Below are 56,984 nucleotides of genomic sequence, written 5' to 3' on the forward strand. Positions count from 1 at the left end.
GTACGTCCACGCCGACATCCCCGATGGGACGCTTGGCGCAGCGCTGTTCGTTCCCGATTATCTCACCATCGTCGAAATCCTCGCCGCCATCGCGATCGGCGCCGCGATCGGCCTCACCACCGCGCGGCGCATCGCGATGACCGACATGCCGCAGCTCGTTGCCGCGTTCCACTCGCTGGTCGGGCTGGCGGCGGTGCTGGTCGCGGCGGCGGCGTTCCTCAATCCGCAGGCGTTCGGCATCGCCGACATGGTGATCCCGCTGATCGGCAAGCCGTTCTTCGCGATCTATCCGCAGAGCCGTATCGAAATGGGCCTCGGCATCGCGATCGGCGCGATCACCTTTTCGGGTTCGGTGATCGCCTTCCTCAAATTGAACGGCAACATGGGCGGCGCGCCGATCCTGCTGCCGGCGCGTCACATCATCAACCTCACCGTGCTCGCCGCGATCCTCGGACTCGTCGCTTATTTCACGCAGGACCAGAGCGCGTGGGTGTTCTGGACGATCACCATCCTGTCGTTCGCGATCGGCTTCCTGCTCATCATCCCGATCGGCGGCGCGGACATGCCGGTGGTGGTGTCGATGCTCAACAGCTATTCGGGCTGGGCGGCGGCGGCGATGGGCTTCACGCTCCACAACACCGCGATGATCATCACCGGCGCGCTGGTCGGCTCGTCGGGCGCGATCCTCAGCTACATCATGTGCAAGGCGATGAACCGCAGCTTCATCAGCGTGATCGCGGGGGGCTTCGGCGCGACCGCGGCGGCGAGCGACGGCGCCGCCAAGGTCGACCGGCCGTGGAAGCGGGGCAGCGCCGAAGACGCCGCCTTCCTGATGAGCCAGGCCGAGCAGGTCATCATCGTGCCGGGCTACGGCATGGCGGTCGCGCAGGCGCAGCACGCGCTGCGTGAAATGGCCGACAAGCTGAAGGCGCATGGCGTGCGCGTCAAATATGCGATCCACCCGGTCGCTGGGCGCATGCCCGGCCATATGAACGTGCTGCTCGCCGAGGCCAACGTGCCCTATGACGAGGTGTTCGAGCTCGAGGACATCAACGGCGAGTTCGCGCAGACCGACGTCGCGTTCGTGATCGGCGCCAACGACGTCACCAACCCCGCCGCCAAGACCGACAAGAGCTCGCCGATCTACGGCATGCCCATACTCGATGTAGAAAATGCCAAGACGGTACTATTCGTGAAGCGTTCGATGGGCGGTGTCGGCTATGCCGGAGTGGACAATGATGTCTTCTATCGAGACAACACGATGATGCTGCTCGCCGACGCCAAGAAGATGGTCGAGGAGATCGTCAAAGCGCTCGATTGAGCGGCCGCATCTCGGGAGCGACGTCATCCTCTTTGGTATAGACCTTTCGCTGTGCCGCATTCGCACAAACACGTATTGATATCTTTTGAAACTGTGCCATACGTCAACTCCGTTTCGGCGGCGCTAAGCGCATGTTTTCGCCGAATCTTGTCGCGTCAACGATATGGAACCCGCAGTTGAGTTCATTCTGGACATGATCCACCTGCCTCCATTTTGGTGAAAAGCATTACCTTGCGGGAGCGAAGTCAGGGGGCTGGCATGAACGGAACCGATGCTTGGGAAACCACACGATCGCCGGCGAAAACCATCGCTGCACTGGTGATCGCCGATCACGAGGCGCCAGACGCCGCCGCCGCGATCGGCGCGGCGCCCGCGCGCCTGGTCGCGCGCGTCGATTGGGCCGCGGCGCCGACGCGGCTTGAAGCGCAAGGGCCGGTCCATCTGATCGCGGCCGATTGCGAAGGCACCGACGATGGCGCGCTGGCGGAGGCGTTGCCGCGTATCAATCAATTCGCGCGCGACAATGACGCACGGCTCGTCGCGACGCTCGCGTCCACTCAGGTCGATCTCGTCGCGGCCAACCTGTTCGGCCCGAACGTCGAGCTGTTGTGCGCGCCGTCGCTCGCCGAACGCGTCGCGGCCTATGCGCCGTCGCTGTCGCAGTCGCACCCGGACCGGCTGTTCGACAGCGCCCGCGAGGTCGAGACGACCCGGTTGCGCCGGCTCAATGAGGAGATCGCCCGCATCGCCGAGACGCTGGCGCGGCTCAGCCGGGTCGAGGGCACCGATTCGCCGCGGGATCGCGTGGCGGATCGCGGCGGCAGCTACACCGCGCAGCCGCCGTCGGACGAGCCGCCCCCGATCTCCCCGCGCGAGGTGCGCGGCGCGATCCGCGCACGGCGTTTACGCGATCAATATTTCACCGTCGGGCTGTTCGAAGACCCGGCGTGGGACATTCTGCTCGATCTGTTCGCCGCCGAACTCGAACGCGTTCAGGTCTCTGTGTCGAGCCTGTGCATCGCCACCGCCGTCGCGCCGACCACGGCGCTACGCTGGATCGCCAAGATGACCGAAGCGGGGCTGCTGACCCGCGTGCCCGATCCGTTCGACCGCCGCCGCGCCTTCATGGAACTCGCGCCCAGCGCGAGCGAGGCGATGCGCGGCTATCTCGGCGGGCTCAAGCGCGCCGGGCTGGCGATCCTGTAGCGCGGGTATCGCGCCCGGCGTGTCACCGCAGCGGCAACGTCATGTCCTGCTGCCGGCCCACGCCGTGAAGGATCACCCGATCGGGGAAGAAGTCGAGCCGCGCATAGGCGGTCTCCGGTGTGTCGAGCATCGCCTTGAGGTTGACATAGTGGATGCCGGCACGCTCGCCGTAATTGCCGTCGTGGTTGTGTCCATCGAGCCAGATCTTGGCGGAAGGATGCCGCTCCAGCAGCGCGCGCACCTCGGCGGCGTTCCAGAGGTTGTGCGGGTTCTCGGGCCACACCGGGAAGTGGCACAGCAACATCGCCTTGAGTCCGGCACGGTCGGCGCGGGTCAGTTCGGCGTCGATCCAGTGCATCTGTACGTCGCCGATGCCGCCGTCCCATTCCGGCTTGTCGGCGTAGCGCGCGGCGTGGAGTTCGCGGCTGGCACGATCCTCCGCGCTGCCCGCCGGCCAGCCGAACGTACTGCGATCGGTGCCGTCGGTGACGAGGAACAGCCAGCCGTCGTGCGTGAAGCTGTAATAGCGCCCCGGCATCCCGAGCTTGGCCGCCACCATCGGCTTGTGCGCGTCGTCGATCGCGAATTCATGATTGCCGAGCGCGAAGCGCCACGGGTGCCGGAGCTTCGCCGCGACCGGCAACAGCGTGTCGTAGCTCGCCCAGTCGCGGTCGATGAAATCGCCGAGATGAACGACGAAGGCGAGCTTGCGCCGGTTGAAGTCGGCGACCGCTGCGGCGAGCTTGCCCGGCGCGGTATGGTACAGGCGTTGGCCGCTATCCGGCGCGGGGCCATATTGCGCATCCGCGATCGCGCCGATGCTGAACAGCGGCCGCTCGCGCGCCGAAGACGCGCCCAACGCGGCGCTCAGAAGCGCCAGTCCCGCCAGCCTGTACCGCAACCGCATTTTCGTCCCCGCCCTTTCGAGCGCGAGCCCTAGATGCGGTTTCTTGCAGCGATAAGTCAGCGCTGCGGGTCCGCTATTTGTAGCGCACCTCGAGCAGATCCAGCTCGCGCATCAGCTTGCTCGCGAGTTCGCTGCCGATGCGGCGCTCGCGGGCGATGCGGACGATCTGCTCGCGTTCGGCCTGAACCGCCGCCAAGCGGAGATCGCGCTCGATCCGCTCGCTCGCGCGCGCTTCGTGTTTGGCGTCGCCGTCACCGGCGCGGCTTTCGATTCGCTCGCGATAGCCGTCCATGATCCGCGCGCCGACGGCGGCATATACGTCGGCATCGTCCCGTCCCTGCGCCAGCGCGTGCTGGAGGCGCTCGACCGCCTTGATCGCCGCCTCGGCGGCGGCGATCCGTGCCATGTCCTCTTCGGCCTGTTGCGATGGCTCGGGTGGCATCGTCAGCCCACGCAACAACAGCGGCAGGCCGACGCTTGCCATGACCAGCGAGCTCAGGATCACCCCCGTCGCGAGGAAGACGGCGAGCTCGCGGCCAGGAAACGGCGTCCCGTCGCCCATCGTCAGGGGCAGCGTGAGCACGCCCGCGAGCGTGATCGCGCCGCGCACGCCCGCGAACGACATCGCCGCGACCAGGCGCCAGGGCGGGGTCGACCCCATCTTGCCGCCCGGCGCGCGCCGAAGCAGCGTGATGCGGAGCGACACCCACACCCAGGCGAACCGCAGCGCGGCGAGCCCCGCCATGATCGCCCCGACGTACAGCGCGAGCCACCACGGGCTCGTACGGCCGGTCAGTTCGACGGTGCGATCGAGCCCCGACAGTATCTCGGGCAGTTGTTCGCCGAGCAGCACGAAGATGATGCCGTTCGCCGCGAACTGGATCGTGTCCCATACCGAGTTGCGCCGCATCCGCGTGACGGCGAGCGCCTGACGGGAAATCTCGGCGTAGCTCATCGTCACGCCCGCCGCCACCGCCGCGAGGATGCCGGAGGCGTGGACGTGTTCGGCGATCAGATAGGCGCCGAACGGGATCAGCACGCTGATCAGGATCTGCGATCCCGTCTCCTCGCCGAAGCGGCGCGACACCCAAGCCTTCGCCCACGTCACGACAAGCGTTAGCGTGACCCCGGCGAAGATCCCCGCCCCCGCCATCCAGAGGAAGCTCAATGCCGCGCCGGTCGCGGAGAAGCTGCCGGTCAGCGCCGCGGCGATCGCGAAGCGCAGGCACACCAGCCCGGACGCGTCGTTGAACAGCGATTCGCCTTCCAGAATGTGCATCATCCGCTTCGGGATCGGCACGCGCGCGGCGATCGCGGAGACCGCGATCGGGTCGGTCGGCGACACGACGGCCGCCAGCGCGAACGCCACCGCCAGCGGCATCGCCGGGATCATCCAGTGGATCAGGAATCCCATCCCCACCACCGTCAGCAGGACCAGACCCAGTGCCAGTTCGACGACGGTCGGCAGATCCTTGAACAGCGCATCCTTGGGAATGCGCCAGCCATCGAGAAACAGGAGCGGCGGCAGGAAGAGCAACATGAACAGATCCGGGTCGAGCGAGACACGCAAGTGCGCGGCCAGACCGACGACGAACCCGAGCGCGATCTGCACCAGCGGCGTCGGCAACGCGACCGGCAACATCCGCGAAATGGCGCCGCTGACGACGACCGCCAGCAGCAGGATCAACACGATAGAGATAGTTTCCAAGCCTGCGCTCCCAGCATGGCCTTCCGCCGCCGCCCGGCGTCTAGCATGTCTTTCGGCCCGAAACCGAAAAGGATGTCCCGCCCGCCGCGAAGCGGGCGCGCGTCGCGCCGGACATCACTGACCCGCGCGGTGACTCCGGCGGCGCAGCGCGGCGATCAGGTGCAGCCCCGCGACGACGACGCCCCCCGCCACCAGCCCGACGATGCCGGAGAACACCGCGCCGGCGACCCACGACGCCGCGCCGCCGATCACGGGGAGGCCGGCGCCGGCGGCGCTGAACGCGTGCGCGACGTGCGCGGGGCCGCTGAACCCGAACGGCTCCAGCCCGTGAACGAGGATGCCGCCGCCGACCCAGATCATCGCGGCGGTGCCGATGATCGCGAGCGCGCGCATCACGATCGGCATGCCCGTCACCAGCGCGCGGCCGATCGCCCGAACCGGCGCCGCGTCGCGCCTGGCGAGATGCAGGCCGATGTCGTCCATCTTCACGATCAGCCCGACCGCGCCGTAAACCCCGGCGGTGATCGCCAGGCTGACCAGCACGAGCACGATCGCCTGCGTCACGATCGAGGCGGCAGCCACGTCGGCGAGCGCGATCGCCATGATCTCGGCGGACAGGATCAGATCGGTGCGGACCGCGCCGGATACCGTTTCCTTCTCGACCGTGGCAGCATCGGCGGCCTTCGCCGCGACCGCTTCCTCGCCGTGGTGGCCGGAGATCACCTCGAACACCTTCTCGGCGCCTTCGAAGCACAGATAGCATCCGCCCAGCATCAGCAGCGGCGTGATCAGCCACGGCGCGAACGCGCTCATCAGCAGCGCGGCGGGCAGCAGGATCAGCAGCTTGTTGCGGACCGACCCCAAGGCGATCCGGCCGATGATCGGCAGTTCGCGGTCGGGCGTGACGCCGGTGACATAGCGGGGCGTGACGGCCGCATCGTCGAGGATCACGCCCATCGCCTTGCTGCCGGCCTTGCCCGTCGCCGCCGCGACATCGTCGAGCGAGGCGGCGGCGAGCTTGGTGATCGCCGCGACGTCGTCGAGCAGCGCTACGAGTCCTGACGGCATGATCGTGCTTCCCCGTGTGTCATTGTCATCGCCCTAGGCGAACGACCGTGGCCCGTCGAATATCCGTGCGCTGAATATCACCACCCACTATCAAGAAGGCGGTTCAGACGGGGTGCGCCCAATGAGTGTCAGGTTGCGAAGACGTGCGGCGACCTCGCATGAGCGGCCGGCGCGGCAACCGGCGACGCGCGCCTTCGGCAAACGCGCGCGCGGCGCCGCCTGACCATGCTGCCGTTTCGGAGACCCTGGGCGAAGGCGGGGCGGCGCCGAGTGCCGATTCGCCCCGTCGCGCTGCTGCGGGAACTCGGGCCCGGTCTTGTGACGGGCGCGGCCGACGACGATCCCAGTGGGATCGCCACCTATTCGCAGGCGGGCGCGCAATGCGGCTTCACCCTGCTCTGGACGCTGGTGCTGACCTATCCGCTGATGAGCGCGATCCAGCTCGTCAGCGCGCATATCGGCCGGGTGACCGGGCGGGGGCTGGCCGGCAACATGCGCCAGGTGCTCCCGCTGTGGACGGTCGACATCCTCGTCGCGCTGCTGTTCGTCGCCAACACGATTAACGTCGGCGCGGACATCGCCGCGATGGGCGAGGCCGGCGAGCTGGTGACCGGCATCAGCGGCCACGCGACGACGATCCTGTTCGCCGTCGTTTCGCTGCTGCTGCAACTGTTCGTGCCCTATCATCGCTACGCCCACATCCTGAAATGGCTCACGCTGGCGCTGTTGAGCTATGTGGCGCTACTGTTCGTGCTCCACCTCGATTGGGGCGCGGTGGCGACCGGGCTGGTGCTGCCCCGCGTCACCAGCAAGGACGCGGTGGTGACGATCGTCGCGGTGTTCGGCACCACGATCAGCCCGTATCTGTTCTTCTGGCAAAGCGCGCAGGAGGTGGAGGAGATCGCGCAGCACCCGGATGCACATCCGCTGGTGACCTCGCCCGAGGAGGCGCCTGCCGAGATGCGGCGGATGCGCTTCGACACGCTCGCGGGCATGGCCGTTTCGAACATCGTCGCGATCGCGATCATGATCGGCACCGCGGCCACGCTGCATGCCAGCGGCGTCACCTCGATCACGACCGCCGCCGACGCCGCGCGCGCTTTGTCGCCGATCGCGGGGCGGTTCGCGTTCCTGCTGTTCAGCCTCGGCATCATCGGTACCGGCTTGCTGGCCGTGCCGGTGCTCGCCGGATCTGCGGCCTATGCGGTCGGCGATTTGCGCGGCTGGCCGTCCAGCCTCGAACGCAAGCCCCGCGAGGCTATCGGCTTCTACTCGATCATCACGGCGGCGACGGTGCTGGGCATCGTCATCGACTGGTCGCCGATCGACCCCACCCGCGCGCTGTTCTGGAGCGCGGTGATCAATGGTGTCGTCGCCGTGCCGCTGATGGCGGCGATGATGATCGTGGTCTCGCGTCGGGCGATCATGGGGGCGTTCCGGGCGGCACCCTCGCTGCTCGCGACCGGCTGGGCGGCGACGATCGTCATGGCCGCCGCGGCGCTCGCGATGGTGCTCGTGCAATGAAACGGGCGCTCGCGCGCGATCAGCGGTCCATCAGCACCGGCACGGGCGCGTTCAGCAGCACCGTCCGGGTGACCCCGCCCAGGATCGCCTCGGTCGTGCGGCTCTGCCCGTAGGCGCCCAGCACCAGCAGATCCGCGTCGAAGGTCCGGCAGCTCTCCAGGATCTGCTGGGCGGTGTGGCCACGCGGATGATGCCGCGCGTCAATGGTTATGCCGTGCCGGGCGAGCCGCGCGGCGAGCGCGTCGATATGGCCCTGCGCCTCGCTCTCGGTGGGGTCTCCTACCACCACCACCTGCACGGCCGCCGCCCGCGCGAGCAGCGGCAGGGCCGCGTCGAGCGCGCGCTTCGCCTCGCGCGATCCGTTCCAGGCGAGCAGGATGCGATCGAAGGAGACCGGGAGATCAATGGCCTCGGGAACCAGCAGACAAGGCGTGCCGCCGTCCGACAGGAAGCTCTCGACCAACCGCAAGCTCGCATGATCGTCTCCCGCCGGTCGCGGCAGGACCACCAGATCGACCAGCCTCGCCCGGAGCGGCCCGGTGTCAACCGCCGCGCCGCTGTCGATGCGCGCCCAATCGCCCGACGCGCCCGCTTCGGTGAGGGTCGCGCGGAAGCCGGTCTCCACCGGCACCACCGACTCGTCGCGTTGGCGGTCGAGATGGTCGGAAACCGCGCGCATCGGCCGGTCGCCGATCGCGAAGCATTCCGCGATCGTCGGATCGGGTGCAGCGTAGACGCAAAGGCCACGGACGAAGGCGTTGAAGGCATTGGCCAGCCAGCCGGTAACCGCCAGCACCGATGCATTGTCATGCCCCTGGCGTTCGACGACGAGGATCTCCCTGAGCGTCATCGCCCGCCCCTGCGCCGTGTTCCGATCGCCATGCCGCGAGGGCCGAAGATCAGCGTTTCACCTTGCGATATGCCGGACAGCGTCATGGTCCCCTCGTCAACCTGCCGGGCTGGATTAGCCGCGCATCGACGTGCGGGCATTCCGCAATTCTACGCAGGCGCGGTGACGCCGGTCGCCTCGCCGACTTCCCAGTTCACGTCTGGCGCGCTCGGGCACGCCACTGCGAGCGTGCCCGACGCGGGCCTCACGCGAGAGTCAGCACGACGTCGATATTGCCGCGCGTCGCGTGGCTGTACGGGCAGATCTGGTCGGCCTCGGCGATGAGCGCCTCCGCCGCGGCACGGTCGACGCCCGGAAGCGTGACGGTGATGCCGACGGCCAATCCGAAACCCTTGTCCTCACGCGGGCCGATCCCGACCGTTGCGGTCACGCTGGCGTCTGCCGGAACGCGCGGCAACGCCTTATCCTGGGACGCGGCGAACTTCATCGCGCCGAGGAAACATGCGCTGTACCCGGCCGCGAACAACTGCTCGGGGTTGTTGCCGTTGCCGTCTCCACCGAGCGCCTTGGGCGTGGCCAGCTTGACGTCCAGCCCACCGTCGCTGGTGATCGCGCGTCCGTCCCGGCCGCCGGTCGCGGTCGCCTGTGCTTCGTAAGCCGCCTTGATCGTCATGATGCATCTCCGTTTAGCGTTACACGATTTAATCGCGTGCGAATTATATAGGGACATCCAGCCGCTGCGCAAGCATTGCGATTAAATCGTGCGCGATATATATTCGGGCCATGACCGAGCGCACCTCCCCAGCACGACAACCCGGCACCGCCGCAGGGCCGAATTTGGATGAGTTCCTGTGCTTCGCCGTCTATTCGACGGGCCTGGCGTTCAACCGCGTGTACAAGCCGCTGCTCGATCCGCTGGGGCTGACCTATCCGCAATATCTGGCGATGGTCGCGCTGTGGCAGGAGGACAATCAGATGGTCTCGCAACTGGGCGAGAAGCTGTTCCTCGAATCCAATACGCTCACGCCGCTGATAAAGCGGCTGGAAGCCGCCGGATTCGTCACCCGGCGACGCGACACGAAAGACGAACGGGTGGTGCGCGTGTCGCTCACGCCGGCCGGCCGCGCGCTTGCCGAAGCAGCCGCGTGCCTGCCCGAACAGGTTCTCAAGGCGACCGGCATCACCCCTGCCCAACTGGAGACGATGCGGACGACGCTGACCGCCTTGCGCACCAACCTGAGGTCCGCCGACACGACGACCGATATCTGAAGGGCGGCACGCCTTTCCGAAAGCCGATACCGCGCCGAACCACGCAACGAGAGCATGGCCGACCATCTTCACATCATCACGGGCGGTCCCGGTTCGGGCAAGACGACCCTGATCCACGCTCTCGCCGCCGGCGGCATCCGCCACATGCCGGAGGCCGGCAGGGCGATCATCCAGGATCAGGTGGATATCGGCGGCACCGCGCTGCCCTGGAACGATCGGGAGGCGTTCGCGGCATTGATGCTGGCGTGGGAGATGCGGTCTCACCGTGAGGCGGTGAACGCGCCCGGCCCGATCGTGTTCGATCGCGGCATCCCCGACGTGATCGGCTATCTGCGGCTGTGCGGGTTGCCGGTGCCGGCCGCAACGCTGCGCGCGGCGGAACTGCGGCGGTATGCGCGCCGCGTGTTCATCGCGCCACCTTGGCCAGCCATCTTCGCGCAGGACGCGGAGCGCAGACAAACGCTGGCGGAGGCCGAGACCACGTATCATGCGATGATCGCTACCTATTCGGGCATGGGATACGAACTCGTCACGCTTCCGCTGGCGTCGATCGACGAACGGGCGCAATTCGTGCGCGAGCGGATCGGCTAGCGCGCCGCACGCGGCGATCGTCGCGAACGCCGCGGGTAGGCCCGCGCCAATTTGTCCGATCGACGGCGCCGCGCTCCCCCGCTACGCATGGGCGATGCTAAAGCCGCTCTCAGGCCGGCCGGCCGTTCCGCTCGCGATGATCCGCTGGCTCTATGTCGTCGCCGCGATGATCGTGCTGATCGTCGTCGTCGGCGGCGTCACCCGCCTCACCGAATCGGGGCTGTCGATCACGCAATGGAAGCCGATCACCGGCGTGATTCCGCCGCTCACCCAAAGCCAATGGCAGGCCGAATTCGCCAACTATCGCCGCATTCCGCAATATGAGGCGATCCATCACGGCATGACGCTGGCGGGCTTCAAGGGGATTTTCTTCTGGGAGTATCTCCACCGGCTGCTCGGCCGGCTGATCGGGACGGTTTTCGCCGTTCCGCTGGTGTGGTTCGCGATCCGTCGGCAGATTCCGCGCGGCTATGGCTGGCGGCTCGTCGCGCTGCTCGCGCTCGGCGGGCTGCAGGGCGCGCTCGGCTGGGTGATGGTACGTTCGGGCCTGTCGGATCGGACCGAGGTCGCGCCGTTGTGGCTGGCCGCGCATCTGCTCACCGCGCTGTTCACGCTCGCCGGGCTGGTATGGACCGCGCTCGATTTGCGCGCGCTCGCCGCCAACCCCTATGCGAAACCGGCGCGGCTTACCGCGCTGGGCGCGTTGGCGGGCGCGGTGCTGGCGGTGCAATTGCTCTACGGCGCGTTGATGGCGGGGCTGCGCGCCGGCCTCGTCACCAACCAATGGCCGTTGATGAACGGGCGGTTCTTCCCGCACGAGGTACTCGGCACGCGCCCGTTCGGCACGCTGCTGCTCGATGATCCGTCGCTGGTCCATTTCATCCATCGCTGGTGGGCGTGGGTAACGGTCGCCGCGTTGATCGTGCTCGCGCGCGCGGCCAAGCGCGCGCGGCATCGCGCGGCTTCCGTGGCGATCCACAGCGCGTTCGGCGTACAGATCCTGCTCGGCATCGCGACGGTGATGACCGGCGTGGATATCACCCTGGCGGCGCTGCACCAGTTGGTCGGCGCGCTGCTGGTGATCGCCACCACCTGGGGCGTGCATGCGATCGGGCGCCGCCGGGGCTGAAACGCGTCGGGTATCATGATACCCGTCAGCAAACCCGCGTTTTGCTTGACTTGCACGCGCTTCTCCAACATTAGCCCATCACCGAGCGCCGTCCATCCGTGGGCGGCGCCTTTCGTTTCGAACAAGAGGTCACAGCCCCATGAAGGCGCTCATGAAGACCACCAAGGCGGTCAAGCCGCACGAGGTGGAGAAGAAATGGCATATCGTCGACGCCGACGGTCTGGTCGTCGGCCGCATGGCCTCGATCGTCGCCAACGTCCTGCGCGGCAAGCACAAGCCGAGCTTCACCCCGCACGTCGATTGTGGTGACAATGTCATCATCATCAACGCCGACAAGGTGCGGTTCACGGGCAACAAGCTCAAGGACAAGGTTTATTACAAGCACACCGGTTATGCCGGCGGCATCAAGGGGATCACCGCGGGCAAGGTGCTCGAAGGTCGCTTCCCGGAGCGCGTGTTGGAAAAGGCCATCGAGCGCATGATCCCGCGCGGCCCGCTCGGCCGCGCCCAGATGCGCAACCTTCGCATCTTTGCCGGCACCGAGCACCCGCACGCCGCGCAGAACCCCGAAGTCCTCGATATCGCGGGCATGAACCGCAAGAACAAGGTGGGCGTGTAATGACCGACAATCGCCAGTCCCTTTCCGATCTCGGCGCCGTGCTCAACCAGCAGGGCGAAGCCGCGCAGGCCGCCGCCGAAGTCAAGGCCGAAGCCTATCTCTCGGGCCAGATCGACGAGCCGGTCCACCGCGCGCCGCTGCGCGAGCAGGATCTCGACAAGTTCGGCCGCGCCTATGCGACCGGCCGCCGCAAGGACGCCGTCGCCCGCGTGTGGCTCAAGCCCGGCACCGGCAAGATCACCATCAACGGCCGCGATCAGGAAGTGTATTTCGCACGTCCGACGCTGCGCCTCGTCATCAACCAGGTGTTCGGCATCACCGAGCGCGTCGGTCAGTATGACGTGGTCTGCACCGTCAAGGGTGGGGGGCTTTCGGGCCAGGCCGGCGCGGTGAAGCATGGCATCAGCCAGGCGATCACCAAGTACGAGCCGATCCTGCGCGCGCCGGTCAAGGCCGCCGGCTTCCTGACCCGCGACAGCCGCGCCGTCGAGCGCAAAAAGTACGGCCGTGCGAAGGCACGCCGCAGCTTCCAGTTCTCGAAGCGCTAAGCGTTCCCCGTCTCGAAGTCGCGAAAGGGCGGTCCGGCAACGGGCCGCCTTTTTTCGTTCCGAGTATATTGGGAGCGGATGACTTACCTCACCCGTTCCTGCTGAGTAGCGATTGAGTGGGGCCGACGGCCCGTATCGAAAGCGCGTATCGACGCGCGGTGATCGCGCGTGGCCTGTCCTTCGATACACCACCTCGATACGCCCTTCGGGCTACTCGGCAGTTACTCAGGACGAACGGACCGCCAAAAATCGCGGGTTCTGGATGCAATGAACGTTAGCCGCGCGTTATCGCGCCGCTGCGGCCAACTCGGCGTTGCGGCGCGCGGAAGCCGCCAGCGTTTCGCGCAGCAGTGTTTTGAGCGCGGCGTCGACATCGAGCACGTTGAGACCCTCCCGAGTCGAGCCGCCGGGACTCGCGACGCGATCGGCCAGCGTCGCCGGACTTTCGGTGGCAGACGCGACCATGATCCCAGAGCCTTCGAGCGTCGCGCGTGCGAGCCGGTCAGCCTGATCGGCGGGAAGACCGAGCGCGGCGCCCGCCTCCGCCAGCGCCTCCGCGAAGCGGAACACGAACCCTGGCCCGCAGCCCGACAATGCCGTCACCGCGTCGAACAACGCCTCTTCGGCGATCCACTCGACCAGCCCGAGCGGCCGCATCAGCGCTTCGCTGGCGACCTGCGCCTCGCCGTCGTCTCCGGCACCGTGGAGCGCCACCACGCCCTTGCCGATCAGCACCGGCAGATTGGGCATCGCGCGCACGATCGCTCCGGCGCCGGGGAAGCGCGCGGCCAGCGACGCTTCCTCGACACCGGCGAGGATCGACACCAGCAGACGCGGCGCGAGCCCCGGCACGGCGGCCACGAACGCATCGAGCTGTTGCGGCTTAATCGCGAGGACGAGCGTGTCCGGCGTGTAGTCCATCGGCAGCGCGGCGAGATGTCTCACGCCGGCGGGAAGCCGAGGCGCACCCGGATCCAGCACGGTGATATTCTCGGGCACCACGCCGGCATCGATCCAGCGATCCAGCATCGCGCCACCCATGTTGCCCGCGCCGACCAGCAGGATACGGCCGGGCAATCCGGCGGCGGAAAGGCTCATCTCAGGCTTCGCCCTGCGTCTCGGTCATCGCGGCGGCGAGCGCTTCCCTGGGGCTCTTGCCGCCCCACAGCACGAACTGGAACACCGGATAGAAGCGCTCGCATTCGTCGATCGCCGATTCGACCAGCAGTTCCGCAGCCGCGAGCGACAGGGTGCCGCCATCGCCGTCGATCATCGCGGCATGCCGATAGAGCAGGATGTTGCTCGCCGACCAGATTTCGAAATGGCCGACCCAGAGCTGTTCGTTGATGAGTCCCACCGTCTCGTACAGCGCGCTGCGGCGATCGTCGGTGACGCGGATGTCGGGAAAGGCGAGGAATTGGATGACGCTGTCCTCGTCGCGCCACAGGGCACGCAATTCGTACTGCGTCCAGCTTCCCTTGACCTTGGCGATGACCTCGTCATCCTGGCGCTCGTGCTCCCAGCCATGCGCGGAGAAGTAACTTTCCAGCATATCGATGGGGGCGGCGTCGTCGCGTTCGTAATCGGCTTCGTCGAGCATATCGTCAGCCCTTACGCTTTAGGCGGTACATGCTCAAGCGTGGCGGAGCCGCGAAACGCCGACAAGCCCGTGAGAACGGGCCCGCCGACAAAAGCTGTGGATAAGATGTCAAGCTTCGCTCGAGACCCCCGCGCCGAGCTTGGCTTCGAGCGCGGCGATGCGCGCGCGCAACGCATCCGCATCGTCACGCGCGGCGGCCGCCATCGCCTTGACCGCGTCGAACTCATCGCGGCTGACGAAGTCCAGCCCGCCGATCCATTCCTTCGCACGCGCCTTCGCGCTCGCTTCGGCTTCACGGCCGACGCCGGCGATCGTACCCGCCGCGCTGTTCATCAGCTTAACGAGATCGTCGAAGATTTTGTTGTCGGCCTGCATGATGAAAACACTTCCTTGGCTGGATTACAGAGAGATGACTTGGGTACTCGCCGACGCGGGCGCAATGGTTTCGGCGTTCGGATTGAGCCGATCGATCTGAAACAGCAGCGCCCCCGCGAACGTTATCCACGCCAGATAGGGCACCATCAGCCACGCCGCCAGCCTGCGCACGTGCCCGAACAGCAGCGTGGTCGCCAGCGCCAGCACGAACATCGCGACGATGATGGCCAGTGCCCAGCCGATCAGATGCATGCCGAAGAACACCGGCGACCAGATCAGGTTGACGAGCAGTTGCACCGCGAACAGTGCGATCGCCGGCGCGCGCAGCCGCGATCCGCGCGCATGGATCACCATCGCCAGCGCCAGCCCCATCAGGATGTACAGCGTCGTCCACGCCACCGGGAACACCCAGTCGGGCGGGTTCGCGGCCGGCTTCGCGAGCATCGCATACCAGCGGTTCTGCGACCCCGCCGGCGCGATCCGCGCGGAGGTGAACCCCAACAGCAGGATCAGCGGCACCGTGACGATCGCCCAGCGCAGGAACGCCAGCCTCAACTGCTGCCTAGACGCGATCTCGCTCAATCGTCGATCCTTTACGCCCTGCGGGTGAGTGGGTCGTGTATCATTGCAGGTACGAAACACAATTGCCGCCGCGCGGCGGAGTTCCGCGTCAGTCGGCGTCGTTCTCAGGCAGATGCCCCGTTATGAGAAACTCGACATTGCCCTCCGGTCCCGTGATCGGGCTTTCGACCAGCCCGTCGATGCGCCATCCCTTGTGCGTCAGCCATTCGGAAACCTCCGCGCACACGCGGGCATGGACGGCGACGTCGCGCACCACCCCGCCCTTGCCCACCTCGCCCCGGCCAGCCTCGAACTGCGGCTTGATGAGCGCGACCAGCCGCGCCCCCGCCCGCGCGAAGCCGAGCGGCACGTCGAGCACCTTGGCGAGACCGATAAAGCTCGCGTCGCACACGATCAGGTCGATGGGCTCGGGAATGTGTGTCGGCGTCAGGATGCGTGCGCTGGTCTTTTCATGGACGATGACGCGCTCGTCCTCGCGCAGCTTCCACGCGAGCTGATTGGTGCCACTGTCGACCGCATAGACGCGCGCCGCGCCATTGGTCAGCAAGACATCGGTGAAGCCGCCGGTCGAGGAGCCGACGTCGATCGCCACCGCACCGCGCACATCGAGTCCGAAATGGGCCAGCGCGTGCGCCAGCTTGATGCCGCCGCGCGAGACCCACGGATGATCGCGCCCGCGCACGTCGAGCGCCACATCGTCGGCGACCGCCTGCCCCGGCTTGTCGATCTTGCGCGTACCGGCGAACACGAGCCCCGCCATGATGAGCGCCTGCGCGCGCGCGCGACTCTCGGCGAGTCCCCGATCGACGAGGAGTTGGTCGGCACGCAGCTTGGGCATTCCACCTCCTAACAGCGGCGCTTCACCGACGCAAAGACCGCGCCGATTTCGGGCTGTCGCAGCCGGTCTTCGCTCCGGCGCAGGCGCTATTGCCTATCTCTTAAGTAGGAATATCTTCGGGCCTGGGAAGCGTGGTTATCCGGCGTACCCTAGAGCGACGGACGGCCACGTTTCCTCCAATTCTTGGAGAGGCACAATGGGCACCTTTTCGCACTTCGATCCGGCGCAGCCGACGATCCTGACGGTGCCGGGCCTCGGCGGCTCGGGGCCATCGCACTGGCAGACTCTGTGGGAAGAGTCGCGCCCCGACACCGTCCGGGTCGAACTCGGCATGTGGAACACCCCGCATCGCAATGCCTGGGTAACCAAGCTCGATCAGGCGATCCGCACCGCGCAGGCACCGGTCGTGCTGGCGGCGCACAGCCTCGGCTGCCTCGCAGTGGCGTGGTGGGCGGAACTGGCCCGGCAACCCTATGGCTGGCGTGTCGCGGGCGCCTTGCTGGTCGCCCCCGCCGATGTCGATCGCGCCGACGCGCAGCAGGAGCTGAAGGCGCTGGCGCCCGCGCCGCGCGCACCGCTCCCCTTCCCGTCGATCGTGGTAGCGAGCACGGATGATCCATGGATCGACATCGAGCGCGCGCACAGCCTCGCGGTCGATTGGGGCAGCCACTTCGTAGATGCCGGCGCGCAGGGACATCTCAACGCGGCCAGCGGCATCGGCTGGTGGAACGAGGGGCGCGAACTGCTCGACCGGGTCGTCCACGCCGCCGCCGACCGCCACGGCAAGACGCGCCCGCCGAGCGAAGCGCGCTCGATCCTGGCGATCAATGCGACCGACGCGGCACAGGCGCATTATCTGGGCGATCGGGCGGCTTAGGCCGGCGCTCCCCGCCGCCGCTCAATCGAGATAGAGGTAGCTCGCGTCGAACTCGGCGAAACGCTTCAATGCCGCCCAGTCGAAAATCTCAACCGCGCCCTGCCGGAACTCGACCAGCCCCTGCTCGCGCAACTGGCGCAGCATGCGGTTGGCGTGGACGGCGGTCAGCCCGGTGGCATCTGCGAGATCGATCTGCGTCAGCGGCAGTGCATAGCGCGTGCCGTCCACCATCCCGACACGCTCCAGCCGCAGGAACATCTCGCAGAACAGATGCGCGAGCCGCACCGCCGCCGGGCGCGCACCGATCGAGACGATCCACTCGCGGTTGATCGCCGCGTCGATCATCGTCGATCGCCACAGCAATTCGGTGAGCGTCGCCGATTCCATCGTCAACGCGCGGATGGCGCTGTGCGGCAGTAGCGCGACATGAGCGGAGGTGATCGCCGCGACATGATGTTCGAGTTGGCGCAGCGGATAGCTGTGCAGATCGACGAAATCGCCTGGCACATGGATCGCGAGGATCTGGCGGCGCCCGTCGGGCGTGTCCTTGTAGCGCTGGACGAAGCCGTCGAGCAGCAACGTGCACTGGCTGAGCGGTTCGTTGGGCCGCACGATCGTGCGGCGCGCGGCGAACTCGGCGGTGCGGGCGATCGCTTGTTCCAGCGCACCGGCCTCCTCCGGCGTCAGCGCCGGGGTTCTGTGCGCCTGCAGAAACAACCGCGTCATCATCGCTCGAACACCCCCAACACCGGAACGCCACCCTGCCATGCACGTTATTTCCCGCAAGAGGTATCGTCCATGACCAAGCAGCCGGAAAAAACACCCGCGGAAGCGACTGCCGAACGCGGCGAAGTGCTGATCGAAGGGCCGGACGGTCTTGCCCTATCGCTCACGCCCGATGCCGCGCGTCGGACGGCAAGCTCGATCCATGCCGCTGCATGCGCGGCGCAGGCGCAAAACACCGACGCGCAACCACTCCCACCATCCGACGACGGCGGCGATCGGGCGTAACGCTCTACCGCGCGAGCGCCAGGCTTCGGATTAGCGCTTGAACACCGGTTTGAGCGCGACCTGCTGGATATGCCAGACCTTCTGCGCGGCCGTACCGCCATCGACGTCGGAGCGCTGGAGCGTGACCGTCCCGATCTGATAGAAGGGTTTGCGCGTCTGCTTGAGCCGCGCATAGATCTGCACCGGCACGGTGACGTAGCGCTGGCCGGCACCTGCGTCGATCCGCCCAGGAGCGCCGACATTGGCGTGATATTCGCTGTAGGGCGAGAAACTGTCGGCGAAATCCGCGAGCGTGAGCCGAGATCCGGCGCCGCCGCCGCGCCACATCTGCCAGGCCGGCTTGTATTTGCGCTCGCCGATCAGCCCGTAATAGCGCTCGACGACGCTTGCGGCGCCTTGGGCACTCTCGGGGGCCGCCGGCGCTTCCGAGATCGGCGTGCGATCATCGGGCAGCCCGCCGGGCGTCCCGGGGGCGGGCGGCGAGAGCGGCTCTTCGATACCCTCGGGCACGCTCGCAGTCGGCGTCGGCGTGGGTGACGGCATCGGATCGGTCGGCGGCGGCGGCGCGACCGGATCGTTCTCCGGCAGCGCGCTATCCGGGTGGTAGGCGTTTATGCTGCTCTGCGCGCGCTCCGCCGCCGCGTCGATATCGACATCATTGTTGGCCGCAACATCGGTCTGCGGCGAGCACGCGACGATCAGGAGCAGGGGCAAAGCGGCGGCAACGCGCACGGGCAGGCCTTTCGATGACATTTACGCGCCTTTAACGATGCGTCATCGGCTCCGTTCCGGTCAACTCGTATCGATCCTGCAACGTTCTGACCGGGCTATGCCCGGTACAGCGAAGGGCACGGCCGGGGGTGCCGACCATGCCCTCTCGAACCGTCCGCCCGACGATTCACGGCTTGAACGCGACGTCGTCCTCGTCGTCGAGATCGTCGTCGTCGGCGAGATCATCGTCCTCGAAATCCTCCTGGAGCGAGTCCTCGTCCTGGTCGTCCTCGTCCTGATCGATGTCATCGTCCTCCCCGCCGACTTCGTCGCTCTCCATCTTGAGATCGTCTTCGTCGTCCTCATCCTCGTCGCCCGCGATATCGGGTTCGAGGTCGGTCAGGATCGCACCGTCGCTCGGGCCGCCGCTGGTCGCCTCCAGGATTTCGGCGCGCTGGCTCTCGTCATAGCCTTCCTCGTCATAACCATCGTCGCCCGGGCCTTCGCCGGGCACCTGATATCCACCGCTGATCGCCATCTTCGCTCTCCTGTCCCGGGAAAAAATGGGGGGCACGACGCCAACATCATAACCGAAGGTCGGTTCCCGTCACACGCGAAATCGGCGCGCTTTCAGCTCGGCCGGAACAGCCGCCCGCGCTCGACGATCGCGGCGATGCCAAGGCCGAGCAGACCCGCCACGAAGAAGCCGGTATGCAGCGCGATCGTGGTGCCGTCGAAAAAGCTGGCGATGATCGACCCCAGCACCGCGCCGCCGGTGACCACCAGCGATCCCTGCAGGCTGGCGGCGGTGCCGGCGATCGCGCCCATATTCTCCATCGCCATCGCCGACATGTTCGATCCGGCGAGGCCATAGCCCGCCATCGCCATCGCCTGCAGCACGACGAACAGCACCAGCCCCTCGCGCCCGGCCCCCGCCGCGATCAGCCCACCCGCCGCCGCCAGTATCATCACCACCAGCGCGGCCTGCGAGATGCGCCGCATGCCGAGCCGCATCACGATCCGCGAATTGAGCAGGTTCGCCGCCGCCATCGTCCCCGCCGACGCGGCGAACACCGGGCCGAGCAGATGCTGGGCGTGGAACACGCGCTCCATGATCGGCTCGATCAGCCCGATGTACCCGAACAGCGCGCCCTGCACGATCATGCCGGCGATCATGTAGCCGAGCGAGGCGCGGTCGGCGAGCGTCGCGCGCCACCCGCGCAGCAACTGCCGCACCGACAGTGGCACGCGGTTCTCGGGCGCGAGCGTCTCGGGCATGCGCGACGCGAACCACACCAGCACCATCGCGGAAAGGCCGGCGATCACCTCGAAAATCAACCGCCACGATCCCGCCAGCAGGATGAGCTGGCCGACGCTCGGCGCGAGGATCGGCGCGGCCATGAACACCATGAACGCGAGGCTCGACACCTGCGCCATCGCGCGCCCGGTGAAACAGTCTCGCACCAGCGCGATGGTGACGACACGACTCGCCGCGATCGCCAGCCCGCCTGCGAAGCGCGCGACCAGCAGCAAGGTGAAGCTGCCTGCCAGCCCGGCGAGAAGACAGCAGACGATATAGCCGATCAGCCCACCGATCAGCACCGGTCGCCGGCCATAGCGATCGGTGAGCGGCCCCTGCACCAACTGACCGAGCCCGAAGCCGACCACGAACACGGTGACGACGAGCGCACGGCCGCCGACGTCGGGGACGCCGAGCCGCCGGCCGATCTCGGGGAGCGCGGGCAGCATCGAATCGATGCCGAGCGCGCCCAACGACATCAGCGCGGCGACCAGCGCGACGAATTCGAAGAACGGGATCGGCGCGGCATTGAGCGTGCGAGGAGGCGATTCGATCGACATCGACCGTCCCCATGCCCGACATCACTGCCCCGGTCACGCGCAAGCGCGTTGACCTGACGCGCGACTTCGGCATAGTGTATTGTACTGCTGATACACGGAGAGCGTCATGGCCCGCCCCCTGATCCTCGTCATCCCCCTTGCGCTGCTCGCCGCGTGCGGCAGCGGCAAGGACGGTACGGCCATCACCCTCAACGCCGATGGCGCGGACGGCAATGTCGTCGCGAGCATCGCCGCCAACGGGCAATTGGCGCTCAACGCCCCAGGCATATCGGGTAACATCAAACTGCCCGCGATCAAGCTCGACGCCGGCGACTTCGACATGAACGGCGTGCATCTCTACCCCGGCTCGACGATCAGCGGCATGAACATCGACGGGCATGACCGTTCCGGCCGCGACGATGACGGCCGGGTCAAGGTCAGCTTCGAAAGCCCTGCGACGCCAGCCGCCGTGCGCGACTGGTTCGCGGCGAAGCTCGGGCGCGCGAGGTTCAAGGTCGCGCCGAACGGATCGGGGCTGTCGGGCACGACGGATGAGGGCAAGCCGTTCCGCCTCGATCTCGCGCCAAGGGGCGCGGACAAGGCGGACGGAACGATCCTGATCGGCTAGGCCAGCTTCCGCCCACCCGTGCCCGCGAGCGCGGGAGGACGGAGGTGGTTCGGGCGGGGTGTTCGCTCGCGGCCCGACCGACTATGTTGCGCGGCCCAGCCCCCAATCAACGGTCGCGTCCATGCTCGATACCCCGCCTTCCGAAATCCCGACGCTCTCGCTTGCCGACGAAGCGCGCGACCCCGCGGGTTTCGCCGCCGCGTTGGGCGGATCATTCGAGCGGTTCGGCTTCGCCGTCATCGCCGACCACGGCATCCCAAGCGAGCTGATCGCGCGCGGCTGGGCCGACACCGCCGCCTTCTTCGCGCTGCCCGAGGCGGAGAAGCGCCGCTACTTCACCCCGGAGGGCGGCGGGCAGCGCGGCTATACGCCGTTCAAGACCGAGATCGCCAAGGGCGCATCGGCGGTCGATCTCAAGGAGTTCTGGCACGTCGGCCGCGAGCTGCCGGCGGGACATCCGCTCGCCGACCGAATGCCGCCGAACGTCTGGCCCGAGCGGCCGGAAGGTTTCAAGGATACCTTCCTCCAGCTCTACGCCGCGTTCGATCGCGCCGGCGACCGCATCCTCTCCGCGATCGCGCGACATCTCGGGCTCGCGCCGGATTGGTTCGATCCCGCCGTGGCCAATGGCAATTCGATCCTGCGGTTGCTGCATTACCCCCCGATCCCCGCAGATGCCGAGGGCGTGCGCGCGGGCGCGCACGAAGACATTAACCTCATAACCCTGCTGCTCGGCGCCGAGGAGGCCGGCCTCGAACTGCTCGATCGCGACGGGCGCTGGCTGCCGGTCAAGCCGCCTGAGGGCGCGATGGTGGTCAATGTCGGCGACATGCTGCAACGGCTGACCAACCATGTGCTGCCCTCGACCAGCCACCGCGTCGTCAACCCGCCGCCCGAGCGGCGCGGCGTCTCGCGCTATTCGATGCCGTTCTTCCTGCATCCGAACCCCGATTTCCTGATCGAGACCTTGCCCGGCTGCATCGACGCGGATCGACCCAACCGCTATCCGCAACCCATCACCGCGCACGATTATCTGCACGAGCGGCTGGTCGAGATCGGGCTGGTGAAGAAGTAGCCACGCCGGGCTTGTCCCCGCCTTATCCGCCTGTCTAAAGGCAACCCCACACCGTTCGCCCTGAGCGAAGTCGAAGGGCGTGTTTCGGCCGCGAGCGTTTGCGGCACGTGCCTCGACTTCGCTCAGCACGAACGGGTGGTGTGGCGAGACCTCGGAAAGACCTTAGACGATGACCCAACCGCTTCGTATCGCGCTCGCTGGCCTCGGCACCGTCGGGGGCGGCGTGATCCGGCTGCTCGACGAGAATGGCGCGCTGATCGCGCGGCGCGCGGGCCGGCCGATCGAGATCGTCGCGGTCTCCGCGCGCGACCGCGGCAAGGATCGGGGCGTCGATATCGGCCGCTTCGAATGGGTCGATGACACCACCGCGCTCGCCTCGCGCGAGGTCGATGTCGTCGTCGAACTGGTCGGCGGGTCGGACGGCCCCGCCCTCACGCTGGCGCGCAGCGCGCTCGGCGCGGGCAAGGGTTTCGTCACCGCCAACAAGGCGATGATCGCGCACCACGGTCTCGAACTCGCCGCAGCCGCCGAGAAGGCCGGCGCGGCGCTCAAGTTCGAAGCGGCGGTCGCGGGCGGCATCCCGGTCATCAAGGGGCTGCGCGAGGGCGCCGCCGCCAACGAGATCGGCCGCGTGTATGGCATCCTCAACGGCACCTGCAATTTCATCCTGTCGAAGATGGAAGCCGAAGGCCGCGATTTCGCCGAGGTGCTCGCCGAGGCGCAGGCGCTCGGCTATGCCGAAGCCGATCCGACCTTCGACATCGACGGCATCGATGCCGCGCACAAACTCTCGATCCTCGCCAGCATCGCGTTCGGCACCCAGCCGGCGTTCGGCGATGTCGCGGCGAGCGGCATCCGCCACGTCCTCACCGCCGACATCGCCGAGGCGGCCGCGCTCGGCTACCGCGTGCGGCTGCTCGGCGTGGCCGATCACGGCGCGGGCGGGCTGTTCCAGCGCGTCCACCCGCATCTGGTGCCGATCAGCCATCCGCTCGCGCACGTGACGGGCGCGACCAACGCGGTGGTGGCCGAGGGCAATTACGTCGGCCGGTTGCTGTTCCAGGGCGCCGGCGCGGGCGACGGCCCGACCGCGAGCGCGGTGGTCGCCGACCTGATCGACATCGCGCGCGGCGAGTTCGGCCCCGCCTTCGCCATGCCCTCGTCCGCGCTGGCGGCACAGGGCGCGGCCGATCCGGGCGAGCGGCGCGGGCGCAACTATGTGCGCTTCGCGGTGGCGGACAAGGTCGGCGTGCTCGCCGAGATCGCAGCCGCGATGCGCGACGCCGGCGTGTCGATCGAAAGCCTGATCCAGCGCGGTGCGAGCGGCGACGGCAGCGTCCTGGTCGCGATCGTGACGCACGAAGCCCCCGAGCGTGCGGTCGCACAGGCGCTGGAACGGCTGCGCGGCTCGCAGAGCCTCACCGGCCAGCCGCTGTGGATGCACATTCTGGAGTGACCGCGCTCTTACTCCCCTCCCTTGAACAAGGGAGGGGTCGGGGGTGGGTTGGCTTGAGGCTGGCGCAGCGCTCCAACGAGAGCGACCCACCCCCAGCCCCTCCCTTCCAGGGAGGGGAGCAAAAAGCGCCAACCCCGGTTTACACCGCCCTCGCGCCCCGCTATCGGCGCTCCCCATGTCCTCGATGGCCAAAACCATTAGCACCAAGCCGACCCGCATGCGCGGGGCGGTCTGGTCGTGCTGACGGTTCAACCCTAAGCCAACCGGACACAGCCCCGCGGTAGCGCGGGGCGGCCTTGTACGACAGGACCGAAATCACACCCGCGCCTCCGCTCAACAGGAGACGCCTACCCATGACTTCGTTCCGCCCCTCGCCCGATCGTCTCGCCGTCGGCATCGTCGGCGCCACCGGCCTCGTCGGCAGCATGATGCTGACCATGCTGGCCGAGCGGAAGTTCCCGTTCACCGCGCTGCGGCTGTTCGCCTCGGCGCGTTCGGCGGGCAGCCGCGTGCCGTTCAAGGGCGGCGAGATCCTCGTCGAGGATGCGGCGACCGCCGACTATAGCGGGCTCGACATCGTGTTCTTCTCGGCCGGCGGCAGCACCTCGAAGGCGCTCGCGGAAAAGGTCGCGGCGGCGGGCGCGGTGGTGATCGACAACAGCTCGGCCTGGCGCAGCGATCCGGACGTTCCGCTGGTGGTGGCGGAGGTAAACCCCGATGCGCTGCGCGATCTGCCCAAGGGCATCGTCGCCAACCCCAATTGCACGACGATGGCGGCGATGCCGGTGCTCAAGCCGCTCCACGACGCCGCCGGCCTGACTCGACTGGTGGCCAGCACCTATCAGGCGGTGTCGGGCGGTGGCATGGAGGGCGTGCGCGAACTCGAGGAGCAGATCGTCGCTGGCGCCGGCGCGTGCGCCGGGCTCGCGCAGGACGGCGGCGCGGTGAAGCTGGGCGTGCCGCGCAAGTGGGCGGCGCCGATCGCGTTCAACGTCGTGCCGCTCAACTATGTGCTGGTCGAGGACGGCTATACCGAAGAGGAACTGAAGCTCCGCGACGAAAGCCGCAAGATCCTCGGCCTGCCGGATCTCGCCGTGTCGGCGACGTGCGTGCGCGTGCCGGTGTTTACCGGCCATTCGCTGTCGATGAACGTGGCGTTCGAACGGCCGATCTCGGTGAGCGAAGCGAACGGCCTGCTGCGCCGCGCGCCAGGAGTCGAACTGGTGGCGGTGCCCAACCCACTCGCGGCGACGGGACAGGACGCGGTGTTCGTTGGCCGCGTGCGGCCCGATCCGACTGTCGCCAACGGCCTGTCGCTGTTCGTGAGCGGCGACAATCTGCGCAAGGGCGCGGCGCTCAACGCGGTGCAGATCGCCGAAGTGCTGCTCGCGCAAGCACGCTGACGACCACGCGAGCGGGCGCTACGGCGCCAGCGCCCGTTCGCCCGCGACATGCGTGCCGCTCGCGTTGACGGTCGCCTTGATGCCGAAAGAGCCGCAGCCGACGAGGAAGATCGACTTCTCCTCGCAATTGTCGGTCCGCGCGAACAGCCGTTCGCGCTCGGCCGGCACGCCTTCGTACGCCGGGTCGCCGGGGTCGTGAATGACCAGCGGCACCCGGTAGCGATCGGCGGCGCGGCGGCCGCATACCACCACGTCGTCGCCGGCCGGGCGTGAGCAGGCAGGCGTGGCGCTGGTCAGCGCATGGTATGTGGTGATGGCCACGTCATCGGGCGCGGCGAGCAGCAGGAGCAGCGGAAACACCATCGCGGAGTCGCCCGGAAGCCTTAGATCACGCGAGGATGATCCGCGCGCGCCGCAAGGTCAACCACGCCGTAATTATGCGACGCGAGCGACCCCCAGCCGAGGGATCTCGATCGCGGGGCAGCGGTCCATCACCACTTTCAGCCCCGCCGCCTCGGCGCGCGCGGCAGCCGCTTCGTTGACCACGCCGAGTTGCATCCACACCGCCTTCGCGCCGATGCGGATCGCATCGTCCACCGCATCGCCGGCCGCCGCCGAATTGCGGAAGATATCGACGAGGTCGATCGGATCGCCAAGCTGGTCGAGATCGCGGAACACGAATTCGCCGTGAATATGCTCGCCGGTGATCTGCGGATTGACCGGGATCACGCGGTAGCCGTGATCCTGGAGGCGCTTCATCACGCCGTAGGATGGGCGATCGGGCCGGTCGGACGCGCCGACCAGCGCGATCGTGCGCGTCTCTTCGAGCAAAGCCTTGATCCCGGCGTCATCGGTGATCGGCATCAGCGTCCCTCCGTTTCGATCCAGCGCGAAACCGCGTCGGCAATCGTCGCGAACGCGGCGGCTTCGGGACCGTTCCCGGCGGCGGGCGGCGTGCCCGCGTCGGAGGCGGAGCGGATCGCGATGTCGAGCGGGACTCGGCCCAGAAATGCGATGCCGAGTTCGGCCGCCGCCGCTTCCGCGCCGCCCTGCCCGAACGGGTTCGAGATTTCGCCGCAATGCGGGCAGGCATAGCCCGACATGTTCTCGACCAGACCGATGATCGGCACGCCCGCCTTGTTGAACAGGTCGATCGCGCGGCGCGCGTCGATCAGCGCGAGATCCTGCGGGGTCGAGACGATCACCGCGCCGGCCGGACGATGCTTCTGGATCATGGTGAGCTGGACGTCGCCGGTGCCGGGCGGCAGATCGATCACCAGAGTATCGGTCGTGCCCCAATTGGCGTCCATGAGCTGCCCCAGCGCGCCCGCCGCCATCGGCCCGCGCCACGCGATCGCCTGATCGGCGGCGACGAGCTGACCCATCGACAGCAACGGCACGCCATAGGGCGTCGCCACCGGCTGGAGCACCTTGTCGCGCGCGGTCGGCTTACTGCCTTCGACGGCCATCAGCTTGGGTTGCGACGGGCCGTAGATGTCAGCATCGACCAGCCCGACGCGGCGCCCGCGCGCGGCGAGCGCGATCGCGAGATTGGCCGAAACGGTCGATTTCCCCACCCCGCCCTTGCCGCTCGCCACCGCGATCGACACGCGGCGAGTGCGCTGGCTGGTCAGCGCGACCCGCACCGTCTCGATGCCGGGAACAGTGGCGGCGGCGGCACGGACGCGCGCTTCAAGCGGCGCATGCTCGCTCGGCTCAAGCCCGCTCACGTCGAGGATGATGCTGGCGCGGTTCCCCTCCGTACGCGCGGTCGCGCGGGTGCCTGCGACGGGAGCGAGCGCGCTATCGAGCGGATTTGGATCAGTCATCGTTACGCAGATAGGGCGGTTGCGGGCGCTTGCCACTATTTTTCGGCGGAACGCGTACCTATAGAGAAAGGATGACGATCCTAACGGGCTGGTTTCAGCGTCCCCCATTCCTGAATAGCGACGACAAAGGCCCGTGGGGCGGCGGCCCCGGCGGCGACGGCGCTGGTGGTGGCGAAGGCCCGCGCAATCCGTGGGCGCCCAAGCCCGGCAACGGCAACGGCAACCGCCCCCGCATTCCCGGGCCGAGCGCGCTCGACGAGTTCATCAAGCGGGCGCGGGGCGCGGGCGGCGGTGGAAACGGCGGCGGCGGCCGGCCGCACATCCCCGGCACGCCGAGCGCGGGCGCGCTGTGGCTGATCGGCGCCGCTATCGTCGTGGCGATGTGGATCGCGTTCACCTCGATCCACGCGATCGGCCCGCAGCAGCGCGCGGTGGTGACGTTCTTCGGCCGTTATGCTGGCACGCTCGAACCCGGTATCCGGCTGACGCTGCCAGCGCCGTTCAACTCGGTGATGAAGGTCGATGTCCGCGAGATCAAGACCGATACCTTCCCGGAGAATGGCGGCGAGAATTTGATGCTGACCGGCGACCAGAACGTCGTCGACGTCAATTATTCGGTGCGCTGGGACATCAGCAACCCGCAGGATTATGTGTTCCAGATCGCGGACCCCAAGGCGACGCTGCGCGCCACCGCCGAGAGCGCGATGCGCGCGGTCCTGGCGACCGCGACGCTCGACGACGCGATCGGGTCGGGGCGCGGCGCGATGGAGGTCAAGGTCCAGCAGAACATGCAGGCGATCCTCGACAGCTACAACGCCGGCATCCACATCCAGGGCGTCGCGATCAAGGGCGCGCAGCCGCCCGAGCAGGTGATCGATTCGTTCAAGAAGGTCTCCGCCGCGCAGCAGGAGGCGCAGGGCAACATCAACAAGGCGCGCGGCTATGCGCAGCAGAAGCTCGCGCTCGCGCAGGGCGAGGCGGCGTCGTTCGACGTCATCTACGCGCAGTACAAGCTCGCGCCTGAGGTGACGCGCAAGCGCCTGTATTACGAGACGATGGAACAGGTGATGGCGCGTAGCGACAAGACGATCGTGGAGGCGCCCGGCGTCGTGCCCTATCTGCCGCTGCCCGGCGGCGCGCGGCGTGCGCCCCAGGCGCAGGCCCCGGCAGCCCAGGCCCCCGCCCCGCAGGTTCAGGGAGACGCCCAGTGAACCTCAGCTTCCGCAATCCGATCGCGATCGGCATCGTCGCGATGCTCGCGCTGATCCTGATCGCCAGCACCTTCGCGATCGTCCCCGAGACCAAACAGGCGGTGATCCTGCGCTTCGAACAGCCGGTCGGCGGGGCGATCAACCGCTGGAAGCCGCATGAGGTGTTCGGCCGCTCCGGCGCGGGTCTGATCGCGCGCATTCCGTTCATCGACCGGATCGTCTGGGTCGACAAGCGGGTGCTCGATGTCGATCTGGAAAATCAGCCGGTGCTCTCGACCGATCAGTTGCGGCTGGAGGTCGATGCCTATGCGCGCTTCCGGATCGTCGATCCGCTGAAGGCGGTGGTCTCGACCGGCAGCACCTCGGTCACCGAGCAGCGCGTAATCGACCAGCTCCAGCCGCTGTTCAGCTCGGCGCTGCGCAACGAACTCGGCAAGCGCCCGTTCGCGGCGCTGCTCAGCCCCGAGCGCGGTCAGGTGATGGACAACATCCAGGCCGGGTTGCAGCGGCTGGCCGCGCAATACGGCGTGCAGATCGTCGATGTGCGAATCAAGCATGCCGACCTGCCCGACGGCGCGCCACTGCAAAGCGCGCTCGACCGGATGAAGACCGCGCGCGAACAGGAAGCGCTGACGATCCAGGCGAAGGGGCAGCAGACCGCGCAGATCATCAGCGCCGAAGCCGACGCCAAGGCGGCGCAAATCTACGCGGAAAGCTTCAATAAAGACCCGGATTTCTACGACTTCTACCGCGCCATGCAGTCCTATCGCTATACTTTCGGCGACAGCGCGAAGGGCCAGACGTCGATGGTGTTGTCGCCCGACAATGCCTATTTGAAGGAGTTTCAGGGCCGGCGTTGATCGACTCTTTCGGCTTGTTCATATTCAATCACCGTTCAGCAACCTTGGCTAAGGTCGGTGCGTTGCCCCGATACGGCACACGGAAGGAATCAACCCAAGTGCGATACGCTTACGCCATTACTGCTGCCATCCTTCTCAGCGGCACCGCTGCCGCCGTCGCGCTGGAACCGCCCGCGCAGACCGCGCAGAACGAACCCGGCGCGATCGCCGCCGCCGTCCCGCGCTCCGGCGCGCCGATGAGCTTCGCCGACATGGTCGCGAAGCTGCAGCCGGCGGTTGTCAACATCTCGACGAGCCAGCACATCAAGGTCGAACAGCCCGCCAACCCGTTCGCCGGCACGCCGTTCGGCGATCTTTTCGGGCAGATGAACCAGGGCCAGGGCGGCAACGGCGCGCCGATCACGCGCGAGGCGACCTCGCTCGGTTCGGGCTTCATCATCTCGCCCGACGGCTATATCGTCACCAACAACCACGTCGTCGCACCCGGCGCGAAGGGTGCGACCGTCGATTCGATTACCGCGATCATGATCGACCGCAAGGAATACAAGGCCAAGCTGATCGGCCGCGATCCGACCTCGGACCTCGCGCTGCTCAAGATCGACGCGACCAACCTGCCCTACGTCAAGTTCGGCGATTCGAGCCGCGCGCGCGTCGGCGACTGGATCATCGCGATCGGCAACCCGTTCGGGATCGGCTCGACCGTGACCGCGGGCATCGTCTCGGCGCTCCACCGCGTCACCGGCGGCGGCGCCTATGATCGCTTCATCCAGACCGATGCGGCGATCAACCAGGGCAATTCGGGCGGCCCGATGTTCGACATGACCGGCGCGGTGATCGGGATCAACTCGCAGATCTACGCCGGCCAGTCGGGCGGCAACATCGGCATCGGCTTTGCGATTCCGGCGGAGGACGCCCGGCCCGTCATCGACAAGCTGATGAAGGGCACGAAGATCGCGCGCGGTTATCTCGGCGTCGGCCCGCAGCCGGTCGATGACGATATCGCGGCGGCGCTGGGCCTCCAGAAGAACCACGGCGAACTGCTGCGCTCGATCGAGCCGAACGAAGCCGCCGCCAAGGCTGGCCTCAAGGTCGGCGACGTCGTCACCTCGGTTAACGGCAAGGACGTCACCCCCGATCAGTCGCTCAGCTATCTGGTCGCGAACGTCACGCCGGGCACGCGTGTCCCGATCGGCATCATCCGCCAGGGCAAGCCGATGACGGTCAGCGCGGTGATCGGCACGCGTCCGTCGGAAGACGCGCTCGCCGCGAAGGTCGCGACCGGCGACGATGACGACGCGCTGGGCGGCGACGACGATCAGCAGCAGGGCACGCCCTCGGCAACGGCCAACCCGCTCGGGCTGACCGTCCAGACGCTCACCCCCGCAATCGCACGCAGCCTCAACATCGATTCGTCGGTGCGGGGCGTCGTGATCGCGACCACCGATCCGGCCAGCGACGCCGGCCAGAAGCTCAAGCGCGGCGATGTCATCATCTCCGCCAACGGCACGCCGACGGCGGCACCTGCGGAGCTGGCGGCGGTCGTGGCGCAGGCCAAGCGTGACGGCCGCGATCAGGTCGCACTGTACGTGCAGCGCGGGCGGATGCCGGCGCTGTTCATCGCGGTGAAGCTGAAGAAGTAAGATCACCGTCGCCCCGGCCTGCGCCGGGGCGACGTGTTGACTATTGCGCCGCCAGCACCTCGCGCGCGCGCGCCAGCGCCGCGCCGCGCGCATCGGTCTCCCCCAGCAATGCGAACGTGCCGTTGAGCGCGAACACGCAATGCCCGTGGACCATCGCCACCAGCGAGCGTGCCAGCGCCGCCGCCGTCCCTATTTTGGCGGGCAGCAGGATCGCCGCGATCTCGGCCTCGACCAAGCCGGTCAGCTCGGCGCGCTGGCGGAAATACCCCTCCGGAAACGGCGCGTCGGGTGGCAGGCGATGATCGTAGATCGCCATCCACAGATTCGGATTGGCCTCGGCGAAATCGAAATAGGCTTCGACCAGCGCCGCCACCCGGTCCGCCCCGGCCGCGTCAAGCCGCGCCCGCACCAGCCCCGCCCAGGCGATGAAGGTGCGGCTGTTGACCGCCAAAACCAGCCGGTCGAGGCTGCCGAACACATTGTAGATCGTGCCGATCGAATAGCCGATCCGTTTGGCCACTTCGCGCGCCGAGAAGCGTGCGAACCCCACTTCGGCCATCAGCGCATGCGCCTCGGCGAGGATCAGCTCCTCGAGCTCTGCGCGGCTATGATCGGATCGGCGGCCCATGAGCGCCCCTTAAAACAAAAAATGAGCACCGTCTAATTCTTATATTGAACACCGCTCATTAATGTGGCACATCGTGATCGTCAGCGGCGGACGGCAACCAATGCGCGTCCGCCCCGTTCGGAGATGACAATGTCGGCACCCGATTTCTCGCTCCTCGCCAAGCGTCGCTTCGGCCCGCTGTTCGTCGTCCAGTTCCTCGGGGCGTTCAACGACAACGTGCTCAAGTTCGCGATGCTGTTCCTTGCCAACTTCACGCTCTACGCGGGGCAGCCGGCCAAGGCGGAGATGCTCGCGACGATCGCGACCGGCATCTTCATCCTCCCCTATTTCCTGTTTTCCGCGCTGGGCGGGCAGATCGCCGACGCCTGGGACAAGGCCAGGCTGATCCGGTTGGTCAAGACCGCCGAGATCGTTTTCATGGGGATCGGCCTCGCCGGCTTCTGGTTCCAGTCGGTGCCGCTGCTGCTCGTCGCTTTGTTCATGATGGGCTGCCACTCGACGCTGTTCGGCCCGGTCAAATATTCGATCATGCCGCAGCAACTCGCGCCCAAGGAGATCATGGGCGCGACCGGTGTGATCGAGGCTGGCACCTTCCTCGCGATCCTCGGCGGGCAGTTGCTCGCGGGTGTGGTGCAGCCGTGGCAGGCGGGCATGATCGCGACCGCGCTGGCGGCGTGCGGGCTGGTCGCCAGCCTCGCCATCGCGCCCGCCCCGCCGGTCCGCGCCGACGTGCGGATCGAGCGCAATCCGTTCAAGAGCACCTGGCACGTCCTGAAGGCCGCGCATGACGGCGAAGGCGTGTGGCTGTGCATCCTCGGCATTAGCTGGTTCTTCGCGGTCGGCGCGATCCTCGTCTCGCAATTTCCGTCGCTGGTGACGGGGCGGTTGGGCGGCGCGGCGCCGGTCGTAACGTTGTTCCTGCTGACCTTCTCGATCGCGGTCGCGCTCGGCTCGCTGTTCGTCAACCGGCTGCTCGCGGGCGAAGTCTCGGCGCGCTACGTGCCGGTGGCGGCGCTGCTGATGGCCGGGTTCATGATCGATCTGTGGCTGTCGACCTCGTCCTATGTCGTCCACGCGCCCAACCGCGGCATGCTGACCTTCGCGCGCAGCGACGGCGGGTGGCGAGTGCTGCTCGATCTCGCCGGCATCTCGTTCGCGGGCGGGATGTTCATCGTGCCGCTCTATGCGATCCTGCAGACCGCCAGTCCGCCCGAGGAACGCTCGCGGATCATCGCCGCCAACAACATCCTCAACGCCGCCGTCACGGTGGCGGTGGTGGCGGCGGTCGCCGGGCTTCAGGCGAGCGGCACCGGCGCACCGGGGGTGATCGGCGCGCTCGGCTTCGCGACGTTGGCGGTGGCGCTGATCTCGTGCTGGCTGTTGCCCGAAACGGTCATCAAGGCGGTGATGCGCTGGCTGCTGACCATGCTGTACCGTGTCGAGGTCGCGGGTGGCGAGAACATGCCGCAACCGGGTGAGCGCGCGGTGGTGGTGGTCAACCATGTGTCGTGGCTCGACGGGCTGCTGCTCGCCGTGTTCCTGCCCGGCAAGCCGGTGTTCGCGGTGCATACCGCAGTGACCAAACGCTGGTGGATGGCGCCCGCGCTGAAACTGTTCCGCGCCTTCCCGGTCGATCCGACCAACCCGATGTCGGCCAAGGCGATGGTGCGCGCGGTGAAGGCGGGCAATACGCTCGTCATCTTCCCCGAAGGCCGCATCACCGTGACGGGTGCGCTGATGAAGGTGTTCGATGGCCCCGCCATGGTTGCCGACAAGGCTGACGCGCCGATCGTGCCGGTGCGGATCGAGGGGGCGCAGTTCACCCCCTTCTCCTATCTGCGCGGCAAGGTGCGGACGCGGCTGTTCCCCAAGATTTCGCTGACCGTGCTGCCGCCGCGCCGTTTCCACATCGACGGCGAGATGACGGCGCGCGCGCGCCGCGCCGCAGCCGGACGCCAGCTCTATGACGAGATGAGCGCGATGATCTTCGCGACCTCGCATATCGACCGGACCTTGTTCGAGGCGTTGGTGGATGCCAGCCATCTGAGCGGTGCGGGCAAGCCGGTGGTCGAGGATATGAAGCGCACCCCGCTCAGCTACGGCCGGCTCGTCACCGGCAGCCTCGCGCTCGGGGGCGCGCTGGAGCCGGGCACGAAGCCGGGCGAGGCGATCGGCGTGCTGCTGCCCAACGTCTCGGCGGTGGTGGTGACGTTCTTCGGATTGCAGGCGACCGGGCGGGTGCCGGCGATGCTCAATTACACCGCCGGTCTCGCCAATCTCAAGGCGGCGTGCGCCGCCGCCGAGCTGCGGACGATCGTGACGGCACGCGCTTTCATCGATCAGGCGAAGCTCGCGGCGGTAATCGAGGGACTCACCGCCGAAGGGATCACGGTGCGCTATCTGGAGGATGTCTCCGCCGGGATCGGCGCGTTCGCCAAGCTGCGCGCGCTGGTCGCGACGCGGTTCGCAGCGCATCTCCACGCCCGCCGCCGGATCGCGCCGGATGCGCCGGCGGTGATCCTGTTCACCAGCGGCTCGGAAGGTCTGCCCAAGGGTGTCGTGCTCACGCATCGCAACCTGCTCGCCAATTGCGCGCAGATCGCGGCGCGGATCGATTTCAGCGGGTCGGACATGGTGCTGAACGCGCTGCCGGTGTTCCACAGCTTCGGGCTGACCGGGGGCACGCTGTTGCCGATCCTGTCGGGCGTGAAGACGCTGCTGTACCCGAACCCGCTCCACTACCGGATCGTGCCTGCGCTTGCTTACGACGCCAACGCGACGATCCTGTTCGGCACCGACACCTTCCTCGCCGGCTATGCGCGGATGGCACACAGCTATGACTTCTACGCGATGCGCTACGTCTTCGCCGGAGCCGAGCGGGTGCGGGACGAGACGCGCAAAAGCTGGATGGAGAAGTTCGGGCTGCGCATCCTCGAAGGCTATGGCGCGACCGAGGCGGGGCCGGTGATCGCGGTCAACACGCCGATGCACTTCAAGACCGGCAGCGTCGGGCGACTGCTGCCCGGTATCGAGGGGCGGCTCGATCCGGTGCCGGGGATCGACGGCGGGGGCAAGCTCTCGATCCGCGGGCCTAATGTTATGGCGGGCTACCTCAAGGCCGATCGGCCCGGCGTGCTCCAACCGCCCGAGGGCGGGTGGCACGACACTGGCGACATCGTGGAGGTCGACGAGGCGGGGTTCGCGACGATCAAGGGCCGCGCCAAGCGCTTCGCCAAGATCGGCGGCGAGATGGTGTCGCTGCCGGCGGTGGAGGGCTATGCGGCCCGGCTTTGGCCCGGGGCGCAACACGGCGTGGTGACGCGGCCCGACGCCAAGAAGGGCGAGCAACTCGTGCTGTTCACCACGCACACCGACGCCAAGGCCGCCGATCTCCAAGCCTGGGGCCGCGCGAACGGCATCGCCGAACTGGCGATCCCGCGCGACATCCGCGTGGTCGAGGAACTGCCGGTTCTCGGCACGGGCAAGACCGATTACGTGACGATGGGCGCGATGGCGGACGCCGCGGCGTGACGCGAAACCTCCGCAATAGCTTCGTCGTCATGCCGGACGGGTTCCGGTACCCACCCCGCCACTGATGCCGATATGTGACAGTAACCGGCAATCGGCCCTGCCGCGAATCTGAAACATTCCTGACGCCATATCGTCTTCCAGCGCCTCTACCCGCCCGCTTTGTTGCAGTGCCGCAAAGAGGGAAGAGACGATGAAGACCGGTCTGATTTCGATGATCGCGCTGGCCACGGGGATCGCCAGCACGCCGGTCGCCGCACATGCCGCCGATGCCGCCCCCGCCCCGGCGGCGGCCCCGGCCGATGACGCCGCACCTGCGGGGGACGACGACCAGCAGATCGTCGTCACCGGCCGCCGCACGCGCTCGGTCGTCGAGATGGACGGCATCCAGATCCAGAAGCAACTGCCCGGCATCAACCCGCTGAAGGCGATTCAGACGCTGCCCGGCGTCACCTTCCTCACCGCCGACCCGTGGGGGAATAACGAACAGAACATCTCGCTCTTCATCCACGGCTTCAACCAGCAGCAGCTCGGCTACACGCTCGACGGCATTCCGCTCGGCGACCAGACCTACGGCAATTACAACGGTCTCGCGCCGCAGCGCGCGGTGATCTCGGAGAATGTCGGGCGTGTCACGCTGGCGAGCGGCGCGGGCGACCTGGGCACCGCATCGACCAGCAACCTCGGCGGCACGATCGACACCTTCTCGAGCGATCCCAAGCACGAGATGGGCGGCACGATCGCGCAGACCTTCGGCAGCTACAACACCTACCGCACCTTCGTCCGCATCGACAGCGGCGATCTCGGCACCGGCAGCGCCTTCTATCTCTCGGGCGTGCGGCAGGATGCGCGCGCGTGGGACTTCAACGGCCATCAGGGCGGCTATCAGGCCAATGGCAAGTTCGTTCATGACGACGCCACCGGCAAGTTCACCATCTACGCCGCCTATTCGGACAAGACCGAACCGAACGAGGACGCGACCGTCATCACCCCGGCAAACCGCGCGACCGCGCCCTATACGCGCCCGTTCTTCTATCCCGATTTCGCCGGCATGCAGACCTATCTCAACTCCGGCGCATACAAGGCGGCGGGTTCGAATTACCGAAACTATTATTCGGACGCGCAGCGCACCGATTATCTGGCGTACGCGAAATATGACTGGCGGATCAGCGACCGCGTCACCTGGACCAACCAGGCCTATGCGCATCACAACGACGGCGTCGGCGTCGTCGCCGGGCCGATCGACGTCGCCGGCCTGCCGGGGCTGTTCTCCTTCTATTATCCGGGCGTCCCCGGCAGCAGCCCGACCTCGGCGGCGAACCTCGCGCGGCTTTCGACGATCTTCGGCGGCTCGGGCCTCGCGACCCGCACCACCGAATATCAGATCGATCGCGGCGGTATCCTCTCGACGCTGAGCGCGCACCTCGGCAACCATGAGATCGAAGTCGGCGGCTGGTACGAACGGCAAAGCTCGTCGGCGTTCCGGCGCTGGTATGCGCTCGACGTCAACAATCCCTCGTCGCCCTACACCCGCCCGTTCGATCAGGCCGCGCCGCTCATCACGCAATATGGCAGCCGGATCACGGTCGACGAGATCCAGACGCACATTCAGGATACCTGGCACGTCCTGCCGAACGTGACTGTGCTCGCCGGCTTCAAGAGCACCTTCCAGAAGGCGCGCCAGGACGTTCCGGTCCAGCCGATCCCCGGATCTTTCTCGAACTCGACCGCGCTGCCAGTGGGGCGCATCAACACCGACAAGGCGTTCCTGCCCGAGATCGGCGCGACCTGGGCGGTGACCGAACACGACCAGTTCTTCGTCAACGCGCAGCAGAACATCCGCCAGTTCCCGACCAGCGCCGCCACTGGCCTGTCACCGTTCGCGCTCGGCAGCCAGCCGGTGTTCGAGGATTTCGAGGCCAACGTGAAGCCGGAGACGAGCTGGACCTATGAAGTCGGCGCGCGCGCACAGCACGCGGTTTCACTCGGCCCGATCACCGGCTTCGAAGGGCAGATCAGCTATTATCACGTTGATTTCAGCAACCGCCTGCTCGCGCTCAGCCCGACGACCGTCATCACCTCGATCATCAGCGGCGCGGCGATCATCCAGAACGTCGGCGACGTGAAGACCAACGGCGTCGATTTCGCGGCGACGCTGCATTTCGGGCCGCATTTCTCGATCTACAACGCGGTGTCGTACAACGACTCGCAGTACCAGCAGAACTATTCGACCGGCGTTCCGGCGGTGGTGGTGCCAACCGCCGGCAAGCAGGTGCCCGGCTCGCCGAAGTGGCTCAACAAGACCGTCGTATCGGCCAATTACGGCATCTTCGACGTGCAGTTCACCGGCGATTATCTCGGCCGCCGGTTCGCGACCTACACCAACGATCTGTCGGTGCCCGGCTACTTCACCCTCGCCGGACGGATCGGTGTCGCCGTCCCTCTGAACGACGCGATGTTCGTGAAGACGCTCAACCTCAGCGTCAACGTCACCAACATCACCGATCAGAAGGGCGCGTCGACGCTCAGCATCGGTGCGGCATCGGGCACGTTCAACCAGTTCCCGGTCGCGCCGCGGCAGGTGTTCGGCACGATCAGCGTCAACTTCTGACGAGTCACCCGACGTTCGCGCCGAACCAGAGCGGCTGGCTGGCGCGCCAGCCGCTCGGTTGACGCCCGCGCAATGATGCATATACATCATTGCCATGTCCACCGCACCCGACCCCGCCTGCGCCTGCACGACGCTTCGCAAGGCGACGCGCGCCGTTACGCGCCTCTATGACGAGGCGCTTGCGCCCACCGGCATGACGATCACGCAATTCGCGATCCTGCGCAACGTGGCGCGGCGTGGCACGGTCGCGCTCAGCCGGCTCGCCGAGATATTGGTGATGGAGCGGACGTCATTGTATCGGGCGCTCGCGCCTCTCGAAAAGCTCGGCTGGCTCGCGATCGCCGACGCCGGCGCGCGGACCAAGACCGTGACCGTCACCGACGCGGGACATGCGGCGCTGGAGCGCGCCGGCGTGCCATGGCAGGCGATGCAGACGCGCTTGATCGGCGCGTTCGGGGCGGAGCAATGGGCCGCGCTCGAAGCCACGCTCGGCCGTTTGTCCACGCTCGCGCAAGAAGCCGACGCATGATCCCGCGCGTGCCGCCGCGATTCTACGCTTATGTCGTCGTCGCGGTGACGTTCCTCGCCTTGCTGGTCTCGGCGGGCTTGCGCTCGGCGCCGGGCGTGATGATGGTGCCGCTGGAGATGCACTTCGGCTGGGACCGCGCGACGATCTCCGCCTCGGCCGCGATCGGCATCTTCATCTACGGGCTGGTCGGGCCGTTCGCGGCGGCGCTGATGCAGAGCATCGGCATCCGCCGCACGATGCTCGGCGGCCTCGGGCTGATGGCCGCGGCGACGATCGCCAGCCTGAAGATGACCGAGCCGTGGCACTATGTGCTGAGCTGGGGCGTGGTTTCGGGAATCGGCAGCGGTGCCGTCGCCTCGGTGCTCGGCGCGGCGGTGGTCAACCGCTGGTTCGCGACGCGGCAGGGCCTCGTCATGGGGATGCTGAGCGCGAGCACCGCGACGGGCGCGCTGGTGTTCCTGCCGGTGCTCGCGTGGCTCTCGAGCGCGGGCGACTGGAAGCCGGTCGCCACAGCGGTGAGTATCGCCGCGCTCGCCCTGATCCCGTTGGTATGGCTGCTGATCCCGGAACATCCCGGCGACGTCGGCACCGGCCGGTTCGGCGAGGCGGAGCCGACCGCCCCGCCCGCGATGAAACAGGCGGCGACGCCGCTGCTTGCGTTCGAGGCTTTGTTCCGGGCAAGCCGCAACCCGGTGTTCTGGCTGTTGTTCAGCACCTTCTTCGTCTGCGGGCTGACCACCAACGGGCTGATCGGCACGCATATGATCGCGTTCTGCGGCGATCACGGCATCGCCCCGGTGGCGGCGGCGGGGCTGCTGTCGATGATGGGCGTGTTCGACCTGATCGGCACGACCGCGTCGGGCTGGCTGACCGACCGCTACGATCCCCGAAAACTGCTGATGGTTTATTACGGCCTGCGCGGGGCATCGCTGATCGCGCTGCCGTTCATCGACTTTTCGGCGCTCAGCCTCACCGTGTTCGCGGTGTTCTACGGGCTCGACTGGATCGCGACCGTGCCGCCCACCGTCAAGCTCTCCAACCAGGCGTTCGGCGAACGCGATGCGCCGGTGATGTTCGGTTGGATCATGGTCGGCCATCAACTCGGCGCCGCGACCGCCGCGTTCGGTGCGGGCGCGATCCGGGAGGCGACCGGCACGTACCTGCCCGCTTTCGTCATCGCGGGCCTGTTCGGTCTGATCGCCTCGGGACTGTTCGTGGCGGGCGGACGCGCCGCACCGCGAACCGCCGCCGCCTGAGATCGTCTCGAACCGCTGGCGGCTACTCCGCCAGTCCGGTGGCAACTCCGACATTGTGGCTTGAAATCCAGCGGCCGACATCCTCGAACGCGAGCAGTTCGTTGAATGCGATGCCCGCGCACGCATCGGCACGCCACCGCACCGAACCGGTGAGCACCGGCAGGCCAGAGACCGAAAGCACCACGTCGTCGCCGACCCGGCCCGGGTCGCTCAGATAGACTCGCGCGCCCCCTTGCGAGATGTTGGCGAGCGCAACGGGCTGATAGCGTGCGCCCGAGCGGAGCCGCGCCGGCACGCTGACCGCGACGCGCGGCGCGCGCGCGACATAGCCCGAGGTCGGCGTGGATTCGGTGAGGACTTCGGCGATGTCGATGAACTGGCTGAACCGGACCCCCATCAACTCCGGGCGGCGCCAGACCACCCGGCCCCGCACGATCTTCGACGAGCGGAACTCGATCTTCACCGCGTCGCCGACCTCCAGATCGGAGAAGATATGCGCCATCAGCCCGCCGCGCGAGATGTTGCGGACGAGGCACAGTTCCTCGCCGAGCGCGGTGCGCAGGATAGCCGCCTTCAGGATCGACAGGTTGCGGGCGTCGGCACGGCGCTCGGGCGCCGGCGGCACGTCATCGGACATCGAGATGACGGTCAAGGCTTTGTCGTTGCGATGGTCGAACATGGCCGCTCTCTCCCCGGCGTGACGCGCCATTGTGCTGGCCGGTCGAGCTATGCCCGGCGCTAACCCCAAATTGGGTATCGAGATTTCGTTTACGCGCACTTAATTTTCCGGGGATCGGATGCGTTCCGCGCAATCAGAGCTGCCCTGTTCGCACTTGCAGCATTTTCATTTCCGCCGCAAAGAGGGCGTGCCTTTCAGGCATCCTCTCCTAAAACTTTCAAAGGCCGCCCTCCGGGGCGGCCCTTTTTTTTGTCGCGAACATGCCGGGTGGCAGGTACCGCGACCCGGCAAGCGCGTTCCCGCTGCCGTGCCACCGATCCTCGCGCGTGCGGGTATGCGGCTATTTCGCGCCGATTCGGCTGCCGACCGCCTGGAACAGGGCGACCGTGTCACTCAGCCGCGCGGCACGCGCCTGGACGAGTTGCGCACGCGCCTGCGCGTCCGCCGCGGTCGCGTTGAGCAGCGCGAGCGTGCCGATGCTGCCGAGCTGGAGTTGGCGCCGCGCGAAACCCAGCGCGCGTCCCGAGGCATCGCTGGCGCGGGTCGCCGCGTCGAGCGCTTCGGCATCGGTGCGCAGGCCGCTCAGCGCGTCGGAGACTTCGCCGAACGCCTGAAGCACCGTCGCGCGATATTGCGCCTTGGCGCCATCGAGCGCAGCCTCGGCGGCGCGCTGCTGGTGGCGCAGCGCGCCGGCGTGGAACAGCGGCTGGGTCACACCGCCGAGGATCGCCCAGAACGGATTGCCGTCCTTGAACATATCGCCGAATGCCTGCGCGGTGCCGCCGGCGCTGGCGCTGAGCTGAATGCTCGGCAAGCGCGCCGCGATCGCGGTGCCGACATCCGCCCCCGCCCCTTCGAGCTGCGCGCGCGCCGCGCCGATGTCGGGCCGTCGCGTGACGAGATCGGACGGCAGGGCGAGCGGCAAGCGGGTCGGCAGCGCGAGCGAGTCGAGCGTCGGCAGATCGGGCAAGGCCGCTCCGGCCGGCACGCCGATCAGGCTGCCGATCACGACCCGCTGGTGCTGTTCCGCGCGCACCAGCGGCGGCAAGGCGACCTCGGCTGCCGCAAGCGCGGTCTGCTGCGTCGCCACGTCGGCGGCGCCGACATCGCCAAGCTGCTGACGCCGCCGCAACGCGCCGAGAATATCACGGTTGACCGCGATGCTGGTCTGTGTCGCCGCGATCTGCTCGGCGAGCGCCGCGCGCTGGATCACGGCGGCGACCAGATTCGCGACCACGGTCGCGCGCGCGGCATCGCGCCTGTGCGCCTGCACCTCGGCCGCCGCACGCGCCGAGCGAATCCGCGAGCGCGTCGCGCCAAACAGATCGAGGCCGTAGCTGACCGTCACCTGCGCGGTGTGGAGGCTGTAGAGATATTGGTTGGCATCCGCGACCGCGGGCGAAAGGTCGCGCGAGATACGCGTGCGCTGCGCCTGATAGCTGAGGTCGGCTTGCGGCAAGGCCGCGCCAGCCGCCGCCCTGCCCGTCTCCTGCGCCTGGCGCAGCGACGCTTCGGCGACCTGGATGTCGTTATTGTGCGCGAGCGCGGTCGCCACCAGCGTGTCGAGCTGACCGCTGCCGAACTCGCGCCACCAGTCGCCGGCGGGCGCGTCGGCGGTGAGCGCCTGCGCCGGACCGCTCGCCGGGCTGATCGTCTCGGGCTTGGGCGCGGGCGGCAGCGCCGCGTGCGGATCGAGGGTCTTGGGGCCGAGCGCGCAGCCGCTGGTCGCGAGCAGCGCGGCGATGAGGATCGCGCGCGTCATGCCGGCACCTCCCCATCGCCCGCAGGTGGTGTGTGGTGCCCGACATCGCGGCCATGCGCGCCGCGATCGTGGGGCGACACCCGGCGCGAGAAGCGCGCGATCAGCGCGGGCAGCACCAGCAGGATCAGCACCGGCGCCAACGTCATCCCGCCGACCACGACGAGCGCGAGCGGCTTCTGCACCTGGCTGCCGATCCCGCTCGACATCGCCGCCGGCAGCAGGCCGATCGCGGCGACCAGGCACGTCATCACCACGGGGCGCAGGCTATGCGCCACCGTCGTCGCGAGCGACGCCTCGCGATCGATGCCCTCGTCGATCGCGTTGTTATACGTCGTCACCACGAGAATCCCGTCCATTACCGCGATACCGAACAACGCGACGAAGCCGATCGCCGCCGAGATGCTGAACGGCGTGCCCGACAGCGCCAGCGCGAGGATGCCGCCGATCACCGCCATCGGGATCGCCGAGAAGGCGAGCAGACTGTCACGGATCGAGCCGAAATTGGCGTAGAGCAGCAGCAGGATCAGCAGCAGGCTGATCGGGACGACGATCTCGAGCCGGGCGACGGCGTTGTTGAGATTGTCGAGCTCGCCCGCCCATTCGAGGTGATAGCCCGATGGCAAATGGACGTTGCGTGCGATCCGCGCCTTCGCCTCCGCCACCGCGCTGCCGAGATCGCGCCCGCGCACCGAATATTTGATCGGGATGTAGCGTTCCTGATGCTCGCGGTAGATGAACGACGCGCCCGAGGTCAGCCGCACGTTGGCGATTTCGGACAGCGGCACCTGGATCATGCCGGTGCCGCTCGGCGCGGTCGCGCCGATCGTGATGCGGCGGATCGCCTCCACGCTGTTGCGCTGTTCGGGCTTGAGGCGCACCACGATCGGGAAGTGCCGATCGGTGCCCTTCTCATACAGGTCGGCAGTCGAAGACCCGCCGATCGCGGCGGCGACGGTCTGGTTGACGTCGTCGGGCGTGAGCCCGTAACGCGCCGCCGCGCCGCGATCGACATCGACCTGTACGGTCGGCTGGCCGAGCGACTGGAACACGCCGAGATCGGCGATGCCCTGAACCTTGGCCATCTGATCCTTGATCTGGTCGGCATATTTCTCGAGCGTCGCGAGATCGGGGCCGAACAGCTTGATCGAATTGGCGCCCTTCACGCCGGAGGCGGCTTCCTCGACGTTATCCTCGATGATCTGCGAGAAGGAGAATTCGACGCCGGGATATTTGTCGGAAAGTCTTTTCGACAATTCGGCGATCAACGTGTCCTTGGTCACGCCGCGCGGCCAGGTGTCGAACGGCTTCAGAGGCACGAAGAATTCGGCGTTGAAGAAGCCGGTCGCATCGGTGCCGTCATCGGGGCGGCCATGCGCGGAGAGCACCGCGTTGACCTCGGGATATTGCATGATGATCCGGCGCACGCCCTTGACCACCGGCTCGCCCGCTTCGAGGCTGATCGAGGGCGGCAGGCTGGCGCGGATGTACATGTTGCCCTCCTCCAGATGCGGGAGGAACTCGATGCCGAGCGAGCGCGCGCCAATCAGCGCGACGGCGAGCAGCAGCACCGCCCCGCCGATCGCGAGAATGCGGTTGCCGAGCGCGAAGGCGGCGGCGGGCTCGTACACGCGCCGCAGCCGCGCGACGATCCACGTCTCCACTTCGGAAAGCTTGTCGGGCAGCAGCATCGCCGAGAGCACCGGCGCCACGGTGAAGGTCGCGATCAGCCCGCCGGTGATCGCATAGGCATAGGTCTTCGCCATCGGCCCGAAGATATGGCCCTCGACGCCGGACAAGGTGAACAACGGCAGGAAGCTGACGATGATGATCGCGGCGGCGAAGAAGATGCCGCGGCTCACCTCGGAACTCGCGCCGAGGATCGCCGAGAAACGCGTCGCCGTCGTGTAATGGCCATGCCCGCTTTCCACGCGCGCGGTTCGATCGACCATGTGGCGGAAGATGTTTTCCACCATTATGACGCTGGCATCGACCACAAGCCCGAAATCGAGCGCGCCGACCGAAAGCAGATTCGCGCTCTCCCCCTGCAACACCAGCAACAGAATCGCGAAGGCGAGCGCGAACGGGATGGTCGCCGCGACGATGATCGCGCTGCGCAAATTGCCGAGGAACAGCACCTGCAAAACGAAGATCAGCACGATGCCGACCAGCATGTTCTCCAGCACGGTATGGATCGTCAGGTGGATCAGGTCGGAACGGTCGTAGATGCGTTCGAGCTGGACGCCCGGCGGCAGCACGCCCGAGCTGTTGATGTCGGCGACTTCCTTCTGCACCGCCTGGATCGTCGGCATCGATTGCGCGCCGCGCTGCATCAGAACGATGCCCTGCACGATATCGTCCTGGTCGTTGTAGCCGGCGATGCCGAGCCGCGGCGCGTTACCGATCTGGACGTCCGCCACATCCTTGACGAGGATCGGCTGGCCGCCCGACGTACCGACCAGCACGTTCTCGATCGCCGAGGCCGACTGGATCAGGCCGACGCCGCGCACGATCGCCGCCTGCGCGCCGAAGTTGATCGTTTGGCCGCCGACGTTGCTGTCGCTCTTGGAGAGCGCGGTCAGCACCTGCGAGATGGTCGCGTTGTGCGCGGCGAGCCGCGCGCTGTCGATCACCACGTCATAGGTGCGCAGCTTGCCGCCCCAGCCGGTCACGTCGATCACGCCGGGGATGCGCTTGAAGCGGCGTTGCAGCACCCAGTCCTGCAGGGTCTTGAGGTCCATCACCGAATAGCCCTTGGGGGCGGTGATCTTGTAGCGGTAGATTTCGCCGACCGGGCTGGTCGGCGACAGCGTCGGCTGCGCACCGCCGGCGAGCGGCGGCAATTGCGAAAGCCGGTTGATGACCTGCTGCTTGGCCGCCTCGTTGGTCAGGTCATAGCTGAACTGGATCTTGATGTCGGACAGGCCAAACAGCGAGATCGCGCGGATCGCGGTGAGATGCGGGATGCCCGCCATGCCGACCTCGATCGGGATGGTGACGTTGCGCTCCATCTCCTCTGCGGACAGGCCGTTGGTCTGGGTGATGACCTCGACCATCGGCGGCACGGGATCGGGATACGCCTCGATATTGAGGTTGAGGAAGCCGATCACCCCGGCGAGCAGCATCGCGCAGAAGATGCCGACGATCAGCATCCGCTGGCGTAGCGCGATCGCGACGAGACGGTTCATTCGCCCAGACCCGCCTCGTTGACGAACAACGCGCCCGCGGTGACGATCCGCTCACCGGGCTTGAGGCCGGCGGTGATCTCGACCTGACCGTCCTGTTCCTCGCCCGCCGTCACCGAACGCGCGGCGAGCAGCCCGTCGGGGCGCACGACCCAGACGCGCGCCGAATCGCCTTCGTGGATGACGGCGGCGGCGGGAACGCGGATCACCTGCCCGGCACCGCTCTGGTGAATCGCGAAGCTCGCGAACATCTGCGGTTTGAGCGCCCCGTCCGGGTTGGGGATCGCGGCACGCACCGGCAGGCGGTGCGTATCGGGGTCGAGCGCCGCGCCGACCAGGTTGATCGTCGCGTGGAACACGCGGCCGGGCAGCGCCGGCGTCGTCACCGTCACGGCATCGCCGACATGGACCGCGCTCGCGTCGCTCTGGGCGATCTGCGCGACCAGCCAGACGCGCGAGGGATCGGTGATCGTCATCACCGGCTTGTCGCCGCCCTGCGACAGATATTGCCCGACCGACACGTCGCGCGTCGCCACGAGGCCGGAGATCGGCGCGTGCAGCGTCGTCATGTCGTGGATGCCCGACACCTCGCCCGCGCCTTCCAGCGTGTTGATCTCTCCTGGGCTCTTGCCGAGGATGGCGAGCTTGTCGCGCGCGGCGCCGAGTGCTGCGGCGGCGGTGCGCGCGGCCGCCTGCGCGGCGGCGAGGTCTGCCTGCGCCTGCTGATAATCCTTCAGCGCGCCGCCGGCGGTCGAATAGATCTGCTGTTGCCGCTCGGCGGTGCGCTGCGCGGTCTGTAGCTGCGCCTGCGCGCTTTGATAGGCGGCGCGCGCCGAGAACAGCCCGTTCCGCGCATCCACGAAATCGTTGGTCCGCACCGTCAGCAGCGCCTGGCCCTGCTTCACATATTGGCCGGCGTCGGCCAGCACCTGCGCGACCTGCCCCGAATATGGCATCAGCACCGGCGTGCTGTGATCGGCATCGACCGTGATCGCGCCGGTCGCGAGCGTGCGCGCGTCCGAGTTGCCGATCGCCACGCGCATCGTCTGCAACGCGGCGAACTGATCGGGCGAGAGGCGCAGCGTGCCGGGCGGCGTCACCGGCGGCGCAGGGGGCGTGCTGCGGGTGAACTGCGCGATCACCATCGCCAGCACCGCGATCACCACGAGCGCGGCGACGGCCAACCCGAGCCAGCGAAGCTGCGTGCGGGCGGGCAGGCGCGTCGAAGGCGGCAGCGCCTTTGGCTCGTCATGTGTGTGCATCGAATTCCTGTGTGTTTCGGGCAGGCGCGAAAATGGGTCCGGCGCGGCATTACGCCGCGGCATGGCGGCGTAACAGTGACAAGTCCGTCATCCAGCGGTTATGAAATGCAAGATTCCGTAACATTCCGTCATGTCGGCAGCATGTCATGGCGCTCGATTCCCCGGTCCGGCAAGAACTGCGGCATCGTCGGCACGCCGGTCTAGCCGGCAGCCGACGACACTCGCATGACGCGACTACGATCTACCGCGAACGCGGACCATCTATCCCTAGGTTTGATACGGAGGACGCCTGGTGGGTCTTTCCGGCATCAGCGAGCGTCAGCTCTCGTCGATGCGCCGGTCTTCGTCCGAGACGACGGCGAGTTGCTTCCAGTCGAGATCTTCCTGCAATTGGAGATATTCGTCCGGGCCGATCTCGTCGGCGTCGCGCAAGGCGTCGAGCCGCTTGCGTTGCGCCAGCACCGCGGCGAGCGAGAGCCCGCGCCGGTGCGCGAGCGGCGCTTCATGGCCGGGGCCGCTCAGCCGATCATGATGTTCGCGATAGGCCGCGCGGATCGCCTCGGCGGCGTCGCCGGGCTCGTCCTCCAGCCGCGCGAGCGCCGCCTCGGCGAGCGCCCGTCGTGCCGCGTCGCGCTCCCGCGCGGCATCGCCGCTGCGTTCGAGCTTGAGGAGATGGATCAGCGGCGCGAGCGTCGCGCCCTGCAGCACCAGCGTCGCCAAAACGACCGCGAAGGCGGTCAGCACGACGAGGTCGCGTTCGGGGAAGCTCGCCGGCAGCGCGAAGGCGGTGGCGAGCGTCACCAGCCCGCGCATCCCCGCCCAGCCGATCAGCACCGCCTCCCCGCGCGATGCCGGCTCGGCGCCGCCGGCACGGTTGTGGCGGAATTTCGCGAATTCGCGGTACAGGAAGGCGAGCAGCAGCCGGGTGACGATCACCCCGACCACCACCGCGCTGGTGAGGCCGGCCGCGCGGTGCAGATCGGCGCTCGACATGCCGCCGACGATCCGCCGCGCCTGCAACCCCATCAGCAGGAAGGCGAGCACGTTGAGCAGGAACACCACCGTTGTCCACACGGCATAGGAATGGACCCGCATCCGGGGCGAATCGGTGACGCGCGCGTGGTAGGCGATCGTCATCGCGCTGGCGACGGTGGCGAGCACCGGCGACAGATGCAGCCGCTCGGCGATCAGCCAGGTCGCGAAGGCGTGGACGAACTGGAGCAACGTCGCACCGACGGTATTGCCAGCGAGCGGGGTCATCCGCGACACCAGTGTCCCGTAAGCGATCCCGAACAGGATGCCGCCGGGCACCGCGAGCGTCAGCTTGAGCGCGGTGCCGCCATCGATCCCTCCGTGCGACTGCACCGCGAGCGCGGCGCCGAATAGCAGCAGCGTGGTCGCGTCGTTGAACAGGCTCTCGCCCTTGAGCAAGGCGTCGACGCGCCGCGCGACCGGCAGATTGACCAGCACCGCCGTCACCGCCGCCGCATCGGGCGGCGAGACGATCGCGCCGAGCGTCACCGCGACCACGACCGGCAGCCCGAAAGCGCCCGAGCCGATCGCCACCACGACGGCGGTGGTCAGCACCACCGCGCCGACCGCGAAGACGATTAGCGGCACCAGCAGCCGCCAGGCCGCGCCGATCGGAAAATCATAGGCCGAATCGATCAGCACCGGGGCGATGAATAGCGCGAGCGCGGTGTTCGGGTCGATCGGGATGACCGGGGCGCCGGGCACCATCGCAACCGCCACGCCGGCCGCCGCGAGCATCCCCGGATAGGGCAGCCGCACCCGCCGCGCGACCTGCAACAGCAGGATTGCGGCGGCGAGCAGCGCGATGAGGCTTTCGAAGAAGCTCATGCGAGCGCGCGCACCTCGGCATGACGAAAGCACGCGCGCGCATGATCGTTGACCATGCCGACCGCCTGCATCCAGGCGTGGACGATCACCGGGCCGACGAACTTTAACCCGCGCGCCTTGAGCGCCCGCGACATCCTTTCGGACGCCGGCGTGCTGGCGAGGACATGGCCGTCGCCCTCCACCGGCGCGCCACCGGCGACGTCCCACACGAACGCGGCGAAATCCTCGCCGCGCGCCACCATGTCGAGATAGATGCGGGCGGCGGCGATCGTCGCGCGGATCTTGGCGGCGCTGCGCACGATGCCGGGGTCCGCCATCAGCCGTGCGACATCGGCATCGTCGAAGCGCGCGACGATCGCGGGATCGAAACCCGCGAAGGCGGCGCGGAACGCCTCGCGCTTGTGCAGGATCGTCCGCCACGACAGCCCGGCCTGGAACCCGTCGAGGACGAGCGTCTCCCAGAGTTCGCGCGAGTCGCGGAGCGGCACGCCCCACTCCTCATCGTGATATCGTACCATCAGCGCATCGTCGCCGCACCAGGCGCACCGTGTCTTCCCGGCCATTCGCGATCCCCCTCACCGTATCGCGCCCTTCATAAGCTGGAACGCCTCGCCCGCGCGACCCGCGAACACCGCCTTGGCGGAATAGAGCGCGGTGCCGAACACCTTGTCGGCCTCGATCTTGGGCGGCATCACCAGTTCGTAGCGGTCGGTGACGACATCGAGCAGCGCCGGCCCCGGCTCGGCGAGCCACTGCCGCACCGCCTCGTCGAGCTTCGCGCTGTCCTCGACCCGCCGGCTCCAGAAGCCCATCGCCTCGGCGACGCGCGCGAAATCGGGATTTTTGAGATCGGTATAGGTGTCGAGCAGCCCTTCGACCTTCTGCTCCAGCTCGACGAAACCGAGCGAGCTGTTGTTGTAGATGCACACCTTGATGGGCAGATCCTCTTGGATCGCGGTCATCAGATCGCCGATCAGCATCGCGATGCCGCCATCGCCCGACAGCGAGATCACCTGCCGCTCGGGGAACGCCGCCTTGGCGCCGAGCGCCTGCGGCATCGCGTTCGCCATCGTGCCGTGCGTCAGCGAAATGACGGTGCGGTTGCGTCCGGTCGCGGGGACATGGCGCAACAGCCACACCATCGGCGAGCCGCCGTCGGCGGTGAACACCGCGTCGGGCGAGGCATGGCGGCCGATCGTCTCGGTGAGATATTGCGGGTGGATCGCCTTGCCCGCCTCTGGCACGGCATGCTTGCGCTCGCCCGCCAGCGCTTTCTCGCGGTGTTCTAGGCATTCGTCGAGGAAGCCGCGCGCCTCGCGCGCCTTGATCAGCGGCAGTAGCGCGCCCAGCGTCTCGCGAATTCCGCCGACCGCGCCGAGATCGACCGGATGGCGACGGCCGAGATGCGATCCGTCGATGTCGATCTGAATGATCGTCGCCTTCTCCGGGTAGAATTGCCGCCACGCGAAATCGCAGCCGAGCAGCAGCAACGTGTCGCAGTTCATCAGCGCGTGATAGCCGCTCTCCGATCCGAACACGCCGGTCATGCCGACGACAAAGGGATTGTCGTGTTCGAGGAAGTCCTTCGCCCGCGAGGTGTGCGCGACCGGTGCCTTGAGCCGCTCGGCGAGCCGGACCACCTCGTCATGCGCATCATGGCAGCCCGAACCGCCGTAGATCGCGATCTTCTCGCCGGCGTTGAGCAGCCCGGCGATGCGGGCGAGTTCGTCTTCGGAGGGCAAGGTGCGCGGCTCGGCGCGATGCACCGCGAACCCCGGCTCGTCGGGCGCGGCTGACGAGGAAACGTCGGCGGGCACGATCAGCACCGCGACGCCCTTCTTGGCGAGCGCGGCCTGTGCGGCCATCGCCGTCATGCGGCGCGCTTGGGCGGGTGTACGGATTTCGTCGCAGAACACGCTGCACGCCAAATAGACCTGCTTGAAATCGACCTCCTGCGGAAATTCGAAGCCGAGTTCGTCGCGGACGATCTGGCTGGCGATCAGCACCACCGGCGCACGGTTGCGGTGGCTCTCGAACAGCCCGTTGATGAAGTGCAGGCTGCCCGGACCGCACGACCCCGCGCACGCCGCCAATTCGCCGGTCAGCAGCGCGTCCGCGCCCGCCGCGAAGCCGCCCGCTTCCTCGTGCCGGACGTGCACCCAGCGGATGCCCGAGGTGCGGATCGCGTCGGTGACGTGGTTGAGCGTGTCGCCCGGCACGCCGTAGCAGCGCCGCACGCCTGCCTGTTCGAGCGTTTCGATGATAACCTGCGCAACGGTCTGAGCCATAAGGGAATGCTCCGGGAAGGACTGGACCCGACTGTAACCCGCGAGGCGCCCGGATGGTCCTTCGGTGCCGATCAAGCCGGCGAGGAACGCCGCGCGCCGACAAGACGTTAAGGGCGCGCAATCAACAGGAGACGACGACATGGCACAGGACGCGATCGCCTTGCTCAAGGCCGATCATCGCACGGTCGAGGATCTGTTCTCGGAATACGAAAGCGCGAAGGGCGCCGCCGCCAAGCGCAAGCTCGCCGAACGGATCTGCCTCGAACTCACCGTCCATACTCAGATCGAGGAAGAAATCTTCTACCCGGCGTGCAAAGGCAAGGTGGAGGGCGACCTGCTTGACGAAAGCTATGTCGAACATGACGGCGCCAAGGTGCTGATCGCCGAGATCGAGAACGGCAAGCCGAGCGACGATTTCTACGACGCGAAGGTCACGGTGCTGGCGGAGCAGATCAAGCACCACGTCCATGAGGAGGAGGCGTTCCTCAAGGGCCTGTTCGCGCAGGCGCGGCGCACCGATCTCGATCTCGCCGCGCTCGGCGAGGAGATGGCCGCGCGTAAGGAAGAGCTGACCGCGCAGTACAAGAAGAAGCTGCCCACGCCCGAAGCGCGCACGTTCGAAACCGTGTCGCTCGGCGGGTGATCGAATGGGCCGGGGTGCATCGCCACCCCGGCCCCTGCATTATCTCATCCGCCGTCTGGGCTGCGCCGCGTCCTACCGCCGCAACCGAGTGTCGTTCGCCTTCACTCCGGCCTGGAGCGGCGCCAGCGCCGCGGTCGGCAACGATGCGACCGCAGCCGCTGCCGCGAGATTGCTTTCCGCCAGTCGCATCCAATCGCTTGGCCACAACAGCTTGCCCTGCGCCATCCGCTCGATGGCTTTAGCGTTGGCGCTGCCCGCGCGCTGTACCGCGTCGCCCGCGACCCCGATCGATTTGCCCGAGGTGGTGAAAGCACCGACCTTCTCGGTGACCATACGGCTGAGCTCGACATGGTCGGCGGCCAGCGGGTTCTGCATCGCCGCCGCGATCGTCGGCAGGCGCGCCGCGACGACGCGCTGCGCGCCGAACATCATGTCGATCACGTCCTTGTTCCACTGGGCGGCAGCCAGCGGCCAGGTCCACAGGGTCATGGCATTGTCGGTGACGGATGGCATCGTGGCTTCCTCGAAGTGCTGCGGTGCAACAACGCACGGGAACCGGCTTCGGCCCCACGTTCGGCACCCGCTACGATGTGATGCGTTATACCCGCAAGGAGAACATCATGTCCGCACCCAAGGATCTACCCACGTCGCCCAAGGCCGGGGGCAGCATCGACAAAGACATCGACGTCCAGACCGGCAAGCTCGGCACCGGACCCGGCTATTCGGGCCAGGAATATGACAGCCAGGCGCATGCCAGCGAACGGGCGCTCGACGCCAACGCCAGCGACGGCGTGACCCCGCCGGCCGCCGACGCCGCGCTCCCGCCCGACAACGGCAAGCGCGCCTCCTACGATCCCGCGACCGGCGCGGCGCGCGGCAGCGGCGCGGGCGCCGGCGGCGGCAACGCGGGCGAGGATTTCGACAGCGACGCGGCGACCGGCGACGGCTTCCCGCAGACCGGCCGCGACGTCGATATCGAACGCTGACCGAGCGCCTCGACAGCGCGCTTTGATAGCGTTAACATCCGATCTCGACGCTGCGGGACGGCGCGGTACGGGAGAGGTCGGACGATGAAGAGCACAATCCTGGCGATGGTCGGCGCGCTTGCGGCGGCGACACTGGTTTCGGCCGCGCCAGCGCCTCACCCGGCCAACGATGGAGCGCGCTTCGACTGGGTCGAGTATCAGGGAGCCGACGGCCCCGCCACACCGGCGGGCCAGTATCGCAACCCGATCCTCGCCGGCTTCTATTCGGACCCGAGCATCCTCCGCGTCAGCGACGATTATTATCTCGTCACCTCGACCTTCTCGTGGTTCCCCGGCATTCCGGTGTTCCACAGCCGCGATCTGATCCACTGGACGCAGATCGGCAACGCGATCGACCGTCCCGACCAGCTCGATTTCGGTACGCTGCCGATGTCGCGCGGCGTGTTCGCGCCGGCGATCAACTACCACAATGGCCGCTTCTACATCGTCAACACCTGCGTCGATTGCGGCGGCAATTTCGTCATCACCGCGACCAACCCGGCGGGTCCTTGGTCCGCTCCGGTCTGGCTCAAGACCGTCGAAGGTATCGACCCGTCACTGTTCTTCGATGATGATGGCCGCGCGTGGATCGTCAACAACCGCGCGCCCGAGGGCACGCCGCGCTATTCCGGACACCGCGCGATCTGGATCGAGCAGTTCGATCCGGTCGGCCTAAGGATGCTCGGCAACGCCAAGCTGGTCGTCGACGGCGGCATCGATCCCGCCACCAAGCCGGTCTGGATCGAGGGGCCGCACGTCTATAAGGTCAACGGCAAATATTATCTGATGGCGGCGGAGGGCGGCACCAGCGTCAACCACAGCGAGGTGATCCTGCGCGCCGATAACGTCGCTGGCCCCTATCGCCCCGCCCCGCCCTCGATCAACCCGATCCTCACCCAGCGCGATCTGCCCGCCGGCCGTCCGAACCCGATCAGCGCCGCCGGCCATGCCGATCTGGTCCAACTGCCCGATGGCCGCTGGTGGGCGGTGTTCCTCGCCACGCGGCCCTATGCGCAAGACTTTTACAACGCCGGGCGCGAAACCTTCCTGCTGCCGGTGACGTGGCGCGACGGCTGGCCGGTGATCCTCGATCGCGGCAAGCCGGTGCCGACGCTGTTCAAGGCGCCGCTCCCGGCGGTCACCGCCGGCACCACGCCGATGACCGGCAGCTTCATCGTGCGCGACGATTTCACTGCCCCCAAGCTCGGCCGCGAATGGATGGCGATGCGCGGCGCGCCGGTGCAGCCCGCCGGCGGCGCGCTCACGCTCACGCCCGGTCGCGACGGACTTGGCGATTTCGGCCGCCCCGCGTTCGTCGCGCGACGCCAGCAACATGCCGAGGCGACCGTCACCACCGCGCTCCGCTTCTCCCCGCGCGAGGGCGAGATGGCGGGGCTCGCCACGCTCCAGAACGACGACTATTTCCTGACGATCGCGTTAACCCGTCACGACGGCAGCACGTTCGTCCGCGTCGCCCGCCGCGCCGGCAAGCAGGAGCCGCGCGACGGCGTCACCATCGCCGAACGCCCGATCGCGGCCGGCCCGGTGCGGTTGCGCATCGCCGCGCACGGCGGCCGCTATGATTTCGCCGTTTCGCAAGGCAAGGCGTGGACGACGGTCGCCGCCGGGGTCGACGCCACCAACCTCAGCACCGCGACCGCGGGCGGGTTCGTCGGCACGATGATCGGCCCGTTCGCGCAGGGGCCACGGAGTTAACGCACAGTTCCGTTCGCACTGAGCGAAGTCGAAGTGCGTGCCGCAAGCGGTGCGTTCGCCACACGTGCTTCGACTTCGCTCAGCACGAACGGCAGTTGGTGGAGAGGATATCAATGAAGACGTTCACAAGCCTGCTCGCCCTGGCGCTCGCCGCCACCCCCGCCGTCGCGGCGCAGCACCCGACCTGGACCGCCGACAATGGCAACGGCACCTACACCAACCCGTTGTTCTACGACGAGTTCTCAGACCCCGACATGATCCGCGTCGGCGACGATTTCTATCTCACCGGCACGACCATGCACGCGATGCCGGGCCTGCCGATCCTCCATTCCAAGGACATGGTGAACTGGGATTTCGTCGGCTACGCGCTCGACACGCTCGATCTCGGCCCGGCGTACCGGCTCGAGGAGGGCAAGAGCATCTACGGCCAGGGCATCTGGGCACCGAGCTTCCGCTATCACAATGGCACCTTCTACATCTTCAGCAACGTCAACCACGCGATGACGCAGATGTTCACGGCGAAGTCGCCGAAGGGGCCATGGACGCGCACGCCGATGAAGCGCAGCTTCCACGATCTGTCGGTGCTGTTCGACGACGACGGCAAGGTCTATGTCGTCTGGGGCTATCAGGAACTCCACCTCGCGCAGCTCGACGCGAGCCTGACCGATATCGTGCCGGGCAGCGAGCGGGTCATCACGCAGAAGGGCACCGGGCTCGGCGAAGGCTCGCATTTCTACAAGTTCGGCGACACCTATTATATCACCACCGCCGAATATTCCGGCAGCTTCCGCATGCCCGCCGCGCGCGCCAAGTCGCCGCTCGGACCCTGGGAGATCAATCCATCGATCAGCGAGCATGAGGATTTCGGGCTCGGCAAAGGCTATCACCTGCGCGGCAAGGATCCGACGACGATCCTGCCGCCCGATCCGCACGCGCGCGACGGCATGTCGATGCACCAGGGCGGCATTATCCAGACGCCCAAGGGCGATTGGTGGGGCTGGTCGATGTTCGAGGGCAATTCGGTCGGCCGCCTCACCGCGCTGTCGCCGGTGACGTGGAAAGACGGCTGGCCCTATTTCGGCCTGCCCGGCAACCTCGGCCGCACCCCGCGCACCTGGGTCAAGCCGATCGCGTCGGCGACGCCGCCGCATGCGCCTTACACGCGCAGCGACAGTTTCGACGGCACGCTCGCCAACGTGTGGGAATGGAACCACGTACCCGATCCGGCGCGCTGGTCGCTCACCGAGCGGCCGGGGTCGCTGCGGCTGCACACCGCGCCGGCGAGCGATTTCCTCGCGGCGCGCAACACGCTCACCCAGCGCGCGATCGGCCCGCAATCGACCGTCACCGCCGAACTCGACGCGAGCGGCCTTGCGGTGGGCGACGTGGCCGGGCTGGCGCTGCTCAACCGCCCCTATGCGTGGCTCGGCGTCGAACGCGGCGCGGACGGGCTGACGATTGTGCGTTTCGACGAGAAAGGCGGTCGCGTGGCAAGCGCGCCGATCCGCGCGACGCACCTGTGGCTGCGCGCCGCGTGCGATTTCGACACCGAGCAGGCACGGCTGAGCTATTCGACCGATGGCATGCACTTCACCGTGCTCGGCCCCGATTTCACGACGGTCTATCAATTGATGACCTTCCAGGGCGTCCGCTACGGGCTGTTCGCCTATAACCAGCGCGGCGCGGTTGGCGGTTTCGCCGATTTCGCCGGCGTCGACGTCACCGAAGGCCACCCCGAGAGTCGCCCGGCGATCCCCTATGGCAGGCGCATCACGCTACGCCCGGTCGGTTCGGATCACACCGCCGCGCTGTTACGGAAGCCATTGCTCGTCGCCGATCGCAAGCTCGGCCGCGTCGCGTTGCTCGACGGACAGAACGCACTGACCGTCGGAGCGGACGGCGCGGTCTCGCTACAGCCGGTACGCGCCAATGCGCCAGGGCAGAGCTTCCAATGGATGGAGAGCCTCAGCGGCGGCGCGGTGCTGATGTCGCTCGCCACCAACCGCTATCTCCATGTCGATTCCGCCACCGGCGCCTTGCGCGCCGACAGCCCCGGCCCGACCGCCGACAACGCCGATCTGACGCGGTTCCGCATCCTCCCCTGACGACGAGGTCTCGATGAAACGCCTTGCTTGCGCGCTCGCCGCGCTGCTGCTGTCCACCGCCGGGCCCGCCCTTGCCGGCGATGCGCCGCTGGTCGTCCACGTCGATGCCGCCAAGCCCGGCGCGAAGATCGACCGCGATCTGTTCGGCCAGTTCGCCGAGCATCTCGGCACCGGCATTTACGGGGGCATCTGGGTCGGCAAGGATTCGGCCATCCCCAACGTACGCGGCATCCGCAGCGACGTCGTCCGCGCCTTGCGCGCGCTGAAGGTGCCCAACGTGCGCTGGCCCGGCGGCTGCTTCGCCGACGAATATCACTGGCGCGACGGCATCGGCCCGCAGGCCAAGCGCCCCGTCACGGTCAACTCCAACTGGGGTGGCGTGCCCGAGCCGAACAGCTTCGGCACCGAGGAATATATGGACTTCCTCGGCCAGATCGGCGCCGAGGCCTATGTCTCGGTCAACGTCGGCTCGGGCACGCCGGAAGAAGCAAGCAAGTGGCTCGAATATATGACCACCGACCAGCCGACCACGCTCGCCAAGGAGCGCGCCGCGAACGGGCACCCGGCGCCGTACAAGATCAAATATCTCGGCCTCGGCAACGAGAATTGGGGCTGCGGTGGCGCGATGTCGCCCGATCATTATGTCGAACAAATGAAGCTGTTCAGCCACTTCGCGCGCAACGGCAATCCGGCGCAGAAGGCGACCGACCAGATGCAGCGGATCGCGGTCGGCTGGGACGCCGATAAGGGCGATTATACCGAAGCCGTGATGAAGGCCTGGGCCAGCAAGGCCTGGAGCTGGGACATCGATGGCGTGTCGCTACACAGCTACAGCGTAGGCGGCTGGCCGCCGCGCATGCCGAGCACCGGGTTCGGCGAGGACGATTACGCGCGTCTGCTGAACGAAACGCGCGGCATGGACACGCTGATCGCGAAGCAATCGGCGATCATGGACCGCTACGATCCGACCAAGAAGATCGCGCTGGTGGTGGACGAATGGGGCGCGTGGCTCGCGCCGACGCCGGGCAGCAACCCCGGCTTCCTGCAACAGCAGAATTCGCTGCGCGACGCGATCCTCGCCGCGATCAACCTCAACATCTTCACGCGCCATGCCGATCGCGTGCGCCTCGCCAATATCGCGCAGATGATCAACGTGTTGCAGGCGATGATCCTCACCGACGGGCCGAAGCTGGTGCTGACCCCGACCTATCACGTGTATCGCATGTACCTGCCCT

At 67.5% G+C, this 56,984-nt stretch carries 52 protein-coding genes (2 of these 52 cut by a window edge); 26 read left to right on the plus strand and 26 right to left on the minus strand.

Translation table 11 applies throughout. From position 1 onward, the window contains the following. Both PX554_RS05530 and PX554_RS05535 read left to right on the plus strand, forming a co-directional pair. Positions 1-1,321, plus strand: partial view of an NAD(P)(+) transhydrogenase (Re/Si-specific) subunit beta gene (locus tag PX554_RS05530; RefSeq protein ID WP_275499645.1) — the 3' portion only. It extends 185 nt beyond the left edge of the window; 1,321 of the gene's 1,506 nt are visible here — the last part of the coding sequence; its start codon lies beyond the left edge, outside the window; the stop codon is at positions 1,319-1,321. Positions 1,322-1,579: 258 nt separating this feature from the next. Continuing rightward, the gene (locus PX554_RS05535; protein WP_275499646.1) at positions 1,580-2,527 is read left to right on the plus strand and encodes a MarR family winged helix-turn-helix transcriptional regulator; all 948 of its coding nucleotides are present in this window, start codon (positions 1,580-1,582) and stop codon (positions 2,525-2,527) included. Between the two features lie 22 nt (positions 2,528-2,549). On the opposite strand, the gene PX554_RS05540 is transcribed toward PX554_RS05535, so the two are convergent. From PX554_RS05540 to PX554_RS05550, 3 genes are all read right to left on the minus strand, one after another. Next, positions 2,550-3,434 carry a metallophosphoesterase gene (locus PX554_RS05540; protein WP_093221290.1) on the minus strand — a complete coding sequence of 295 codons (885 nt, stop codon included), beginning with the start codon at positions 3,432-3,434 and terminating at the stop codon, positions 2,550-2,552. Positions 3,435-3,507: 73 nt separating this feature from the next. Beyond that, positions 3,508-5,142 carry a Na+/H+ antiporter gene (locus tag PX554_RS05545; protein WP_275499649.1) on the minus strand — a complete coding sequence of 545 codons (1,635 nt, stop codon included), beginning with the start codon at positions 5,140-5,142 and terminating at the stop codon, positions 3,508-3,510. Positions 5,143-5,256: 114 nt separating this feature from the next. Then, positions 5,257-6,210, minus strand: a complete 954-nt coding sequence (locus tag PX554_RS05550; protein WP_275499651.1) for a DUF808 domain-containing protein — start codon at positions 6,208-6,210, stop codon at positions 5,257-5,259. 270 nt (positions 6,211-6,480) lie between these two features. Between PX554_RS05550 and PX554_RS05555 the strand changes: the two genes are divergently transcribed. Beyond that, complete coding sequence (locus tag PX554_RS05555; protein ID WP_275499653.1) at positions 6,481-7,734, plus strand: NRAMP family divalent metal transporter; 1,254 nt, start codon at positions 6,481-6,483, stop codon at positions 7,732-7,734. Positions 7,735-7,753: 19 nt separating this feature from the next. Here the strand turns inward: PX554_RS05555 and PX554_RS05560 are convergent, their stop codons facing one another. Beyond that, positions 7,754-8,584 (minus strand): universal stress protein, encoded by an 831-nt coding sequence (locus tag PX554_RS05560; protein WP_275499655.1) that lies wholly within the window; start codon positions 8,582-8,584, stop codon positions 7,754-7,756. A 244-nt stretch (positions 8,585-8,828) separates the two neighbouring features. After that, positions 8,829-9,257 carry an organic hydroperoxide resistance protein gene (locus PX554_RS05565; protein ID WP_093221297.1) on the minus strand — a complete coding sequence of 143 codons (429 nt, stop codon included), beginning with the start codon at positions 9,255-9,257 and terminating at the stop codon, positions 8,829-8,831. A gap of 110 nt (positions 9,258-9,367) precedes the next feature. Here PX554_RS05565 and PX554_RS05570 point away from each other — a divergent pair, with 110 nt between their 5' ends. From PX554_RS05570 to rpsI, 5 genes are all read left to right on the plus strand, one after another. Beyond that, the gene (locus PX554_RS05570) at positions 9,368-9,853 is read left to right on the plus strand and encodes a MarR family winged helix-turn-helix transcriptional regulator (protein WP_093221299.1); all 486 of its coding nucleotides are present in this window, start codon (positions 9,368-9,370) and stop codon (positions 9,851-9,853) included. Positions 9,854-9,907: 54 nt separating this feature from the next. After that, on the plus strand, positions 9,908-10,444 hold the full coding sequence (locus PX554_RS05575; RefSeq protein ID WP_093221306.1) for an AAA family ATPase: 537 nt from the start codon (positions 9,908-9,910) through the stop codon (positions 10,442-10,444). Positions 10,445-10,538: 94 nt separating this feature from the next. After that, positions 10,539-11,573: a COX15/CtaA family protein gene (locus PX554_RS05580; RefSeq protein WP_093221309.1), complete on the plus strand. Its 1,035-nt coding sequence runs from the start codon at positions 10,539-10,541 to the stop codon at positions 11,571-11,573. A 139-nt stretch (positions 11,574-11,712) separates the two neighbouring features. Continuing rightward, a complete protein-coding gene (rplM, locus tag PX554_RS05585; RefSeq protein WP_093221312.1) occupies positions 11,713-12,192 on the plus strand; it encodes a 50S ribosomal protein L13 in 480 nt (159 codons plus the stop codon). Further along, positions 12,192-12,740: a 30S ribosomal protein S9 gene (gene rpsI / locus PX554_RS05590; protein ID WP_093221317.1), complete on the plus strand. Its 549-nt coding sequence runs from the start codon at positions 12,192-12,194 to the stop codon at positions 12,738-12,740. Before rplM ends, rpsI begins: the two co-directional genes overlap by 1 nt. Positions 12,741-13,025: 285 nt before the next feature. Here rpsI and PX554_RS05595 read toward each other — a convergent pair whose 3' ends face one another. The 5 genes from PX554_RS05595 to PX554_RS05615 all read right to left on the minus strand — a co-directional run bounded on the left by PX554_RS05595 (position 13,026) and on the right by PX554_RS05615 (position 16,135). Further along, positions 13,026-13,838 (minus strand): pyrroline-5-carboxylate reductase family protein, encoded by an 813-nt coding sequence (locus PX554_RS05595; protein WP_093221320.1) that lies wholly within the window; start codon positions 13,836-13,838, stop codon positions 13,026-13,028. Position 13,839: 1 nt separating this feature from the next. Then, positions 13,840-14,340 (minus strand): type III secretion system chaperone family protein, encoded by a 501-nt coding sequence (locus tag PX554_RS05600; RefSeq protein ID WP_093221322.1) that lies wholly within the window; start codon positions 14,338-14,340, stop codon positions 13,840-13,842. A 108-nt stretch (positions 14,341-14,448) separates the two neighbouring features. After that, complete coding sequence (locus tag PX554_RS05605) at positions 14,449-14,715, minus strand: accessory factor UbiK family protein (protein WP_093221324.1); 267 nt, start codon at positions 14,713-14,715, stop codon at positions 14,449-14,451. A 24-nt stretch (positions 14,716-14,739) separates the two neighbouring features. Continuing rightward, a complete protein-coding gene (locus PX554_RS05610; protein ID WP_275499662.1) occupies positions 14,740-15,297 on the minus strand; it encodes a TspO/MBR family protein in 558 nt (185 codons plus the stop codon). An 88-nt stretch (positions 15,298-15,385) separates the two neighbouring features. Next, positions 15,386-16,135 (minus strand): TlyA family RNA methyltransferase, encoded by a 750-nt coding sequence (locus tag PX554_RS05615; RefSeq protein ID WP_275499663.1) that lies wholly within the window; start codon positions 16,133-16,135, stop codon positions 15,386-15,388. A gap of 196 nt (positions 16,136-16,331) precedes the next feature. Between PX554_RS05615 and PX554_RS05620 the strand changes: the two genes are divergently transcribed. Then, on the plus strand, positions 16,332-17,012 hold the full coding sequence (locus PX554_RS05620) for an RBBP9/YdeN family alpha/beta hydrolase (protein ID WP_275499665.1): 681 nt from the start codon (positions 16,332-16,334) through the stop codon (positions 17,010-17,012). A gap of 21 nt (positions 17,013-17,033) precedes the next feature. On the opposite strand, the gene PX554_RS05625 is transcribed toward PX554_RS05620, so the two are convergent. Next, a complete protein-coding gene (locus PX554_RS05625) occupies positions 17,034-17,738 on the minus strand; it encodes a Crp/Fnr family transcriptional regulator (protein ID WP_275499667.1) in 705 nt (234 codons plus the stop codon). A gap of 72 nt (positions 17,739-17,810) precedes the next feature. Between PX554_RS05625 and PX554_RS05630 the strand changes: the two genes are divergently transcribed. Then, positions 17,811-18,023, plus strand: a complete 213-nt coding sequence (locus PX554_RS05630; protein ID WP_275499669.1) for a hypothetical protein — start codon at positions 17,811-17,813, stop codon at positions 18,021-18,023. A 30-nt stretch (positions 18,024-18,053) separates the two neighbouring features. Here the strand turns inward: PX554_RS05630 and PX554_RS05635 are convergent, their stop codons facing one another. The 3 genes from PX554_RS05635 to PX554_RS05645 all read right to left on the minus strand — a co-directional run bounded on the left by PX554_RS05635 (position 18,054) and on the right by PX554_RS05645 (position 20,594). Beyond that, on the minus strand, positions 18,054-18,776 hold the full coding sequence (locus tag PX554_RS05635; RefSeq protein WP_275499671.1) for a hypothetical protein: 723 nt from the start codon (positions 18,774-18,776) through the stop codon (positions 18,054-18,056). A gap of 145 nt (positions 18,777-18,921) precedes the next feature. Continuing rightward, positions 18,922-19,272, minus strand: coding sequence for a DNA primase (locus tag PX554_RS05640; RefSeq protein WP_275499673.1), 351 nt, complete (start codon positions 19,270-19,272; stop codon positions 18,922-18,924). Between the two features lie 92 nt (positions 19,273-19,364). Further along, positions 19,365-20,594, minus strand: coding sequence for an MFS transporter (locus PX554_RS05645; protein WP_275499675.1), 1,230 nt, complete (start codon positions 20,592-20,594; stop codon positions 19,365-19,367). 106 nt (positions 20,595-20,700) lie between these two features. Between PX554_RS05645 and PX554_RS05650 the strand changes: the two genes are divergently transcribed. The 4 genes from PX554_RS05650 to PX554_RS05665 all read left to right on the plus strand — a co-directional run bounded on the left by PX554_RS05650 (position 20,701) and on the right by PX554_RS05665 (position 25,135). Next, the gene (locus PX554_RS05650; RefSeq protein WP_093221342.1) at positions 20,701-21,201 is read left to right on the plus strand and encodes a hypothetical protein; all 501 of its coding nucleotides are present in this window, start codon (positions 20,701-20,703) and stop codon (positions 21,199-21,201) included. A gap of 121 nt (positions 21,202-21,322) precedes the next feature. Then, positions 21,323-22,276, plus strand: a complete 954-nt coding sequence (locus PX554_RS05655) for an isopenicillin N synthase family dioxygenase (RefSeq protein ID WP_275499677.1) — start codon at positions 21,323-21,325, stop codon at positions 22,274-22,276. A 169-nt stretch (positions 22,277-22,445) separates the two neighbouring features. Further along, on the plus strand, positions 22,446-23,732 hold the full coding sequence (locus PX554_RS05660; RefSeq protein WP_275499679.1) for a homoserine dehydrogenase: 1,287 nt from the start codon (positions 22,446-22,448) through the stop codon (positions 23,730-23,732). 353 nt (positions 23,733-24,085) lie between these two features. Next, positions 24,086-25,135, plus strand: coding sequence for an aspartate-semialdehyde dehydrogenase (locus tag PX554_RS05665; RefSeq protein ID WP_275499681.1), 1,050 nt, complete (start codon positions 24,086-24,088; stop codon positions 25,133-25,135). A gap of 18 nt (positions 25,136-25,153) precedes the next feature. Here the strand turns inward: PX554_RS05665 and PX554_RS05670 are convergent, their stop codons facing one another. From PX554_RS05670 to PX554_RS05680, 3 genes are all read right to left on the minus strand, one after another. After that, positions 25,154-25,498, minus strand: a complete 345-nt coding sequence (locus tag PX554_RS05670; protein ID WP_093221352.1) for a hypothetical protein — start codon at positions 25,496-25,498, stop codon at positions 25,154-25,156. 72 nt (positions 25,499-25,570) lie between these two features. Beyond that, positions 25,571-25,999: a CoA-binding protein gene (locus tag PX554_RS05675; protein WP_093221355.1), complete on the minus strand. Its 429-nt coding sequence runs from the start codon at positions 25,997-25,999 to the stop codon at positions 25,571-25,573. Then, positions 25,999-26,964, minus strand: a complete 966-nt coding sequence (locus tag PX554_RS05680; protein ID WP_275499684.1) for an Mrp/NBP35 family ATP-binding protein — start codon at positions 26,962-26,964, stop codon at positions 25,999-26,001. Before PX554_RS05680 ends, PX554_RS05675 begins: the two co-directional genes overlap by 1 nt. A gap of 71 nt (positions 26,965-27,035) precedes the next feature. On the opposite strand from PX554_RS05680, the gene hflK reads away from it, so the two are divergent. From hflK to PX554_RS05695, 3 genes are all read left to right on the plus strand, one after another. Then, positions 27,036-28,175: a protease modulator HflK gene (gene hflK, locus PX554_RS05685; RefSeq protein ID WP_275499686.1), complete on the plus strand. Its 1,140-nt coding sequence runs from the start codon at positions 27,036-27,038 to the stop codon at positions 28,173-28,175. A gap of 41 nt (positions 28,176-28,216) precedes the next feature. Further along, entirely contained in the window at positions 28,217-29,035 is an 819-nt protein-coding gene (hflC, locus tag PX554_RS05690; protein ID WP_093221862.1) for a protease modulator HflC, read from the plus strand. A 98-nt stretch (positions 29,036-29,133) separates the two neighbouring features. Further along, positions 29,134-30,675, plus strand: a complete 1,542-nt coding sequence (locus PX554_RS05695) for a Do family serine endopeptidase (RefSeq protein WP_093221362.1) — start codon at positions 29,134-29,136, stop codon at positions 30,673-30,675. A gap of 40 nt (positions 30,676-30,715) precedes the next feature. Here PX554_RS05695 and PX554_RS05700 read toward each other — a convergent pair whose 3' ends face one another. Beyond that, positions 30,716-31,303 (minus strand): TetR/AcrR family transcriptional regulator, encoded by a 588-nt coding sequence (locus tag PX554_RS05700; protein ID WP_093221365.1) that lies wholly within the window; start codon positions 31,301-31,303, stop codon positions 30,716-30,718. A gap of 129 nt (positions 31,304-31,432) precedes the next feature. Here PX554_RS05700 and PX554_RS05705 point away from each other — a divergent pair, with 129 nt between their 5' ends. The 4 genes from PX554_RS05705 to PX554_RS05720 all read left to right on the plus strand — a co-directional run bounded on the left by PX554_RS05705 (position 31,433) and on the right by PX554_RS05720 (position 39,227). Further along, positions 31,433-34,834, plus strand: coding sequence for an acyl-[ACP]--phospholipid O-acyltransferase (locus PX554_RS05705; protein WP_275499689.1), 3,402 nt, complete (start codon positions 31,433-31,435; stop codon positions 34,832-34,834). Positions 34,835-35,024: 190 nt separating this feature from the next. Beyond that, complete coding sequence (locus tag PX554_RS05710; protein ID WP_275499691.1) at positions 35,025-37,442, plus strand: TonB-dependent receptor; 2,418 nt, start codon at positions 35,025-35,027, stop codon at positions 37,440-37,442. A 94-nt stretch (positions 37,443-37,536) separates the two neighbouring features. Next, on the plus strand, positions 37,537-37,971 hold the full coding sequence (locus PX554_RS05715; protein WP_275499692.1) for a MarR family winged helix-turn-helix transcriptional regulator: 435 nt from the start codon (positions 37,537-37,539) through the stop codon (positions 37,969-37,971). Then, positions 37,968-39,227: an MFS transporter gene (locus tag PX554_RS05720; RefSeq protein WP_275499694.1), complete on the plus strand. Its 1,260-nt coding sequence runs from the start codon at positions 37,968-37,970 to the stop codon at positions 39,225-39,227. The genes PX554_RS05715 and PX554_RS05720 overlap by 4 nt, the downstream gene beginning before the upstream one ends. Positions 39,228-39,249: 22 nt before the next feature. On the opposite strand, the gene PX554_RS05725 is transcribed toward PX554_RS05720, so the two are convergent. From PX554_RS05725 to PX554_RS05755, 7 genes are all read right to left on the minus strand, one after another. Beyond that, a complete protein-coding gene (locus PX554_RS05725; RefSeq protein WP_176787035.1) occupies positions 39,250-39,906 on the minus strand; it encodes a PilZ domain-containing protein in 657 nt (218 codons plus the stop codon). 340 nt (positions 39,907-40,246) lie between these two features. Next, positions 40,247-41,668 (minus strand): efflux transporter outer membrane subunit, encoded by a 1,422-nt coding sequence (locus PX554_RS05730; RefSeq protein ID WP_093221380.1) that lies wholly within the window; start codon positions 41,666-41,668, stop codon positions 40,247-40,249. Further along, positions 41,665-44,853 carry an efflux RND transporter permease subunit gene (locus PX554_RS05735; RefSeq protein WP_093221383.1) on the minus strand — a complete coding sequence of 1,063 codons (3,189 nt, stop codon included), beginning with the start codon at positions 44,851-44,853 and terminating at the stop codon, positions 41,665-41,667. The genes PX554_RS05730 and PX554_RS05735 overlap by 4 nt, the downstream gene beginning before the upstream one ends. Further along, positions 44,850-46,112, minus strand: a complete 1,263-nt coding sequence (locus PX554_RS05740) for an efflux RND transporter periplasmic adaptor subunit (RefSeq protein ID WP_093221386.1) — start codon at positions 46,110-46,112, stop codon at positions 44,850-44,852. The genes PX554_RS05735 and PX554_RS05740 overlap by 4 nt, the downstream gene beginning before the upstream one ends. Before the next feature lie 318 nt (positions 46,113-46,430). Next, on the minus strand, positions 46,431-47,972 hold the full coding sequence (locus PX554_RS05745) for a cation:proton antiporter (protein ID WP_093221388.1): 1,542 nt from the start codon (positions 47,970-47,972) through the stop codon (positions 46,431-46,433). After that, a complete protein-coding gene (locus PX554_RS05750) occupies positions 47,969-48,535 on the minus strand; it encodes a DNA-3-methyladenine glycosylase I (RefSeq protein WP_093221391.1) in 567 nt (188 codons plus the stop codon). Before PX554_RS05750 ends, PX554_RS05745 begins: the two co-directional genes overlap by 4 nt. A 12-nt stretch (positions 48,536-48,547) precedes the next feature. Continuing rightward, positions 48,548-50,260 carry a thiamine pyrophosphate-dependent enzyme gene (locus PX554_RS05755; RefSeq protein ID WP_093221395.1) on the minus strand — a complete coding sequence of 571 codons (1,713 nt, stop codon included), beginning with the start codon at positions 50,258-50,260 and terminating at the stop codon, positions 48,548-48,550. A 139-nt stretch (positions 50,261-50,399) separates the two neighbouring features. Between PX554_RS05755 and PX554_RS05760 the strand changes: the two genes are divergently transcribed. Beyond that, the gene (locus PX554_RS05760) at positions 50,400-50,903 is read left to right on the plus strand and encodes a hemerythrin domain-containing protein (RefSeq protein ID WP_093221397.1); all 504 of its coding nucleotides are present in this window, start codon (positions 50,400-50,402) and stop codon (positions 50,901-50,903) included. Positions 50,904-50,975: 72 nt separating this feature from the next. Here PX554_RS05760 and PX554_RS05765 read toward each other — a convergent pair whose 3' ends face one another. Beyond that, positions 50,976-51,416: a hypothetical protein gene (locus tag PX554_RS05765; RefSeq protein ID WP_093221400.1), complete on the minus strand. Its 441-nt coding sequence runs from the start codon at positions 51,414-51,416 to the stop codon at positions 50,976-50,978. A 107-nt stretch (positions 51,417-51,523) separates the two neighbouring features. Between PX554_RS05765 and PX554_RS05770 the strand changes: the two genes are divergently transcribed. The 4 genes from PX554_RS05770 to PX554_RS05785 form a co-directional block, all read left to right on the plus strand. Further along, positions 51,524-51,889: a hypothetical protein gene (locus PX554_RS05770; protein ID WP_143023300.1), complete on the plus strand. Its 366-nt coding sequence runs from the start codon at positions 51,524-51,526 to the stop codon at positions 51,887-51,889. 84 nt (positions 51,890-51,973) lie between these two features. Continuing rightward, positions 51,974-53,644 (plus strand): glycoside hydrolase family 43 protein, encoded by a 1,671-nt coding sequence (locus tag PX554_RS05775; protein ID WP_275499702.1) that lies wholly within the window; start codon positions 51,974-51,976, stop codon positions 53,642-53,644. A 113-nt stretch (positions 53,645-53,757) separates the two neighbouring features. Further along, positions 53,758-55,749 carry a glycoside hydrolase family 43 protein gene (locus PX554_RS05780; RefSeq protein ID WP_275499705.1) on the plus strand — a complete coding sequence of 664 codons (1,992 nt, stop codon included), beginning with the start codon at positions 53,758-53,760 and terminating at the stop codon, positions 55,747-55,749. A gap of 13 nt (positions 55,750-55,762) precedes the next feature. Next, positions 55,763-56,984, plus strand: partial view of an alpha-N-arabinofuranosidase gene (locus PX554_RS05785; RefSeq protein ID WP_275499707.1) — the 5' portion only. The gene runs 350 nt beyond the window's last position; the window shows 1,222 of its 1,572 coding nt (coding positions 1-1,222); it begins with the start codon at positions 55,763-55,765; the stop codon falls past the right edge of the window.

It is taken from the genome of Sphingomonas pollutisoli, assembly GCF_029167165.1.
GTDB classification, from domain to species: Bacteria; Pseudomonadota; Alphaproteobacteria; order Sphingomonadales; family Sphingomonadaceae; genus Sphingomonas; species Sphingomonas pollutisoli.

Coding starts and splice junctions, on each gene's coding strand:
- PX554_RS05750 (WP_093221391.1), bottom strand. CDS start 48,535: ATGGCCGGGAAGACACGGTGCGCCTGGTGCGGCGACGATGCGCTGATG.
- PX554_RS05615 (WP_275499663.1), bottom strand. CDS start 16,135: ATGCCCAAGCTGCGTGCCGACCAACTCCTCGTCGATCGGGGACTCGCC.
- PX554_RS05560 (WP_275499655.1), bottom strand. CDS start 8,584: ATGACGCTCAGGGAGATCCTCGTCGTCGAACGCCAGGGGCATGACAAT.
- PX554_RS05700 (WP_093221365.1), bottom strand. CDS start 31,303: ATGGGCCGCCGATCCGATCATAGCCGCGCAGAGCTCGAGGAGCTGATC.
- PX554_RS05580 (WP_093221309.1), top strand. CDS start 10,539: ATGCTAAAGCCGCTCTCAGGCCGGCCGGCCGTTCCGCTCGCGATGATC.
- PX554_RS05670 (WP_093221352.1), bottom strand. CDS start 25,498: ATGGTGTTTCCGCTGCTCCTGCTGCTCGCCGCGCCCGATGACGTGGCC.
- PX554_RS05710 (WP_275499691.1), top strand. CDS start 35,025: ATGAAGACCGGTCTGATTTCGATGATCGCGCTGGCCACGGGGATCGCC.
- PX554_RS05755 (WP_093221395.1), bottom strand. CDS start 50,260: ATGGCTCAGACCGTTGCGCAGGTTATCATCGAAACGCTCGAACAGGCA.
- PX554_RS05575 (WP_093221306.1), top strand. CDS start 9,908: ATGGCCGACCATCTTCACATCATCACGGGCGGTCCCGGTTCGGGCAAG.
- rplM (WP_093221312.1), top strand. CDS start 11,713: ATGAAGGCGCTCATGAAGACCACCAAGGCGGTCAAGCCGCACGAGGTG.
- PX554_RS05680 (WP_275499684.1), bottom strand. CDS start 26,964: ATGACTGATCCAAATCCGCTCGATAGCGCGCTCGCTCCCGTCGCAGGC.
- PX554_RS05600 (WP_093221322.1), bottom strand. CDS start 14,340: ATGCTCGACGAAGCCGATTACGAACGCGACGACGCCGCCCCCATCGAT.
- PX554_RS05655 (WP_275499677.1), top strand. CDS start 21,323: ATGCTCGATACCCCGCCTTCCGAAATCCCGACGCTCTCGCTTGCCGAC.
- PX554_RS05625 (WP_275499667.1), bottom strand. CDS start 17,738: ATGACGCGGTTGTTTCTGCAGGCGCACAGAACCCCGGCGCTGACGCCG.
- PX554_RS05740 (WP_093221386.1), bottom strand. CDS start 46,112: ATGCACACACATGACGAGCCAAAGGCGCTGCCGCCTTCGACGCGCCTG.
- PX554_RS05765 (WP_093221400.1), bottom strand. CDS start 51,416: ATGCCATCCGTCACCGACAATGCCATGACCCTGTGGACCTGGCCGCTG.
- PX554_RS05630 (WP_275499669.1), top strand. CDS start 17,811: ATGACCAAGCAGCCGGAAAAAACACCCGCGGAAGCGACTGCCGAACGC.
- PX554_RS05665 (WP_275499681.1), top strand. CDS start 24,086: ATGACTTCGTTCCGCCCCTCGCCCGATCGTCTCGCCGTCGGCATCGTC.
- PX554_RS05775 (WP_275499702.1), top strand. CDS start 51,974: ATGAAGAGCACAATCCTGGCGATGGTCGGCGCGCTTGCGGCGGCGACA.
- PX554_RS05650 (WP_093221342.1), top strand. CDS start 20,701: ATGGCCCGCCCCCTGATCCTCGTCATCCCCCTTGCGCTGCTCGCCGCG.
- PX554_RS05535 (WP_275499646.1), top strand. CDS start 1,580: ATGAACGGAACCGATGCTTGGGAAACCACACGATCGCCGGCGAAAACC.
- rpsI (WP_093221317.1), top strand. CDS start 12,192: ATGACCGACAATCGCCAGTCCCTTTCCGATCTCGGCGCCGTGCTCAAC.
- PX554_RS05550 (WP_275499651.1), bottom strand. CDS start 6,210: ATGCCGTCAGGACTCGTAGCGCTGCTCGACGACGTCGCGGCGATCACC.
- hflC (WP_093221862.1), top strand. CDS start 28,217: ATGCTCGCGCTGATCCTGATCGCCAGCACCTTCGCGATCGTCCCCGAG.
- PX554_RS05620 (WP_275499665.1), top strand. CDS start 16,332: ATGGGCACCTTTTCGCACTTCGATCCGGCGCAGCCGACGATCCTGACG.
- PX554_RS05715 (WP_275499692.1), top strand. CDS start 37,537: ATGTCCACCGCACCCGACCCCGCCTGCGCCTGCACGACGCTTCGCAAG.
- PX554_RS05660 (WP_275499679.1), top strand. CDS start 22,446: ATGACCCAACCGCTTCGTATCGCGCTCGCTGGCCTCGGCACCGTCGGG.
- PX554_RS05540 (WP_093221290.1), bottom strand. CDS start 3,434: ATGCGGTTGCGGTACAGGCTGGCGGGACTGGCGCTTCTGAGCGCCGCG.
- PX554_RS05735 (WP_093221383.1), bottom strand. CDS start 44,853: ATGAACCGTCTCGTCGCGATCGCGCTACGCCAGCGGATGCTGATCGTC.
- PX554_RS05720 (WP_275499694.1), top strand. CDS start 37,968: ATGATCCCGCGCGTGCCGCCGCGATTCTACGCTTATGTCGTCGTCGCG.
- hflK (WP_275499686.1), top strand. CDS start 27,036: ATGACGATCCTAACGGGCTGGTTTCAGCGTCCCCCATTCCTGAATAGC.
- PX554_RS05760 (WP_093221397.1), top strand. CDS start 50,400: ATGGCACAGGACGCGATCGCCTTGCTCAAGGCCGATCATCGCACGGTC.
- PX554_RS05645 (WP_275499675.1), bottom strand. CDS start 20,594: ATGTCGATCGAATCGCCTCCTCGCACGCTCAATGCCGCGCCGATCCCG.
- PX554_RS05780 (WP_275499705.1), top strand. CDS start 53,758: ATGAAGACGTTCACAAGCCTGCTCGCCCTGGCGCTCGCCGCCACCCCC.
- PX554_RS05640 (WP_275499673.1), bottom strand. CDS start 19,272: ATGGCGATCAGCGGTGGATATCAGGTGCCCGGCGAAGGCCCGGGCGAC.
- PX554_RS05565 (WP_093221297.1), bottom strand. CDS start 9,257: ATGACGATCAAGGCGGCTTACGAAGCACAGGCGACCGCGACCGGCGGC.
- PX554_RS05745 (WP_093221388.1), bottom strand. CDS start 47,972: ATGAGCTTCTTCGAAAGCCTCATCGCGCTGCTCGCCGCCGCAATCCTG.
- PX554_RS05595 (WP_093221320.1), bottom strand. CDS start 13,838: ATGAGCCTTTCCGCCGCCGGATTGCCCGGCCGTATCCTGCTGGTCGGC.
- PX554_RS05605 (WP_093221324.1), bottom strand. CDS start 14,715: ATGCAGGCCGACAACAAAATCTTCGACGATCTCGTTAAGCTGATGAAC.
- PX554_RS05570 (WP_093221299.1), top strand. CDS start 9,368: ATGACCGAGCGCACCTCCCCAGCACGACAACCCGGCACCGCCGCAGGG.
- PX554_RS05675 (WP_093221355.1), bottom strand. CDS start 25,999: ATGCCGATCACCGATGACGCCGGGATCAAGGCTTTGCTCGAAGAGACG.
- PX554_RS05725 (WP_176787035.1), bottom strand. CDS start 39,906: ATGTTCGACCATCGCAACGACAAAGCCTTGACCGTCATCTCGATGTCC.
- PX554_RS05705 (WP_275499689.1), top strand. CDS start 31,433: ATGTCGGCACCCGATTTCTCGCTCCTCGCCAAGCGTCGCTTCGGCCCG.
- PX554_RS05730 (WP_093221380.1), bottom strand. CDS start 41,668: ATGACGCGCGCGATCCTCATCGCCGCGCTGCTCGCGACCAGCGGCTGC.
- PX554_RS05635 (WP_275499671.1), bottom strand. CDS start 18,776: ATGTCATCGAAAGGCCTGCCCGTGCGCGTTGCCGCCGCTTTGCCCCTG.
- PX554_RS05770 (WP_143023300.1), top strand. CDS start 51,524: ATGTCCGCACCCAAGGATCTACCCACGTCGCCCAAGGCCGGGGGCAGC.